The organism is Listeria fleischmannii subsp. fleischmannii LU2006-1 (assembly GCF_000344175.1).
Classification (GTDB): Bacteria; Bacillota; Bacilli; order Lactobacillales; family Listeriaceae; genus Listeria; species Listeria fleischmannii.
In genome coordinates this window covers 1-42113 of sequence record NZ_ALWW01000025.1, presented here as the reverse complement: position 1 = coordinate 42113, position 42113 = coordinate 1, and the positions used below count along the sequence as shown (strand labels likewise).

The 42113-nt window shown below is 38.8% G+C and carries 38 protein-coding genes, 1 tRNA gene and 1 pseudogene; 37 read left to right on the top strand and 3 right to left on the bottom strand.

The window, feature by feature from the left end:
- The 18 genes from uvrA to namA form a co-directional block, all read left to right on the top strand.
- On the top strand, nucleotides 1-1977 hold a 1977-nt coding region (gene uvrA / locus LFLEISCH_RS08765; RefSeq protein ID WP_007475551.1), incomplete at its 5' end, for an excinuclease ABC subunit UvrA.
- Nucleotides 1978-2159: 182 nt separating this feature from the next.
- A complete protein-coding gene (locus LFLEISCH_RS08760) occupies nucleotides 2160-3407 on the top strand; it encodes a DUF4097 family beta strand repeat-containing protein (RefSeq protein WP_007475549.1) in 1248 nt (415 codons plus the stop codon).
- 63 nt (nucleotides 3408-3470) lie between these two features.
- Nucleotides 3471-4694, top strand: a complete 1224-nt coding sequence (locus LFLEISCH_RS08755; protein WP_007475547.1) for a PspC domain-containing protein — start codon at nucleotides 3471-3473, stop codon at nucleotides 4692-4694.
- An 85-nt stretch (nucleotides 4695-4779) separates the two neighbouring features.
- Nucleotides 4780-4977 carry a PspC domain-containing protein gene (locus LFLEISCH_RS08750; RefSeq protein ID WP_007475544.1) on the top strand — a complete coding sequence of 66 codons (198 nt, stop codon included), beginning with the start codon at nucleotides 4780-4782 and terminating at the stop codon, nucleotides 4975-4977.
- A gap of 9 nt (nucleotides 4978-4986) precedes the next feature.
- Nucleotides 4987-5343 (top strand): phage holin family protein, encoded by a 357-nt coding sequence (locus LFLEISCH_RS08745; RefSeq protein ID WP_007475542.1) that lies wholly within the window; start codon nucleotides 4987-4989, stop codon nucleotides 5341-5343.
- 156 nt (nucleotides 5344-5499) lie between these two features.
- Nucleotides 5500-6435 (top strand): HPr(Ser) kinase/phosphatase, encoded by a 936-nt coding sequence (hprK, locus tag LFLEISCH_RS08740; protein ID WP_007475541.1) that lies wholly within the window; start codon nucleotides 5500-5502, stop codon nucleotides 6433-6435.
- A gap of 100 nt (nucleotides 6436-6535) precedes the next feature.
- Nucleotides 6536-7369: a prolipoprotein diacylglyceryl transferase gene (gene lgt, locus LFLEISCH_RS08735; RefSeq protein WP_007475540.1), complete on the top strand. Its 834-nt coding sequence runs from the start codon at nucleotides 6536-6538 to the stop codon at nucleotides 7367-7369.
- A 30-nt stretch (nucleotides 7370-7399) separates the two neighbouring features.
- Nucleotides 7400-8053 (top strand): pyrophosphatase PpaX, encoded by a 654-nt coding sequence (gene ppaX, locus LFLEISCH_RS08730; RefSeq protein WP_007475539.1) that lies wholly within the window; start codon nucleotides 7400-7402, stop codon nucleotides 8051-8053.
- Nucleotide 8054: 1 nt separating this feature from the next.
- On the top strand, nucleotides 8055-8552 hold the full coding sequence (locus LFLEISCH_RS08725; RefSeq protein WP_007475538.1) for an acyltransferase: 498 nt from the start codon (nucleotides 8055-8057) through the stop codon (nucleotides 8550-8552).
- A gap of 101 nt (nucleotides 8553-8653) precedes the next feature.
- The gene (locus tag LFLEISCH_RS08720) at nucleotides 8654-10117 is read left to right on the top strand and encodes a tetratricopeptide repeat protein (protein WP_007475537.1); all 1464 of its coding nucleotides are present in this window, start codon (nucleotides 8654-8656) and stop codon (nucleotides 10115-10117) included.
- Nucleotides 10118-10198: 81 nt separating this feature from the next.
- Entirely contained in the window at nucleotides 10199-11155 is a 957-nt protein-coding gene (gene trxB / locus LFLEISCH_RS08715) for a thioredoxin-disulfide reductase (RefSeq protein WP_007475536.1), read from the top strand.
- Between the two features lie 344 nt (nucleotides 11156-11499).
- Entirely contained in the window at nucleotides 11500-12489 is a 990-nt protein-coding gene (gene galE, locus LFLEISCH_RS08710; protein WP_007475535.1) for a UDP-glucose 4-epimerase GalE, read from the top strand.
- Nucleotides 12490-12554: 65 nt separating this feature from the next.
- Nucleotides 12555-13469 (top strand): aldose epimerase family protein, encoded by a 915-nt coding sequence (locus LFLEISCH_RS08705; protein ID WP_007475532.1) that lies wholly within the window; start codon nucleotides 12555-12557, stop codon nucleotides 13467-13469.
- 171 nt (nucleotides 13470-13640) lie between these two features.
- Nucleotides 13641-15368 carry a phospho-sugar mutase gene (locus LFLEISCH_RS08700; RefSeq protein WP_007475531.1) on the top strand — a complete coding sequence of 576 codons (1728 nt, stop codon included), beginning with the start codon at nucleotides 13641-13643 and terminating at the stop codon, nucleotides 15366-15368.
- Nucleotides 15369-15740: 372 nt separating this feature from the next.
- On the top strand, nucleotides 15741-16616 hold the full coding sequence (gene rapZ, locus LFLEISCH_RS08695) for an RNase adapter RapZ (protein ID WP_007475528.1): 876 nt from the start codon (nucleotides 15741-15743) through the stop codon (nucleotides 16614-16616).
- Nucleotide 16617: 1 nt separating this feature from the next.
- Entirely contained in the window at nucleotides 16618-17583 is a 966-nt protein-coding gene (locus LFLEISCH_RS08690) for a gluconeogenesis factor YvcK family protein (protein WP_007475526.1), read from the top strand.
- 5 nt (nucleotides 17584-17588) lie between these two features.
- On the top strand, nucleotides 17589-18563 hold the full coding sequence (gene whiA / locus LFLEISCH_RS08685; protein WP_007475524.1) for a DNA-binding protein WhiA: 975 nt from the start codon (nucleotides 17589-17591) through the stop codon (nucleotides 18561-18563).
- Between the two features lie 15 nt (nucleotides 18564-18578).
- Nucleotides 18579-19592 carry an NADPH dehydrogenase NamA gene (gene namA, locus LFLEISCH_RS08680; RefSeq protein ID WP_007475522.1) on the top strand — a complete coding sequence of 338 codons (1014 nt, stop codon included), beginning with the start codon at nucleotides 18579-18581 and terminating at the stop codon, nucleotides 19590-19592.
- 231 nt (nucleotides 19593-19823) lie between these two features.
- On the opposite strand, the gene LFLEISCH_RS15920 is transcribed toward namA, so the two are convergent.
- Together LFLEISCH_RS15920 and LFLEISCH_RS15915 are read right to left on the bottom strand one after the other, a co-directional pair.
- Nucleotides 19824-20204 (bottom strand): MurR/RpiR family transcriptional regulator, encoded by a 381-nt coding sequence (locus LFLEISCH_RS15920; RefSeq protein WP_051057297.1) that lies wholly within the window; start codon nucleotides 20202-20204, stop codon nucleotides 19824-19826.
- A gap of 47 nt (nucleotides 20205-20251) precedes the next feature.
- Nucleotides 20252-20581 carry a hypothetical protein gene (locus LFLEISCH_RS15915; RefSeq protein WP_051057296.1) on the bottom strand — a complete coding sequence of 110 codons (330 nt, stop codon included), beginning with the start codon at nucleotides 20579-20581 and terminating at the stop codon, nucleotides 20252-20254.
- Nucleotides 20582-20830: 249 nt separating this feature from the next.
- Between LFLEISCH_RS15915 and LFLEISCH_RS08670 the strand changes: the two are divergent.
- The 5 genes and pseudogenes from LFLEISCH_RS08670 (at nucleotide 20831) to LFLEISCH_RS08655 (ending at nucleotide 25495) form a co-directional block, all read left to right on the top strand.
- Nucleotides 20831-22397: pseudogene (locus LFLEISCH_RS08670) on the top strand (alpha-glucoside-specific PTS transporter subunit IIBC).
- A gap of 21 nt (nucleotides 22398-22418) precedes the next feature.
- A complete protein-coding gene (locus LFLEISCH_RS08665; protein ID WP_007475516.1) occupies nucleotides 22419-23744 on the top strand; it encodes a 6-phospho-alpha-glucosidase in 1326 nt (441 codons plus the stop codon).
- A 55-nt stretch (nucleotides 23745-23799) separates the two neighbouring features.
- Nucleotides 23800-24288, top strand: coding sequence for a hypothetical protein (locus LFLEISCH_RS08660; RefSeq protein WP_007475514.1), 489 nt, complete (start codon nucleotides 23800-23802; stop codon nucleotides 24286-24288).
- A gap of 36 nt (nucleotides 24289-24324) precedes the next feature.
- Nucleotides 24325-24633: a hypothetical protein gene (locus LFLEISCH_RS15905; RefSeq protein WP_241432893.1), complete on the top strand. Its 309-nt coding sequence runs from the start codon at nucleotides 24325-24327 to the stop codon at nucleotides 24631-24633.
- Complete coding sequence (locus LFLEISCH_RS08655; RefSeq protein WP_241432892.1) at nucleotides 24617-25495, top strand: MFS transporter; 879 nt, start codon at nucleotides 24617-24619, stop codon at nucleotides 25493-25495. The genes LFLEISCH_RS15905 and LFLEISCH_RS08655 overlap by 17 nt, the downstream gene beginning before the upstream one ends.
- Nucleotides 25496-25517: 22 nt before the next feature.
- On the opposite strand, the gene clpP is transcribed toward LFLEISCH_RS08655, so the two are convergent.
- The gene (gene clpP, locus LFLEISCH_RS08650; protein WP_007475512.1) at nucleotides 25518-26111 is read right to left on the bottom strand and encodes an ATP-dependent Clp endopeptidase proteolytic subunit ClpP; all 594 of its coding nucleotides are present in this window, start codon (nucleotides 26109-26111) and stop codon (nucleotides 25518-25520) included.
- A gap of 182 nt (nucleotides 26112-26293) precedes the next feature.
- On the opposite strand from clpP, the gene LFLEISCH_RS08645 reads away from it, so the two are divergent.
- The 14 genes from LFLEISCH_RS08645 to LFLEISCH_RS08580 all read left to right on the top strand — a co-directional run.
- Nucleotides 26294-26365, top strand: a tRNA-Arg gene (locus tag LFLEISCH_RS08645).
- 407 nt (nucleotides 26366-26772) lie between these two features.
- Nucleotides 26773-27432 (top strand): hypothetical protein, encoded by a 660-nt coding sequence (locus tag LFLEISCH_RS08640; RefSeq protein ID WP_007475510.1) that lies wholly within the window; start codon nucleotides 26773-26775, stop codon nucleotides 27430-27432.
- 18 nt (nucleotides 27433-27450) lie between these two features.
- Nucleotides 27451-28008 carry a hypothetical protein gene (locus LFLEISCH_RS08635; RefSeq protein WP_007475507.1) on the top strand — a complete coding sequence of 186 codons (558 nt, stop codon included), beginning with the start codon at nucleotides 27451-27453 and terminating at the stop codon, nucleotides 28006-28008.
- Nucleotides 28009-28119: 111 nt separating this feature from the next.
- Nucleotides 28120-28383, top strand: coding sequence for a hypothetical protein (locus tag LFLEISCH_RS08630; protein ID WP_223196445.1), 264 nt, complete (start codon nucleotides 28120-28122; stop codon nucleotides 28381-28383).
- Between the two features lie 48 nt (nucleotides 28384-28431).
- On the top strand, nucleotides 28432-28860 hold the full coding sequence (locus tag LFLEISCH_RS08625) for a hypothetical protein (protein ID WP_007475504.1): 429 nt from the start codon (nucleotides 28432-28434) through the stop codon (nucleotides 28858-28860).
- Nucleotides 28847-29773 carry a dipeptidase gene (locus LFLEISCH_RS08620; RefSeq protein ID WP_007475502.1) on the top strand — a complete coding sequence of 309 codons (927 nt, stop codon included), beginning with the start codon at nucleotides 28847-28849 and terminating at the stop codon, nucleotides 29771-29773. The genes LFLEISCH_RS08625 and LFLEISCH_RS08620 overlap by 14 nt, the downstream gene beginning before the upstream one ends.
- A gap of 143 nt (nucleotides 29774-29916) precedes the next feature.
- Nucleotides 29917-31260, top strand: coding sequence for an RNA polymerase factor sigma-54 (gene rpoN / locus LFLEISCH_RS08615; RefSeq protein WP_007475501.1), 1344 nt, complete (start codon nucleotides 29917-29919; stop codon nucleotides 31258-31260).
- Nucleotides 31261-31664: 404 nt separating this feature from the next.
- Nucleotides 31665-32711: a sugar-binding transcriptional regulator gene (locus LFLEISCH_RS08610; protein WP_007475499.1), complete on the top strand. Its 1047-nt coding sequence runs from the start codon at nucleotides 31665-31667 to the stop codon at nucleotides 32709-32711.
- 35 nt (nucleotides 32712-32746) lie between these two features.
- Nucleotides 32747-33757: a type I glyceraldehyde-3-phosphate dehydrogenase gene (gene gap / locus LFLEISCH_RS08605; protein ID WP_007475497.1), complete on the top strand. Its 1011-nt coding sequence runs from the start codon at nucleotides 32747-32749 to the stop codon at nucleotides 33755-33757.
- A gap of 148 nt (nucleotides 33758-33905) precedes the next feature.
- Nucleotides 33906-35096, top strand: a complete 1191-nt coding sequence (locus LFLEISCH_RS08600) for a phosphoglycerate kinase (RefSeq protein WP_007475495.1) — start codon at nucleotides 33906-33908, stop codon at nucleotides 35094-35096.
- Between the two features lie 33 nt (nucleotides 35097-35129).
- Complete coding sequence (gene tpiA, locus LFLEISCH_RS08595; RefSeq protein ID WP_007475493.1) at nucleotides 35130-35885, top strand: triose-phosphate isomerase; 756 nt, start codon at nucleotides 35130-35132, stop codon at nucleotides 35883-35885.
- Between the two features lies 1 nt (nucleotide 35886).
- Complete coding sequence (gene gpmI, locus LFLEISCH_RS08590) at nucleotides 35887-37419, top strand: 2,3-bisphosphoglycerate-independent phosphoglycerate mutase (RefSeq protein WP_007475491.1); 1533 nt, start codon at nucleotides 35887-35889, stop codon at nucleotides 37417-37419.
- A 333-nt stretch (nucleotides 37420-37752) separates the two neighbouring features.
- Nucleotides 37753-39045, top strand: coding sequence for a phosphopyruvate hydratase (gene eno / locus LFLEISCH_RS08585; protein WP_007475489.1), 1293 nt, complete (start codon nucleotides 37753-37755; stop codon nucleotides 39043-39045).
- A gap of 399 nt (nucleotides 39046-39444) precedes the next feature.
- A partial coding sequence (locus tag LFLEISCH_RS08580; protein ID WP_007475487.1) for a beta strand repeat-containing protein occupies nucleotides 39445-42113 on the top strand: 2669 nt, incomplete at its 3' end.

Here is a 42113-nt window from a genome sequence, read left to right as displayed (position 1 = left end):
TTAAAAGACGGAGCCATTGTACCTTGGCGCCCTATCAGTTCGCAGTACTACCCACAAATGCTCGAATCTGCSTGTGAGGMATGTGAGGAATTTGGGATTGATATGACAAAACCATTTGAAAAACTATCCAAAGAAGAGCAAGATATTATTTTAAATGGATCCGGAGAACAAGAATTTTTCTTTAAATATCAAAATGATTTTGGAATGACGCGAGAAACATGGATGCGTTTTGAAGGCATTTTACCAAATGTAGAAAGACGTTACCGCGAGACAAATTCGGACTTTACGCGGGAACAAATGGCACAATACATGACAGATCTCCCGTGCCCGACTTGCCATGGATACCGTCTAAAAGAAGAAGCGCGAGCAGTGAAGATTGCCGATAAGCATTTAGGCGAAATTAGTAATTATTCGGTCACGGAAGGATTAGCGTTTTTTGAAGCCCTCTCTCTTTCCGAAAAAGAAAGCCAAATTGCGGCGCCCATTTTAAAAGAGGTACGAAGTCGCTTAGGGTTTTTAAATAACGTAGGCCTCAATTATTTAACCCTTAGTCGTGCTGCCGGAACACTTTCAGGCGGTGAGGCACAGCGAATTCGATTAGCTACACAAATTGGCTCGCGTTTAACCGGTGTGCTTTATATTTTAGATGAGCCATCCATCGGTTTACATCAGCGTGATAATGACCGCTTAGTTGAGACGCTACAAAATATGCGGGATATCGGAAATACACTCATTGTCGTTGAACACGATGAAGATACCATGATGGCGGCAGATTATTTAATTGATATCGGGCCAGGTGCAGGAGAACATGGAGGCCAAATTGTGGCAGCCGGAACACCAAAAGAAGTGGCACAAGATAAAAATTCTATAACCGGTCAATACCTTTCTGGGAAAAAATTCATTCCAGTACCAACTTCACGCCGAGACGGAAATGGTAACAAACTCGAAATTATTGGGGCTAAAGCGAATAATTTAAAAAATGTCAATGCAGAAATCCCACTCGGTACTTTCACATGTGTGACAGGCGTTTCAGGTTCTGGAAAAAGCTCCCTAGTGAATGAAGTACTTCGAAAAGCGTTATCACGCAAATTAAATCGCGCTAGTGCAAAACCAGGCGCGCATAAAGAAATTAAAGGCACGGAGCATTTAGAAAAAATTATTGATATCGATCAATCGCCTATCGGGAGGACGCCACGGTCTAATCCGGCAACGTATACAGGAGCATTTGATGACATTCGTGACTTATTCGCTTCCACCAATGAAGCGAAAGTTCGTGGTTATAAAAAAGGACGATTTAGCTTTAATGTAAAAGGTGGACGTTGTGAGGCATGTAAAGGCGACGGAATTATTAAAATTGAAATGCACTTTTTACCAGATGTGTATGTTCCGTGTGAGGTTTGCGGCGGGAAACGTTATAACGGCGAAACCTTAGATATTCGCTACAAAGGAAAAAATATTGCGGAAGTTTTAGAAATGACGGTCGAAGAAGGGCTCGATTTCTTTAAAAATCAACCTAAAATTGCGCGCAAGTTACAAACCATTGTCGATGTCGGCCTAGGTTACATTCGTCTTGGACAGCCGGCCACTACTTTATCTGGTGGTGAAGCACAGCGGGTTAAACTCGCCTCTGAGCTCCATAAACGCAGTAACGGTAAATCATTTTATATTTTAGATGAGCCGACAACTGGTTTACATGCGGATGATATTAGTCGCCTTCTTAAAGTGTTGCAACGTTTAGTTGATGATAATGGCGACACCGTTTTAGTCATCGAACATAATTTAGATGTCATTAAACAAGCGGACTATTTAATCGATCTTGGGCCAGAGGGTGGCGACGGTGGCGGTCAAATTATCGCGACAGGTACCCCTGAAAAAGTCGCCCGTTCGAAAAAATCGTATACTGGCAAATATTTAAAGCCTATTCTTGAGCGGGATAAAAAACGGACTAAAGAACGAATTGAAAATGCAGAAAAATAAAGCTTGAAAGCCTAATGGGGAGACCGTTTTCCCACTAGGCTTTTTCTTTTCCCCAAAAGTCTAAAGAAAGAATCGTTCTTAGGTTGTATGACAGATGATGAGTAATCCTTCATAATGAATATATAGTTAATGACTTATGAATTTAAATTACTTAAATATAATTTTTATTAGGAGGAACTGGAATGGAAAACGAACGTAAACGCATTTTAGAACTCGTGAAACAAGGTGTTCTCTCAACGGAAGAAGCACTAACGCTACTTGAAAATATTTCTAAAAAAGAAGGCAAATCTGTAGCCTCTGAAAATATCCGTCAAGCAGAAAGAAAAACTTTTTACGAGGAAGAATTTACTGACGAAGAAGAACAAGGCTATGATTATTCACAAGGGTGGAATACAGCTGGCAATCCTTACCGCGGAGGCGAAGCGAAAAAACCTCGCAAAGAACGTCCAGAGCAAAAAGCAAAAGATGAAGAAAAGGCACGGATAGAAAAGGAAAAACGTGAAGAAACCATGAAAAATGTGATGAATGACTTATCGCAAGCTGGTGAAAAAATTGGTTCATTTTTAAGCAGTGCTTTCAACCAAGTGAAAGATATGCCGTTTCCGTTTTTAACATCCACTAAAATTGAACGTGAATTTGTATATCATGACACGACGCTTTCTATTTTAGAGTTTGAAGTGGCAAATGGTAATATTGAATTTAAACCTTCAGATAACGATGACATCCGCGTTCACGCTATGATTAAATTGTTTAAGGAATATCCTGAAGAGGAAGCAATGAAAATCTTCTTTGACCGTACAACGCTTCGTGTGGACGAAGAAACACTTCGTTTTGAATCAAAATCAAAACAAATTGTTACCAACTTAACCGTCTATTTACCACGTCGTGAGTATGACTATGTTTCAGTGAAAATTTTAAATGGGAACTTCCATATTGATGAGTTAGCTGGTCGTGACTTATTCGCCAAAACAACAAATGGGAACATTAGCGTTGGCACAATCCAAGCTACCCTTACAGAAATTGAATCCATCAACGGCAATGTCCGCATACAAAACGGTAACGTAAGAGATGTATCACTTAAAACCTTTAACGGTAATGTTTCGGCAAAAGGTAGTTTTTACTCTACCAATTTAATGACGAAAAACGGAAATGTCAATTATCACTTGCAAAATGACGAAGCTGCCTTCTTAAAAGCTAAAACCGGTGCCGGAAATCTTGAAATTACCGTACCAAGAGAATTAGGCTTAGATGGACGTCTTCATACCAACTTAGGCAAACTGTTTTTAGATATAAAAGATGCAAAAGTACTTGATTCTAAATCTGAATCAGTTAACAAAACGATGATTTTTACCAAACATGCTGAACAAGACGCGTTAAAAATAGAAGCAGAAGCCACTACAGGTAATGTTAAAATTCGTGAATTTAAATAAAAAAGAGTCTTCGCCAGTTTGGCGAAGACTTCTAGAAGAAAATTTTGAAAGGAAGCGCATAGTATGGACAAAAAACTAAGGAGATCTCGTGTTGATCGTAAAATCGGCGGTGTTTTTGGTGGAATTTCCGAATACACTGGAGTAGATGCAACGATTCTTCGTTTGATTTTTATTGTTGTTGCCATTTTTACGATGAAAACGGGTATCGCAATTATTGCTTATATCATTGCCCTGTTTGTGATTCCTTCTGAAAACATGACGAATGAAGAAGTGCTTGACCATCACCGCAAACGTGTTGATGAAAAAAGACGTCGTATGGAAGCGCGTAGAAATCGGCAATATGATCGTATCGATCGCCATCAAGAAGCGCATACGAAGCACAAAATGCAACACGAAAGAGCAAGAGCACAACATGCAGAACGTAATCATCCGGGGAAAACTAGACCAAGACCATCTCGCGAGTTTAGTTTCGACGCAACAACGTTTAGAGGGCTAAAGGTCCAAGTTGCAACAGGTGATGTTACGCTTCGAGTTTGGGAAAAAGAAGACTTAAAAGTACGTGTTGGTTTAGCGGTTCACGAAAAAGCGCGTTCTATACGTCAATTAAGCGAAGACAAATTGTGGGATTACTTTTTCAGTCAAACCATGCTTGAAATTACGCCAGAGCAATTTATATTTGAATCTAAAAATGATGTTTTAAAAACAGATATTGTGTTAACAGTGCCAAAACGACTTTATGAACAAATGAAAATACAGTTACTTAACGGTAACTTGAAATTTGATGATGTAGCTGCTGAGGATACACTTTTAAAAGTGCATCATGGTGATGTGAGATCGACTGGTGCAAGTGGAAAATTCTTAAGCACGGAAGTTCTTGATGGCGAAATTTTCTTTAGACGAGTAAACGTTGAAAATATCGACTTATCCACACAAAAAGGTGATGTAGCAGTTTCTGGTAACTTACTCACAACGGTTGCAAAAACAGCTAAAGGCGATGTAGACTATATCGTTTATAATGATACGGCTACTGCTGCTGATTTAAAAGCACCAAACGGAGATATTCGCATCCAGATTCCCGCATCGTGGAATGTGGATGGGACATTAGGAACTAGACGTGAAAAAATTTACTTCGATTTGAAAAATGCAAAGGTTTGGGATAATTCAAATCAAACGTTTGTCTTTACCCAAAATGCGGAAGAAATAAGTACAGGAACAATCCAAGCAAGTGTGAACACGGGTATTATTAAAGTTACGGAACTTGAGGAGACACAAGAAGAAGTAAAATAAATGATTTTGAACCGGAGAGGGCTAATTATGCAAGAAATGGCCTATTAGCCCCTACATGAATTTCAAAGATTCGGAGGGATGAAACATGAAAAAATTAAGAAAATCGAATGACCAAAAAATGTTAGCTGGTGTTTGTGGAGGCTTTGCAGAATATTTTGGTATTGAAGTCACTTGGATTCGCCTGATTTGGGCAGTAGCTACATGTTTTGTTGGAACTGGGTTGTTACTTTACATCATTGCTGCTATTGTTATGCCAAAAGCCCCAAGTACTGAGTGGGAGTGATGAAGTTATATGCGTTTTCTGATAGGTGTTTTAATTAATGCAGTGTTATTTGTAGCGTTGTCCGGGTTCTTTTCAAGCTTTCATGTAGATGGCTTTATGACAGCGATACTTGCAAGTTTTATTTTAGCGATTTTAAATATGCTTGTGCGGCCAATCTTATTATTACTTACATTACCAATTAATATTTTAACGTTAGGCTTGTTTACGTTTGTCGTCAATGCGTTAATGCTTGAACTAACCACATACTTCATGGGTTATTCCTTTAGCATCGACGGATTCGGCACAGCTCTCATTTTAGCAGCGATTATGGCGTTCGCTAATATGATTATTAATTCGGTTCTTTTTGACAACAAAAGTCGCAGATAGAAAAGTTATGAGCATTAGCTCGTAACTTTTTTGTCGTAAATTGGGATTTTACGGCGAGATAACATACATTTAAATCTAATTCATTCTCACGTTAGCGCTATTCGAAAGTAAGGATACATGGTAAAATAAAAGAAAAACCGTAGTGGAGGGACTTACATGACAAAAAGCGTGACGGTAAAAGAGTTAGTAGAACGATTAAACCTGCAACTGATTTGCGGTGATGAAGGTTTAGAACGTCCTATCTCAACCAGTGATTTATCAAGACCCGGTCTTGAATTAACCGGTTTCTTTTCTTATTATCCTGAGGACCGCGTCCAACTATTTGGAATGACGGAAATTTCGTTTTCAGAAGGCATGGAACCAGGAGAGCGCTTAAAACGTTACAAACAGATGTGCACAAAACGAACACCAGCCTTTGTTGTTTCGCGAAACCTAGAAACACCAAAAGAACTTATACAGGCGGCCAGTGAAGCTGGTATTCCGGTGCTCCGCTCAAGACTTAAGACGACACGCCTTTCTGTTTATATCACTAACTTTTTGGAAAGTAAATTGGCGCCAGTTATTTCGATGCACGGGGTGCTAGTTGATATTTATGGCCTAGGCGTTTTAATTACCGGAAGCAGTGGAGTTGGAAAAAGTGAAACAGCGCTTGAACTCGTGAAACGTGGTCACCGCCTAGTAGCAGATGACAATGTCGAAATCCGCCAAGAAGATGAGTTATCCTTAATCGGCTCATCACCGGCTATTATTGAACATTTACTTGAAATTCGAGGCCTCGGTATTATTAATGTCATGACACTTTTCGGAGCAGGAGCCGTTCGTTCGAGCAAAAAAATCACGCTCGTTGTGCACCTTGAAAATTGGGATCCAACAAAACATTACGACCGAGTAGGACTTGATGAGGAAAAAACGCGAATTTTTGATATGGATGTGCCTAAAATTACAGTGCCAGTTCGTCCGGGCCGAAATTTATCCGTTATCATTGAAGTAGCGGCAATGAATTTCCGCCTGAAAAATATGGGATACAATGCAGCGGAACGCTTTACGAGTGACTTAAACAACTTGATTAGCCATAATAGCATGAATGATTAAAAATGGAGGGAGCTTGGCAATTTAGTCAAGCTTCTTTCTTTTTTTAGTTAGAACAGTTAAAATTAAATTTAGAATATGAAACAAAGAAAGTAGGTTCAAAATGGAAAATCAAATTACGCCGCTTAATCCAGTGGCGATTCAAATCGGTAACTTCTCCATTAAATGGTATGGAATTATTATTGCACTGGGTGTAGTTGTGGCACTGCTTTTGGCACTTAGAGAGGCGACTAAACGCCATTTTGATAAAGAGTTGTTTGTAGATTTACTCATTTGGGCAATCCCCATTTCAATTATTTGTGCGCGCATTTATTATGTCATTTTTCAGTGGGACTTTTATAAGGATAATCCAAGCGAAATTATAAAAATTTGGCACGGAGGGATTGCCATTTACGGGGCGCTGATTGGGGCGGTCGGTACGGCGATTATATTCTCGCGTATCAAGAAAATCTCCTTTTTCCAACTAGCGGATATTGCTGCTCCAAGTTTACTGATTGCTCAAGCGATTGGACGTTGGGGAAACTTTATGAATCAGGAGGCACACGGGGCAGAGACGACGCGCAGTTTCTTAGAAAGTCTTCACCTGCCAGACTTTATCATCAATCAAATGTACATAGATGGGGTCTATTATCAGCCCACTTTTCTTTATGAAAGTTTATGGAATGTACTAGGGTTTGTTGTGTTACTTATTTTACGCCGGACGAAGATTCGCCGCGGGGAGCTGTTTTTAAGTTACGTGATTTGGTATTCTTTCGGTCGCTTTTTCATCGAAGGGATGCGTACGGACAGTCTTATGTGGGGCGATTTTAGAGTATCCCAAGTGCTTGCGGTCATTTTAATCGTTGTATCAGTGGGCATCATGATTTATAGACGTCTAAAATTAAACCCACCTTATTATTTAGCGGACAAATACGGGAAGGTGCCAAAACAAAAATAGGGTTTGCTTCGGCAAAGAAAGGTTGAAAGTATGACTAAAAAGATAACTACTTTACTATTTGACTTGGATGGAACCTTGATTAATACAAATGAACTTATCATCACAACATTTCAAAAAACATTGGCGGAATTTTTACCAGAAAAAAGTTTTTCGAGAGAAGATATTTTACCTTTTATCGGACCGCCGCTTACCGAAACATTTGCGAACTTAGCGCCTCTTCGTGTGGAAGAGATGATAGCGTATTATCGCGAGTTTAATATTTCGCATCATGATGAACTTGTGCTTGAGTATGATGGTGTCTATGAGGCCATTCGAGCGCTTTATGAAGAAGATTATAAATTAGCAGTCGTATCTACTAAAATGTACGATGTCATTATGAAAGGCCTTAAATTAACAGGTTTGGATAAATATTTTCAAGTTGTGATTGGGCTCGATCAGGTGAAGACCGCAAAACCAGATCCTGAGGGTATCGAAATGGCGCTTGCGCTACTCGGCTCAGAACCAGATGAAGCGATTATGGTGGGCGATAATCTACACGATATTTTTGCGGGAAAAAACGCGGGCACCAAGACGGCAGGTGTTTCATGGTGTATTAAAGGTCCAGAATATTTGAGCCAGTTTGAGCCTGACTATATGTTAAAAACGATGGGCGATTTACTTGAAATTGTCCGTACCGAGGCCTAGCATGCGCAATTACAAACGCTACGAACCTAAAATTCCGGGCGAAAATCCACTAAACCATGTGTATAAAACGGTCTCATTTTGGCGAACTTTTAAAAATACGCTTGTCATCGAATTTGCACGCTACTTCCCTTTTATGGGCGGGAAACGCAATTTGTATCGCAAACTTTTAGGGATGAAAGTAGGACCGAAAACCGCCATTGCGTTTAAAGTAACACCCGATTTATTTTTCCCAGAAAAGATTACGATTGGCGAAAATACAGTTATCGGCTATCATACGACGATTTTAACGCATGAATACCTCGTGAAGGAGTATCGCGTTGGCGCCGTTTTGATTGGGAATGACGTCATGATTGGCGCTGGCGTCATCATTTTACCAGGAGTTCAGATTGGAGACCGCGCTGTAATTGGCGCGGGAGCAGTCGTTTCAAAGGACATCCCAGCTGATTGTGTAGCGTTTGGAAATCCAATTGTGATTAGAGAAAAATCCGATTCTGAGTGAGAATCGGATTTTTTATGGGGTATATGTAGAAGGAGAATCCAGTATATTGACGGAATTTTGAACTGTGATATACTAAATAAACGAAATGGAGGGGAGAAAAAATGACAGGAAAACGATTTCGGGACCCAAAAGTGATTCACTTTCTCCCAAACGGACAGTTTTATTTTGAACGAGGTATTGTGGCTTTTCGCGAGGAGAAAATGACGGAAGCGATTGGTTATTTAGAGCGGGCACGTGAACTTGAGCCATTTGAACCGGTGATTATTTGTCAGCTGGCGATTTGTTATACAGAAATTGGGCAATTTCATAAGTCTAATCAACTTTTGCGTTATATTTTAGAAAAACTAGATGCGAATATGCATTATTGTTATTATTTTATCGCAAATAATTTTGCGTATTTAAAGGATTTTAAACGTGCGCTTCAATATGCTAAGCGATATGTAGCGGAGGATCCAAAGGGCGAATATGTAGAAGAGGCGAATGACTTAATGGATGTTTTGCTTGAGGAATCGCCGATTGGTCAGAGCCTTGAAAATAAATTTATTAAAGTCGAACAGGAATTTTATGAGTATAAGAAGGAAATTAATCGCTATTTAGCAGAAGAAGACAGTGTTTCGGCATGCCGTGTTTTAGAACGAGTTATTGATGAAAAACCTAATTTTTGGCCAGCTTATAATCAGCTTGCGGCGCTTTATTTTGAACAGTTGCGCGAAGAAGAAGGTCTTAGAGTTTTATATGACTTACTAGAACGCTCAAGTGGCAATCTTTTAGGGCGCATTGATTTATTTATGTATCATTATTTTAAATCGAATGAGGAAGAAGCAAAGGCGCTTTACAGTGAGCTTTCAAAAATTGTGCCGATTTTAACGCATCATAGGGAACGACTCGGCTATGTGCATGCCATGATGGGAGCGTATAAAACGGCGGACGATTTCCTAGGTGATATTGTTGATTTAGAGGTGACAGAACGGCCGAAGTTTTATTATTACCGGGCAAAAACAGCTTATTATTTAGGAAATATTGAATTTGCTAATGAAATGTGGGAGCAGTTTTTAAATTGCGATGTTTATGAAAAGGAAGATTTTCCGTTTACAGATAAGGCCGATGACTTTGTGGCGCACGTTCCAAACGTTTTGCGCTTCCTTGCATCAAAAGAGCCGGCGCTACATTATTTAGGTGTTTATGCGCTTTCTATTTCACCATCGCGCGCTGAAATGGTGTTGTTTCATCCCCTTTTTGAAATGACCAATTGGACGTATGAAGAGCACCTCGTTTTCACGCAGTTTGTGTTTCTCGCAGATGGGATTCCAGAACAGAATAGCCGCTATATGGTCGAGCTTTTTTCCGAGCTCACGCAGATTGGATTGCCACTTTCGGAGGAAAACTTAGCGTTTTATGTGCAGGTGGTCCGAACGATTTGGCAGATTACGGAGAAACGAGTTTCCTTGGTGGACTACGAGAAGGAGGCTGTCATTTCGAGCTTCGTCGCGCGTTTTGGCAGCAAGTCGCAAATAAAAACAGCGAATTTAGACAAAAAGATACAAGATATTGATCTATTTGACTAGTGTGAGCATAAATATAGACGAACTTACTGTTTCGTATTAAGCTAGGTGTAGACTTAAAGAGTAACTTTAGGAGGATGTCGGATGGTAAGTGAAGAAAAAATCTATGACGTGATTATTATTGGTGCTGGGCCTGCTGGTATGACAGCGGCGCTTTATACATCCCGTGCTGATTTAGATACATTAATGATTGAACGTGGCGTCCCGGGCGGGCAAATGGTCAATACGGCTGATGTCGAAAACTATCCTGGTTTTGATAGCATTTTAGGTCCGGATTTGTCGGATAAAATGTTTACGGGTGCTAAACAATTTGGCGCAGAATATGCGTACGGCGACATTAAGGGTATTGAAGATTTTAAAGAATATAAACTTGTAACGGCTGGTTCGAAAAGCTATAAAGCACGTGCGGTTATTATTGCAACCGGTGCCGAACATCGTAAATTAGGTGTTACGGGTGAAGATGAACTTAGTGGACGCGGTGTATCTTATTGTGCGGTCTGTGATGGTGCCTTTTTCAAAAATCGCGATTTAATCGTCGTTGGCGGCGGAGATTCTGCAGTTGAAGAAGGAACTTATTTGACGCGCTATGCGGATAAGGTTACAATCGTACATCGACGCGATAAATTACGTGCGCAACAAATTCTACAAGATCGTGCTTTTAAAAATGAAAAAGTCGATTTCGTGTGGGATTCAACAGTTGAAGAAATTGTTGGAGATGACAAAAAAGTCACCGGTGTACGTCTTGTATCCACAAAAGATGGTACAAAACGCGAAGTTGATGCGGACGGCGTATTCATCTATGTCGGTCTTGTGCCACTCACAAACGCATTTCGCGACCTTGGGATTACAGATGAAGAAGGCTATATCCGTACAAATGAAGAAATGGAAACAAGCATTCCAGGTATCTTCGCAGCCGGAGACGTTCGCGTGAAAAGCTTACGCCAAATCGTAACGGCAACTGGAGACGGCGGTTTAGCTGGACAAAATGCACAAAAATTTGTGGAAGAATTAAAAGAATCGCTTGAAGCGGTTAATGAATAAAAATTTCGAGACTGCCCTTTTGGGTAGTCTTTTTTGTTGATGTATGGAGAGGAAACTTATTCAGCTCGAAAAAAGAAAATAAAGCGGAGGTGGCAAGGAAATCAGGAAAAAGCCCTTTTACTTTTCAGATTAAATTTATGAGGATGATTCTTGTTCATTATATTTATAATGGCTATAAAAAGTTAGATAACACGTAATTTCATAATTTCGTTTAACCAATACAAATCAGCCCAAATATGAACTTTATGTGAAACCTTTTTGAAATCTATATGAGAAAGGGTGACGATTGCCTGAAACTGTTGTAAAATAGATAAGATAAGAGTACCCTCGAGGAGGAAGATGAGATGAGTATTTTAGTATTAGGCGGGGCTGGCTATATTGGCTCGCATGCAGTAGATGCACTTCTAGCAAAAGGTTATGAAGTAGTTGTGGTAGACAATTTGCAAACTGGACATCAGGCGGCTTTGAATTCACAAGCTGTTTTTTATAAGGGCGACATACGTGATAAAGCTTTTTTACAAAATGTGTTTAAAAAAGAAGCGATTGAAGGTGTTATTCATTTTGCGGCTAATTCGCTTGTCGGGGAATCTATGCAAATTCCGCTTGCTTACTTAAACAATAATGTATACGGGACACAAGTTTTGCTTGAAGTGATGGAAGAGTTTGGCGTGAAGCATATTGTCTTTTCGTCCTCAGCCGCGACTTACGGAGAGCCGGAACGCGTGCCGATTACCGAAGATATGCCGACAAAACCAGAAAGCACATACGGCGATACAAAGCTGATTATGGAAAAAATGATGCACTGGTGTGACTTGGCTCATGAGCTTCGTTATGTCTCCTTACGTTATTTTAACGTTGCTGGAGCAAAAGAAGATGGCTCAATCGGGGAAGACCATAATCCTGAATCGCATTTAGTGCCGATTATTTTACAAGTGGCATTAGGACAGCGCGATGAATTATCAATTTATGGTGATGATTATGATACTGAAGACGGAACTTGCGTGCGCGATTACGTTCATGTGGTGGATTTAATTGATGCGCATATTTTGGCTCTGGAGTATTTGAAAAACGGCGGGGAGAGCAACATTTTCAACCTTGGCAGTAGCAATGGCTTTTCAGTGAAGGAAATGCTGGAGGCAGCTAGACGTGTAACAGGTAAGGAAATTCCGGCTGCAATTGGGCCGCGCCGAGCTGGAGATCCAAGTACGCTAATCGCATCAAGTGACAAGGCACAAAAGGTTTTAGGATGGTCACCGAAACATACGGATGTTGAAGAAATCATTGAAACCGCGTGGAGATGGCATTCGGCTCATCCAAACGGTTACGAAGAATAAATGGAAGTCAAACTGGCGACAGAGCGTGTCGCCAGTTTGTGTGTTTGGTGACTGGGAGGTGCGAGTTGAAACGACTGTTTGGGGAATTAAACGGAGTTCCAATTTATGAATATACACTTAAAAATAAACGCGGGACTGAATTTTCGGCTTTAAATTATGGTGCTATTGTGACGCGCATTGTGACGGAAAATCAATTTGGTGAGTTTCAAAATATTTGTTTAGGGTTTCATAGTCTAGACGATTATTTGGCGTATTCGCCGTATTTTGGGGCTTTTGTTGGCCGAGTGGCAGGGCGGATTCGAAATGGCTCTTTTTGGTTAGATGGCAAACATTATGACCTTGTGAAAAATGCGGGAGTTCACCAACTGCACGGAGGCCGTCCGAACTTCAGTAAGACCGTCTTTGAAGTTGAAGAAACAGCAAATTCGCTTATTTTTTCCTATAAAAGTCCTGCCTTTCAAAATGGCTATCCGGGCGAGGTAGATGTTGTGATGCGCTATACGCTAACTGAAGAGGATGCATGGGTCATTGAATATGAGGCGGACACGGACCAGCCAACGCTTTTTAATCCGACCAATCATACTTATTTTAATCTTTCGGGAGATGTTAAAAAGTCCATCTTAAAAAATGAGCTTTTTGTGCGTAGCCACGCCTATGCATGTATCGATGAGGAATTGATTCCAACAGGAGAACTTCGAGAGGTTTTTGGAACTGCGTTTGATTTTAATGAGGCCAAGCAGATTCAAAGCGCGATTTTAAAAGGCGACCCGCAGATGGATTTAGCAAGTGGTGGATTAGATCACGGGTTTGTTTTGGAACATGTACGCAACCAACCTGACGCCATTTTAGTTGATCGGGATTCAGGGCGGGGCATAAAAATGGAAACGGATGCACCGGCTGTGGTGATTTATACAGGAAACACGTTAACGGGTGTATTATACTTGGTTTTGGGGATAAATTTCGGCCGTTTTCAGGGATAATCATTTGAAACGCAAAGTTTGCCTGATGCTATTCATCATCCGCATTTTGGAGATATTGTGCTCCGGCCGGGGACCCCATTTTATTCCAAAACGATTTTTCGCTTTTTTGTAAATAAAGCTCGAAACTGATAAAATAAAACAGAAGGTTATTGTGAGAGGAGCCAAGGTACAATGAATTGGAACGTAGAATATGAAAAATGGTTAAATAATGGACAGCTAGATGCGGATTTGCGCGGACAGCTTGAGGTTTTACAAGGTGATGAAAAAACATTAGAAGATAGTTTTTATAAAAATATGGAGTTTGGAACTGCTGGAATGCGTGGGGTTTTAGGTGCGGGAACAAATCGCATGAACATTTACACGATTCGTAAGGCATCTTACGGGCTTGCAAAATTTGTAGCAGAAAATGGGGATGCGGCCAAAAAACGCGGTGTCGTAATTGCCTATGACCCTCGTCATATGTCACAAGAATTCGCGTACGAGAGTGCTGCGGTTTTAGGCGCCAACGGGATAAAAAGTTACGTGTTTGAATCGCTTCGCCCGACGCCAGAACTTTCTTTCGCGATTCGCGATTTAAACTGCTTCAGCGGGGTTGTTATTACAGCGAGCCATAATCCGCCTGAATATAACGGCTATAAGGTTTATGGTGAGGACGGTGGGCAAATGCCGCCTGCTTCTGCGGACGCTGTAACGGAATATATTGATTCAGTAGAGGATATTTTTTCAGTGGAAATTAAAGATGTGCGTGAACTAGAAGCAAATGGCATCCTTGAAGTCATTAGCGACAAAGTGGACGTGCCTTATTTAGAAAAATTAAAAGAAGTGATTGTAAATAAATCGCTTGTGAAAGAAAAAGGGGGAGACTTAAAAATTGTGTTTACCCCGCTTCACGGTACAGGTGGAATTTTAGGCGTACCTGCGCTAAATAGTGTAGGCTTCACCAATATTATCCGCGTGGAGGAACAGTTTGTAAATGACCCGAACTTCGGGACAATTAAATCGCCAAACCCAGAAAACAAAGAGGCGTTCAAACTGGCGATTGATTACGGCGAAAAATATGATGGAGACATTTTGGTAGGGACCGATCCAGACGCCGACCGCCTAGGTGTAGCGGTTCGCACAAAAACAGGCGAATATAACGTCCTTTCAGGAAACCAAATTGGCGCCCTCATTTTAAATTATTTACTCAAACAAAAGAAAAACCAAGGGGAGCTGCCGACCAATGCGGCCGTTTTAAAATCAATTGTAACAAGCGACCTTGGCCGCGAAATCGCTGAATTTTACGGAGCGGAAATGATTGAAGTTTTAACAGGCTTTAAATTTATCGCCGAAAAAATTAAACAATTTGAAGAAACCGGCTCGCATACATTTGAGTTTGGCTACGAAGAAAGTAATGGCTACATGGTCAAATCCTTTACACGCGATAAAGATGCCATTCAAGCTGTTCTTGCCATTTCCGAAGTGGCACTAGACGCTAAAGAACGCGGCTTTACGCTCTTAGAAGAACTGGACAATATTTTCTCCCAATTCGGGTTTTATAAAGAAGATCTTGTTTCGCTAACACTGAGCGGGAAAGACGGTTCTGAGCGGATTAAAGAGATTATGGCAAGTTTTCGCAATCAACTTCCAACAAGCATGGGTGGCGAAAAAATCGCGCATGTGGAAGATTATTTACGAAGCGAAAAAAGTTTTGCAAGTGGGGAGATGGCACCAATCACACTTCCTCGTGCGGACGTATTGAAATTTTATTTAGAAGATGGTTCATGGTTCTGCTTACGTCCTTCTGGAACAGAGCCGAAAATCAAATTCTACTTTAGCATAAAAGGTGCATCTGAAGCAGCTAGCACGGCCAAGCTTGAGAAAATTCGCACTGAGCTTCTTGAACGGATTGAAAAATAAAATAGCTAAGGAAACTCAGTAAAAGATCCGTTGAAACGTATTTTTACTGAGTTTCTCTTTTTAAAGGTATATTTGAATTAAAATTTGTTTTTTTTCGCTATTAGTGTGTCATCAAGCAAGCTGTTAAACAAGCCATTATCGAGGCATAGAAAAGTAATCGGAATTATAAAATGGGGAAAAATGGTGTGAGATTTTGATTCGTCAAACGCTTACATCGCTTTTTCATCTAGGGGAAGAAGTTTCAATCGCAAAAGGTAGGAACCGCAGTTTTTAGACCTCATTCGCTTTATTTGGTGAACCTCTTTTTGCAACATTCAAGCCTCGAATATGGTAAGATAATAGATATAGTGAATGACGGAAGGGTGAGTGCTTTTGGCAACGAATCAATTGCAATTAGTTATTATTACTGGAATGAGTGGGGCAGGTAAAACGGTTGCGATGCAGTCTTTAGAAGACCTTGGCTATTTTTGTGTCGATAATTTACCGCCAACGCTTTTACCAAAATTTTGGGAGCTCATGAAAGAATCTGGCAAAATGAATAAAATTGCACTTGTCATGGATTTACGCGGACGTGATTTCTTTGACTCTATTGAAACGGCGCTAGATGAGCTTGATAATACATCATTTATTACGACAAAAATCCTTTTCCTAGAAGCAGATGATGCTGTGTTAGTTTCGCGTTACAAAGAATCAAGACGCCATCACCCGCTTGAACCAAATGGATCAGTTTTAGAGGGAATTAAAGCAGAGCGCGAACTTTTAAGTGATTTAAAAGGGCGTTCGCAACTTGTAATTAACACATCAAATATTAAACCACGAGATCTTAGAGAACGAATTAATCAAGAGTTTAAAGCAGAAGATAAAGATGTCTTCAACGTTCAGGTCATGTCTTTTGGGTTTAAATATGGCCTGCCAATTGATGCGGATTTAGTGTTTGATGTGAGGTTTTTACCGAATCCACATTATATTGATAAAATGCGTCCATTAACAGGGCTTGATGAAGACGTTTATAACTATGTTATGAAATGGCCAGAGACGCAAACGTATTTAGATAAAACACTTGATTTGCTCAATTTTACACTCCCGTATTATAAACGTGAAGGAAAAACGCAGCTTGTGATTGCGATTGGCTGTACAGGCGGTCAGCATCGTTCTGTGGCACTTTCAAAATACATTGGAAAAGCTTTGCAAGGGAAATATGAAACGACGATTTCGCACCGAGATATGAAGCGCAGAAAGGAAAAGTAGTATGGATAAAGCAAAGAAACCCAAAATTGTAGTTATCGGCGGCGGAACGGGGATTCCGGTTATATTAAAAGGATTGAAACATAAAAATGTCGATTTAACAGCACTTGTAACAGTGGCCGATGACGGAGGTAGCTCTGGAAAAATCCGTCAACAAATGAATGTCCTTCCGCCGGGTGATATTCGCAATGTAATGGTCGCTTTATCAAACGCCGATCAGCGACTTGTTGACCTTTTTCAATATCGTTTTAAAGTAGACGGTGATTTATCAGGTCATGTTGTTGGGAATTTAATTTTAACAGCATTATCAGAATTAAACGCGAGCTATGTGGATGCCATTGATGTTCTCTCGAAAGTCATGCGCATTCGCGGCAAAGTCATTCCGGTCACAGATCACCCACTTGTTTTAAAAGCCGAGATGGAAGACGGGGAAATTGTGACCGGCGAATCCATCATCCCTTTACAAGGAAAGCAAATTAAACGTGTTTTTATCGAGCCGGAAGAAGTTTTGCCGCTTAAAACGGCCATTCGAGCAGTGAAGGAGGCAGATTTAATTGTTATTGGCCCAGGTAGCCTTTATACAAGTATCATGCCCAATTTACTCGTGAAAGGTTTGGCGGATGCCATTGTAGCTTCAAACGCAGAGAAGGTTTACATCACTAATATTTTAACGCAAATTGGGGAAACCGATTACTTTAGCGATGCAGATCATATTCGAGCGATTCATGAGCACGTAGGGACGCCTTTTATTACTAAAATGCTTATTAATACCGAAAAAGTGCCAGAAGAATTACTATTTCCAGACGATGTCAGACAAGTCACGCATAGTGATGCTGATTTAAAAAAAATTGGTGTAGAAGAGGTGTATCACGACTTTCTCTCCACAGAAGATCGTCTTGTGAGACACGACGGCGAAAAAGTGGCGCAAGCTCTTTTAGAAATGCTTTCGAATGAAAATGAAAAGGAGTGAGTATTGTGTCGTTTGCCTCGGAAACAAAAAAAGAATTAACGAATATGGAAGTGACAGAAGATGAGGCGAAAGCCGAACTTGCCGCCTTCATTCGAATGAACGGTGCAATGTCATTTTCAAATGGTTTAATGGTGACAGATGTTCAAACTGAAAATGCTGCCACAGCGAGAAGAATGTACCAACTGTTAAAACGGCTGTATGATGTTCCCATTGAGCTTTTAGTCCGAAAAAAAATGAAATTAAAGAAGAATAATGTATATATCGTCAGGCTGAAAGCGAAAACAAAGGAAATTTTAGAGGATTTATATATTTTACAAGATCATTTTACGTTTACGAAGTCCATTGACAGGGCATTTGTAAAAAAACGGAATGCAAAACGAGCCTATTTGCGAGGAGCTTTTTTAGCAAGTGGATCGGTGAATAACCCTGAAACTTCCTCTTACCATCTTGAAATATTTTCAGTTTATGAAGAGCATAATGAGTCCATTTGTGCCCTGCTCAATTCATTCGATTTAAATGCCAGAACGCTAGAGCGGAAAAATGGTTTTATTACGTATTTAAAAGAAGCGGAAAAAATCACAGAATTTCTAAGTATTATCGGGGCAACACAGGCGCTGCTTCATTTTGAAGATGTCCGTATTATGCGAGATATGCGTAACTCCGTTAACCGCCTAGTAAACTGCGAAACCGCTAATTTAAATAAGACCATAAATGCCGCGGTTAGGCAAATTGAGAATATTAAATTTATCCGCGCTGAAGTGGGCTTAGAAGCTTTGCCGGAACGTCTGCGCGAAATTGCTGAGCTACGAATTACACATGAAGATGTTTCATTAAAAGAGTTAGGGGAAATGCTTACAGGTGGTACGATTTCTAAATCGGGAATTAATCACCGCTTACGCAAAATCGATCAAATTGCCGAACGGCTAAAAAACGGGGAAACGCCGTCACAAGTAGGCTTAAATGTACAAAGTATAAAATAAAGGATGCGAATTTTGATGTCGAAATTATTTTCCAGTTACAAATTGCAGGATATTACACTTAAAAACCGTCTTGTTATGTCACCGATGTGCATGTATTCAGTTGATAAAGAAGATGGTATTGCAACAGACTTTCATCTCACACATTATATGAGTCGTGCAGCAGGCGGAGTTGGACTCGTGATTTTGGAAGCAACTGCTGTTCAAGAAAATGGCCGAATCTCGGAAAAAGACCTCGGCTTATGGAATGATGAACAAATTCCAGCGCTTAAACGGATTACAGATGGTATTCATTACCACGGTTCGAAAGCTGGGATTCAGTTAGCTCATGCGGGTAGAAAAGCTGAACTTCCTGGGAAAATTGTAGCGCCTTCAGCTATCGCATTTAGTGAGAAATATAGCGAACCAAACGCCTTGACGTTAGAAGAAATAAAAGAAGTTGTAGAAGATTTCAAACGCGCGGCATATCGCGCGGCAGAAGCAGGCTTTGATGTGATTGAACTTCACGCTGCACATGGTTATTTATTACATCAATTTTTATCACCAATTACGAATCGCCGGGAAGATGCATACGGCGGACCTGCGGGCAATCGTTACCGCCTTGTAGGGGAAATTATTAAAGCTGTGCGTGAAGTGTGGGATGGACCGGTCATTGTACGTGTCTCCGCATCAGACTACGCCCATGGCGGTTTAAAACCAGAAGACTATATTCCTTTTGCAAAATGGATGAAAGCAGATGGCGTAGATTTAGTAGATGTGTCGAGTGGCGGCCTAGTTCCTGTAGCACCAAAAAGCTATCCAGGGTATCAAGTGCCATTTGCTGAATTGATTCGAAGCGATGCAGGAATTGCAACAGGAGCGCTTGGTCTCATTACAAATGCCACGCAAGCGGAAGAAATTTTGTGTAACGGTCGCGCGGATTTAATTATTATTGGTCGTGAATTACTCAGAAATCCGTATTTTGCACGCACTGCTGCCATTACACTTGGTGAGACAATTGAAGGCCCCGGACAATACGGTCGAGGTTGGTAAAATAAACGCGAAGGAGTCACTCCTTCGCGTCAGACTGCTGACAAACGGCAATCTTCGTCGTTAAACCTTCCGTTCCGGTGCTCACGTACTCGAGTACGCTCCGCTCCGGTACTCAGATTTTCCTAGAATCTCACCATTTGTCAGCAGTCTAATTTTGACGTGCGCCGTTTTATTTTGCGTAAACGTTGAGTTTTTCTACAAGCTAACGCGAAGGAGGTACTCCTTCGCGTTTTAAAGTTGATTTTTATAGAGATTATACTGAACGAAAAGCAACTCAGCAATAAGGTATAAACTAGCTGTGGATTCAAAGGTTTTTGTGCTTTTATTATCAAAACTAATCTTTGTATTATTCATATAAATATTTTCAGTACTTAGGCTAGCTAAAGTACTGTTTTTTAATTTGGAGATGGAGATAACGGGGACATGTGAGAGCTTTAATTGCTGGGCCACTGAAACAACAGATTTTGATTCCCCGTCTAATGAAATTAAAAGCACCAGATCTTCTGAATTTACAATCTGAAAAAATTCCTTATTCATCGTCACCGCATCAAAATCATAAAAACAATCCCCACCATGTAAAAAAAGTAATTTTAATTGCTTAGCAACCGACATTTGATAATCTCCGGATCCGAAAATAAAAACCCGTTTGGCTTGATGAATCAAACGACAAATCGAAAAAAATCTTTGCGCGCGAGTTCTTGAATAGTTCGCGTATAACCTTCGCAAATAATATCCACTGATTCCGCCATCATACTAACTTCTTGCTCCAAATCCCATTTTAAATGAATTTTTAGTTCACTAAATCCAGATAGTGAAATTTTTTTAGCAAATCTCAGAATAGTTGTTCTTGATACAGCACAGTTTTTGGCAAGATCATTAATGTTCATTTCACTACACAATCTTTTATTCATTAAAATATAGTTCCAAATGTGCTTATCATTCTGATTGAGTTGCTCATAATTTTTATTGACTAATTCTTCAAGTTTCAATTAAAATCAAATCCTTTACCTATTTGTTAGCGCTTACGTTATGCTTTTATTGTAGCATTAAACCCGCAATAGAGCGATACCCTCTTCGCAAAAAAAATCAATGTGAAAAGTTCCTCCTTTTGTGAAAAATTCCTGTTTCAGAACTTGAGAGATAATCAGAAAAATTATATTGTAAAGCGCTGTCATTCAGTCTACAATGAGCATCATAAGACGTCTTAAAAAAACAAAAAAAAGGAGGTTTTGCGAATTATGATGAAAAAAGTACAACAATTTGGTGGAGCGATGTTAGCACCGGCACTATTATTTTCATTCGCAGGGATTGTCGTTGGTTTTTCAATTTTATTTATGAATCCAGATATTATGGGAGCAATCGCCACACCAGATCACCTATGGTTTCAAATTTGGAATGTTATTGCAGAGGGAGCTTGGGTAGTCTTTAGACAAATTCCATTACTGTTTGTCATCGGTCTTCCAATTGGACTTGCCAAATCACAAAGTGGACGCGCCTGTCTTGAAGCACTCGTAACGTATGTGACATTTAATTATTTTGTATCTGCTATTTTAACTACTTGGGGAGCGAGCTTTGGAGTAGATATGACGCAGGAAGTCGGGGGAACAAGTGGACTAGCGAATATTGCAGGAATTAAAACGCTTGATACTGGAATGGTTGGCGCACTTATTATTTCCAGCATCGTCGTCTATTTACATAATCGCTATTTTGATACTGAATTACCAGAAGTTTTAGGTGTATTTAGAGGGACATCTTTCATTGTAATTTTAGGGTTTGTTGTGATGCTTCCGGTTGCTTTCCTATTCGCCTTTATCTGGCCGCATTTCCAAGCTTTCATGCTAGACATGCAAGGGTTCTTTATATCATCAGGCGCACTAGGTGTGTGGGTTTATTCTTTTTTAGAAAAAATATTAATACCAACTGGATTGCACCATTTCGTATATGCGCCTTTTGCGTATGATAATGCCGTTGTGCCAGGAGGAATGGCCGCTTATTGGGCTACACACCTCGGTGAATTCCAAACCAAAGCACAAACATTAAAAGAAATGTATCCAGCGGGAGGCTTTGCCCTTTCTGGAATGTCAAAAGTATTTGGTTCCATTGGTATCACGCTTGCCTTTTGTAAAACCGCAAAATCAGAAAAACGCAAAGCTGTACTGGGCTTAATGATTCCTGTTGCGGCTACAGCCGTATTTGCAGGTATTACAGAACCGCTTGAATTTACTTTCTTATTTTTTGCACCCTTATTATTTGTCGTACATGCTCTGTTAGCGGCTACTCTGTCAACATTAGGTTATGTTTTTGGCGTTGTAGGAGATTTTGGAGGGGGATTAATTAACTGGTTTGCCATTAACTGGCTACCACTATGGAAATATCACTGGCCAACCTATGTGACGCAAATTGTGATTGGTCTCATCTTTGTCTTTATTTGGTATTTCGTATTCACCTTCCTCATTCAAAAATTTAATTTAAAAACGCCGGGACGTGAAGACGAAAATGAAGAAATGAAACTCTATAGCAAAAAAGATTATAAAGAAAAACAAGAAAATGGGAAAAAAGAAAATCCAAATACAAAAAAAAGCCTTACAATTTTTAGAATCTCTAGGCGGAAAAGAAAATATTGTAGACGTAACGAATTGTATGACGCGACTACGGCTAACCGTAAAAGATGGCTCAATTATCGCTTCTGAAAGCGATTTTCGTAAAGCGGGGGCTCAGGGGCTCGTGAAAAACGGTGACGCGGTTCAAATTATTGTCGGCTTATCGGTTCCATCTGTTCGTTCGGAATTTGAAAAATTACTTTAATTAGAAAAGGATGTTGTAGAAATGAAAAAAAGTTCGATTTTGATTGCTGGCGGGGGAAGTACATACACGGCTGGAATTGTTGTGATGCTTTTAGAGGCGATGGAGGAATTTCCGGTACGAAAAATCAAGTTTTATGACAATGATGAAGAAAGACAGCGCAAAGTGGCAGAAGCTTGTGCGATTATCATTAAAGAACGTGCGCCAGAAGTGGAATTTGGTTATACAACTGATCCGAAAGAAGCTTTTTCAGATGTGGATTTTGTGATGGCGCAGCTTCGCGTTGGAAAATATGCTATGCGAGAACAAGATGAAAAAATCCCTTTGAAACACGGTGTTGTCGGCCAAGAAACGTGCGGACCAGGGGGAATTGCATACGGTTTACGTTCAATTGGGCCTATTATCGAAATGGTGGATTATATGGAAAAGTATTCGCCTGACGCGTGGATGCTCAACTATTCGAATCCCGCAGCTATTGTAGCAGAAGGAACAAGGCGCTTACGCCCAAACTCAAGAATTATTAACATTTGTGACATGCCAATTTGTCTTGAAGATATTATGGCCCGTGTTATTGGTCTGAAAAATCGTAAAGATATGGAAGTACGTTACTACGGGCTTAACCATTTTGGCTGGTGGACAAACATTCAAGATCATGCAGGTAATGATTTAATGCCGAAAATCAAAGCGCATATCGCAAAACAAGGGTATACAGAAGACACACAAGCAGGGCAACATAAAGAAGCTAGCTGGCTTGAGGCGATGCGTGCAGGTAAAGAGCTGCTTGAAATCGAACCGAAATACTTGTCTAATACGTATTTAAAATATTACTTAATGGCAGATGAAACCGTTCTTCACTCGGATAAAAATTATACACGCGCAAACGAAATTATAGATGGTCGTGAAAAAGACGTTTTTGAAGAGTGCCAACGAATTGTTTCCAACCAAACCGCAAAAGATACATCCATTCATTCAAGCGAACATGCCTCATTTATTGTCGATTTAGCGAAAGCGCTCACCTTTAATACCAAAGAGAGAATGTTACTTATCACGCAAAATAATGGGGCGATTGAAAACTTTGATTCCGAAGCGATGGTAGAAATTCCTTGTATTGTTGGGAAAAATGGTTTTGAGCCACTTTCCATGGGCAAAATTCCGACTTTCCAAAAAGGATTGATGGAGCAACAAATTGCTTCTGAGAAATTGGCGGTAGAAGGCTATATAGAAGGTTCCTACCAAAAAGTTTGGCAAGCGATAACAATGAATAAAACGGTGCCAAGCGCAAAAGTTGCTAAAGACATTTTAGATGATTTAATCGAAGCGAACAAAGAATTTTGGCCGGTTTTAAAATAAGATGGAAGGCAAAATGACTTCGGTCATTTTGCTTCTCCTTTTAGGAGGAAATAAAATGATAGCGCTCGTATTAAATAAATTGGAAGAAATCAAAATGAAAGTAACGTCAGATTGGATTTTAAGCCTGACAGAAAAGATTTTTTATATTATCCCTTGTCTTTTTTTAGGCTATCTTTTTTTACTTTCATTAGAAACCAAACTAGGTATTTTATCACCCGTTCAACATAATCCCATTTATACGGCCTATTTTATAACTTTTCTCTCTTTCTTTTTCTGCGGCTTTTTAACACGTCAAATTCGAATTTTAAAAGACAAAGATGAGGCATTTGTGAAGCTCGCTACACTGCTATTACTCGCGTCGCAACTTGTAATGTTAAATATGATATGTGCGGCTATGCTTATCTTTTTCATTAAAAAAGAGTTTTCATGGGATATTCGCCATATTCCGTTCCGACAATTAAAGTGGCGATGGCAACTGGCTCTCTGCTTTTATATCGCGACCACGGCGTTCATGGTTTTTATAGTCAGACAAATGATTCTATAAGTCTAACTTCATTTTTTTACAAAAGGAGGATTTTCTGTGAGTGAGAGGAAGCGTTTTATTTCGCTATATATTTTGATGTATATGGCTTTTTCGTTCGGATTAACTCAATTTACGCCTTATTTATCTAAAATTGGTTATGATGAATTCGAACGAGGTATTTTATTATCCTCTTACGCAGTTACAACTATTTTTCTGCAAATGATAATAGGGTTTTACGCGGATAAATTCCAAACCATTAAACGATTTGTATTTTTATTACTGCTCTTTTATTTAATCTCCACTTGTTGTTTTTATTTTATTAGTACACCACTTTTTTTTATTGCATTTATTGCTTTTAGCGATTAGTGGCGGTTTAATTAATACCATTACAGGGCTTTCGGATACGTGGATTTTAAAGGGGAGCGAGGAAGTGCGAGTTAACTTTTCTTTTATCAAAGCATTCGGTTCTATTGGCTGGGCATCAGGAAGTTTACTCTTATCGATTTTAATCGGCACTTCGGGCTATACAGGTCTTTCACTCGGGATTTTTGGCTTAGTGGTAGCTTCGATGGTGGTTGTTTTCTTTTTAACGGATATTGAAAAAATCGTTACGAAACATACTGAAAAAGTGCAGCTAAAAGATTTTAAAATCGTTATTTTGAATCAAAACTATAGATGGTTGATTATCATTTTGTTTTTGCTATACAGCGCTATTATTGCGAATAATATTACCGTTGTAGATAAAATGATTACACTTGGTGCCACAGACCTTCAAATCGGCTATAAATGGTCTATTCAGTCGCTCTTTGAAATTCCCGCTTATTTATTTGGCGCACGCTTGTTTAGCAAGTGGTCTAATTTCACATTATTAAAAATCACCGCATGTGTTCTTAGCTTACAATTCATTTTATTCGCTTTATCTGGAAGTTCTTGGGTCATCATTGGTTTAAGCGCACTCCAATTTTTCACAACACCTTTATTAATGATTTCTTCTAAACAACTTATTTTTTCTATGACGGATGAAAGGATGCAATCAACGGGCCAACTGTTCGCGCTTAGCATTTTTACGGGTCTCTCATCTCGTGTCGTTCCAGTTTTAGCAGGTTATATAACAAAAGCCTTTAATGTTGATATCACTTTATTTATAGTTGGAATTATACCTATTATCGCGTTATGGATGACGGCGAAATTACAACTTATGACCATAAAAAAATCCGAACTCGCTTAAGTCCGGATTTTTTCGTTGGTTCTTATTTTAAGTTGTTTTTATTGACGATAATATCATCAATCAAGCCATAATCTTTGGCTTCTTGCGCATCCATGAAATTGTCACGGTCTGTGTCACGTGCAATCACTTCAAGTGGTTGTCCGGTTTTTTCAGATAAAATGCGATTCATGCGATCTTTAATTTTTAAGATGTGTCGTGCTGCAATTTCAATTTCAGTAGCTTGACCTTGCGCCCCACCAAGCGGCTGATGAATCATGATTTCCGAATTAGGAAGCGCAAAACGTTTACCGTCCGCTCCAGCAGCTAATAGAAATGATCCCATTGATGCAGCCATTCCCATACCGATAGTTTGAACATCAGATTTAACGAAATTCATTGTGTCATAAATCGCCATTCCAGCAGAAATACTACCACCCGGGGAATTAATGTAAAGGAAAATATCTTTTTCAGGATCTTGTGCATCCAAGAAAAGTAGCTGTGAAACAATAGAGTTCGCTACATTATCATCAATCGCAGAGCCAAGCATAATAATACGATCTTTTAAAAGACGGGAATAAATGTCATAAGCACGTTCCCCGCGACTTGTTTGTTCAATTACTGTAGGGATTAAATTCATATCAAGATTCCTCCTGTAAGACAATAGTTTAAGATGGGCTTTTGTCCCATGCATTGATTATATCATATAACATTGGTCAAAGTAGGTCAAATGAAAGGCTTTTAAAAGAGCTTCTTTTAATTAAAAACTTGTCAAAATACGGTGCTTCCGCTATAATTACTATTCGTACGGGAAATTTATTTGCCCTCGTGGTGCAACGGATAGCACGTGAGATTCCGGTTCTTAAAATGGGGGTTCGATTCCCTCCGAGGGCGTTCAAGACTATTTTAAAAACATCTCGAAATTGGCTTTAAAACTAGTTTTTTAACTGTTTAGACTGATTTTGAGATGTTTTTTTATTTTTGTATATTGGTAAATAATTATTTATCAAAAGTCACATGTTTAAATAGATGTTGCTTAAAAAACTATTTTTGTCTTCATATTCTATCAAAATATGAAAAGAATATGTCTAATTGCTAAGCAACCTGCATAAAATGTGAATAGTTACAGATAAAAACTAATTTTGTACTCATAAAAAGGTTAAATGACACTTTTTAGCAATGGAAATAGCTTAAAAAAGTAAGTATTTACATCAATATGCTTCTGAATCTATACATTTCATTTATGTGATACCATTTTCATGTAAAGCTTTTTAAACACATAATAGAATGGAGCGTATAAGATGAAAAAGTTTTTCTATGGGATTTTACTTCTCACGATTATTTTGACAGGTGTTCAAACTGGTACAGAAAGTGCTTCTGCTAGTTCGAATGTGCAAGGCGAAATAATTAATTTAGAAGGTGTTGATTTAACCAAACCTCATGTTGTGACAAAAGACGGGACAACAATTGATTCCGTTACATATGACGAAATGGTCGCAGGAATCGCAAAACGAGAGGGGCTTTCAATCGATCAAGTGAAAAAGCGTTTAGCAGATGGAGATGTTAAACGTCCACTTTTAAAAGCCTCCTCAAGTACATTTTATAAACATTTAACAAAAACGATAGACATTGGCGGATTATGGAAGCCTAAAATTGATATTTATGTGAAAATGTGGGCACAAGGATCATTTAGACAATTTGATAAAATTATCGATTATAATTTAGTCAGATCATGGTATGGAGCTTCTAAACAGTTTAAAGGCTCATTCAAAGTGAAATTTTTATCGAAAAATAATATTTATTGGTGTATAAACGGTGATTTTTATGATAAAGGAACGACCTCCTCTTCCTCGTCCGTATCATTAAACGTTGGTGGGGTAGGTTCAGTTAATTATTCTGTCTCAAAAGCTAAGACAAAATATAAGTACGTGTATAAGTATGGACACTTTTACGCTCAATAACAGGGGAGAGAAGTGAAAATGAAAATTCAAAAAGCATCACAATTTGCCATTTGTATTCTTATCATTACTTTTTGCATCATCACAGTAATTTTTGTTAACCCTAGTCAAACACTTCTTGCATCTAGCAGAGAAGATGCTCTCATTTCTACATCAGAAAACGAAAAAATGATACATGTTGGTATTTTTGGAGACGGCACAAAAATAAGTAAATGGTTTGATTTTGAAAATGTAACAACAGAAAAAGCAACACCGAAAAATTTATCTAAATACGATGCTCTCGCCGTAACAGGGGAATATTTAAAAAAGACCGATCTAAAGAAATTAAGAGAGCTACTGCGCGGTGCTAAAAAAACCCCACTTTTATTTTTAAACTGTCAAAATATAAGTGCCCCTGCTTTTATGAATTCCGACATTGAAAATTGGAAAGCGCTAGAAATGCAAGATAAAGAAGAGGTGCAATTGTTATTTTATTATAATCAAACGCATTATGTAACTTTTGGTGAAGCTACTTTTAATAATAAAATACAAGAAAAGCTAGCAAAATGCATTTTGGATTTAGAGACAGAAAATCATTAACAGAATAGCGTGGAGTCTTGTACTAATCTATAGTTTCAAAGAGATGGGGAAAAGCTCGTCTCTTTTTTTCGTTCATCCGACCTATTTTAAAAAAGAACAAATGTTCGCATAATGGTAAGGAAAGAGTTAGGCGGTGACGATTTGTATAGTTTATTTGAACAGGAAAAAATAGTCAAAACGGAAATGATTTTTACATTATTAAATGCGATGAATTTAAAAAAAGTAGTACTCATACAATATGCACAAAATAAAAGCAGTGAACTTATTCCTATATTTATTGATATGCAAAATGAAATTGTACAATTTTATGATACAAAAAAAGAACTACAGATGTTCCATTTTAAACAAATCAAACATTGTTCCATAATAAATTGAAGATTTTTCTATCCTTCTCTATTAATCCCGTATATAATGAGGTTAATAATGAGAAAAGGTGATAAAATGGGATTAAAAGATAGACTTGAAAATGAGCTATTTGATTTTGCTAAAGAAAACAATTTGACCATTTCCGATATTCGTTTAATGTATGCGGGGCCCACAATGCGGACACGCCACACTCTCGTTTTAGCCTTCACGAATGTTGGTATGTTTACTTTTCAATTTAAATTAGGTGAAGCGGAAATGCATTTTTTGGATAAATCCAAGCTTCACAAAATAGAAATGCGTAAGAAAACGCTTGTTTATGAGCTTAAAATACAAGCTTACACTGAAGAAAATAAACTTGAAGAAGGTAAGTATTTAGTGAGTAAACGTGTAATGGGGCGAAAGTGGCATCAAGAAACTGTTAATAAACTATTGAGTTTAGAAGGACGAGCGTTATATAAGGAGGAGTTTGACCATGAAAGTCATTGATATGCATTGCGACGTGCTTTATAAATTACAAAAAGCAAAAGGACGTCTTACATTTCAAGATGCGCCTGAACTTGATGTCAATTTTGAACGTTTACTGGCTGGAGATATTCTACTTCAAGGGTTCGCTATTTTCTTAGATCCGGAAGTACCTGTAGAACAAAAATGGAAAAAAGCAGTCGAACAGGGGAATATTTTTAAACAGCACATTTTACATCGTGACGGCAAAATAAAAATGCTTAAAAAATGGACTGATTTGGAAAGCTTACCTGAGGGGAAAATTGCAGCTGCCCTTACGCTGGAAGGTGTGGAACCTATCGGGCAAGATTTAAACCGTTTAGAGCAAGTTTTGGACAGCGGAGTTCTTTCTGTAGGTTTAACTTGGAACAATGCGAATTTAGCAGCAGATGGGATTTTAGAGCCCCGCGGAGCAGGTCTTACACAGTTTGGACGGGAAATCATTCATCGCTTAAACGAAAGAAAAATTTTCACAGATATGTCTCATTTAAGTGTAAAAAGCTTTTGGGATGCAATTCAAATTGCTGAATTTCCAATTGCAAGCCATTCAAGCGCAAAGGAAGTTTGCTCGCATGTCCGAAATTTAGATGATGACCAAATTAAGGCGATGATTGCACACGACGCTATGATACATGTGATTTTCCACCCGCTATTTACGACAAATAGTGGAACTGCAGATATGGAAGATGTCATACGTCATATTGATCATATTGCTGAACTAGGCGGAATTCGAAATATTGGCTTTGGTTCAGATTTTGACGGAATTCCTTCACATATAAAAGGGCTTGAAGATGCAAGTAAATATCAAGATTTCATAGATGTATTATTAAAGCATTTTTCAACAGAGGATGTAGCTGGTTTTGCGAATCAAAACTTTATGAATCATTTGCCACGTTAGAATGCGACATTAAAGTTGTCGTATTTTTTAAAAACAAAAAAGAGAAAAATAGCTTATACTTTTGAAAAATTTATCTTTTCACGAGAGATTTAATCCCATGTTATAATAAAGAAGAAAAGTATATGGAAAAGGAGGTTTTTAACATGAGACTCGAATCCAACTATGTGCAAAGTCAGAAGCAGAAGCAAACCATGAAACTTGCGATGACACAGCAATTATCGCAATCTATTGCCATGCTGCAATTTACAACAGCTGATTTAACCACTTTTTTGGAAGACAAGGCTCTTGAAAACCCTCTTATTGAAGTGATTTACGGTCAGGATATCGCAACGGATTACTCCTACACAAAGAAAAAAAAGAATTTTGATACGGATAATGATTGGCTGGAGCAAGTAGCCGACACGCGTGAAACCTTAGCAGAACACTTAAAAAACCAAGTGGCATTAATGAAGCTAGGCTATCATGAGAAAATCATTCTATTATATCTCATTGAAAGTTTAAATGAAGCGGGGTATTTAGTAACGGATATCGAAACGATTGCGACAGGGCTTTTAATGAGCGAAGAGGCTATTCTATCTGGTCTTGAAGTTTTGCAAAGCCTAGAACCTGCTGGCGTTGGAGCGCGTGATGCGAAGGAATGTATCCTCCTTCAAATCGACCGTTCTCCTGATGCGCCGTACATTGCCTATGATGTCATTTTAAAATATTTTAACGAGTTTGCAGAGAAAAAATGGAAGCCTATTGCAGATGATTTTGAAGTACCACTTTCGGAAATTCAACAAGTTTCAGATTTTGTTCAGACCTTAAATCCAAAGCCGGGACTCGAATTTGAAAGCGAACGTGTCCAATACGTTGTGCCGGATTTAATCCTACAGCAAGATGCAGAACAACTATTTGTTTCTGTCGCTAAACAATTTATTCCGCAAATTAAATTTCAAAACGAGTACTATAAAATGATGCAAGATACAAAAGAAAAAGATGTTTTGAATTTCTTAAAAGATAAAACCGGCGAATATGACTGGCTTGTAAGAGGAATTGAGCAACGAGAAGATACTTTAAAACGTGTAGGTAAGGCAATTGTAGCGCATCAAAAAGAGCATTTCTTGAAAAATGCTCCACTCGAGCCGCTCACGCTAAAAGAAATAGCAGAAGAAATTGGTGTCCATGAGTCTACGGTTAGTCGAGCTGTAAACGGGAAATATATGGAAACAAACCAAGGCGTTTTTGAATTAAAGTCCTTCTTTTCATCAGGTCTACAACAGAAAAAAACAAGCGATGCCGGTGCAAGTGACGTTTCCAGCGCAAGCATTAAACAACTTATAATGGATTTTGTAAAAGAAGAGCCTAAAGCTAAACCACTCTCTGATCAAAAAATTGTTGATTTACTTCAAGAAAAAGGGATTGAAGTCTCTCGTAGGGCGATTGCGAAATATCGAACAGAATTAAATATCCCCTCTTCTTCTAAAAGAAAGCGATTTGATGAATAAAAGACGGATTTTGTCCCGATTTGCAATTTGGTGGGACGGAATTCGTCTTTTGTAAAATGGCGATGGTATTCAATCCGTTAGAAGTGAACTTGGCGTATGAGTTTAAGCAAACTAAATGTTTTATTTTTGTAAATAGAAGATTGCTTTTTCATAAATGTCCCACTTATTACTTGAAGAAATTTTAAAAGGCTGTTAGAATAAGAGCGTAGGGTAATAAAAGAATGATAAAGCTTCACCATAAAGCACGTAGGGCGAGAGAAGGTAAGAAAAAGAGAAAGACATAGGATTTGAAAAATTCATCCAGTCGAAAACTTAGAAACCTTTATCTCCACTTTTTTTAGTTTCAACGGGACGTTTGATGACTATGCGGGTCGATTAATGTCCAAAGGCGAGGAGCAATTAAAATGTCAGATTTAATTAACATTCAACAAAAGTTATTACCCGACGTTTTAGCGGTCATGCAAAAACGCTATCAAATACTTCGTTCCATTTATTTTGCAGAGCCTGTTGGCAGACGGACTCTAGCAGGAATGCTCGGAATGAGTGAGCGCGTTCTTCGCGGCGAAGTTGAATTTTTGAAAGCACAAGGTCTGATTGATATTGCATCATCAGGGATGACCGTGACAAAAGAAGGGCTCATTGTTTTTCGTGATTTAGAAGGCATAATGAATCAGCTATCCGGTTTGCATTCAGCAGAAAATAGACTGGCAGAACTTTTACAAATAAAAAAATGCTTAGTCGTGCAAGGCGATAGCGATATTACACCATGGGTACGCGAAGAAATGGGTCGTGTTGCTGTAAAACAACTTGATTTAGCATTAGTTGAAAAACGCAATGTTGTAGCTGTAATGGGTGGTTCTACAATGGCAACCTTTGCAGATACAATGCCAAGCGATTTTGCTAAAGGGCGAGAATTACTTTTCGTTCCTGGGCGAGGTGGAATTGGCGAAGATTTAGATAATCAAGCCAACACCATTTGCGACCGCATCGCAACAAAAACAGGTACCAAACACCGTGTTCTATACGTGCCAGAACAATTAGGTGAAGAAGCTTATCAATCTCTTATGAAAGAACCTGCGATTCAAGAAGGGTTGCGCTTGGTACAATCCGCAAACGCAATCGTACATGGTATCGGTGACGCGCTTACGATGGCCAAAAGACGCCATACAAGCGATGAAGTTATCGAGAAGATTACACGTCTATCCGCAGTCGGCGAAGCATTTGGTTATTATTTTAATGAGCAAGGCGAGGTTGTACATAAAGTTTCTACATTCGGCCTGCAATTTGAAGATTTAGCCAAAATCCCGCACATCATCGTTGTTGCTGGTGGGACTTCAAAGGCGAAAGCAATTAAATCGTATATGAAAAGTGCTCCTGAAAATACGATTTTAGTAACAGACGAAGGAGCAGCAAATATGCTTTTAAATGGGAGTAAAGCCCATTTGAAATAAAAAAATTTCACTTATTTTCGAGGAGGAAATAACTCATGACAGTTAAAGTTGGTATTAATGGTTTTGGACGTATTGGACGCTTAGCATTCCGTCGTATTCAAGAAGTAGAAGGAATTGAAGTAGTAGCAATCAATGACCTTACAGATGCTAAAATGTTAGCACATCTTTTAAAATATGACACAACACAAGGTACATTTGGCGGAGACGTTGAAGTACATGATGGTTTCTTTAAAGTTGACGGTAAAGAAGTTAAAGTTTTAGCTAACCGTAACCCTGAAGAATTACCATGGGGCGACCTAGGTGTTGAAATCGTTCTTGAATGTACTGGATTCTTCACTACTCAAGAAAAAGCTGAATTACACTTAAAAGCAGGCGCTAAAAAAGTTGTTATCTCTGCTCCAGCAACTGGTGACATGAAAACAATCGTTTACAATGTTAACCATGAAACACTTGACGGAACTGAAACAGTTATCTCTGGTGCAAGTTGTACAACTAACTGTTTAGCTCCAATGGCTAAAGTTTTAGACGATAGCTTCGGAATCGTAGAAGGTCTTATGACTACAATTCACGCTTACACTGGTGACCAAATGACTCTTGATGGTCCACATCCTAAAGGTGATTTCCGTCGTGCTCGTGCAGCTGCTGAAAACATCGTTCCTAACTCTACTGGTGCTGCTAAAGCAATCGGTGAAGTATTACCAAGTCTTAAAGGTAAATTAGACGGAGCAGCTCAACGTGTTCCAGTTCCAACTGGTTCCCTTACTGAACTTGTAACAGTTTTAGACAAACAAGTAACAGTTGATGAAGTTAATGCGGCAATGAAAGCTGCAAGTGATCCAGAAACATTTGGTTACACTGCTGATCAAATCGTATCTTCTGACATTAAAGGTATCACTTTTGGTTCTTTATTCGACGAAACTCAAACAAAAGTTATGTCCGTTGGCGACAAACAATTAGTTAAAACTGTTTCTTGGTATGACAACGAAATGAGCTACACTGCTCAATTAGTTCGTACTTTAGAATACTTCGCTAAAATTGCAAAATAAGCCTGAATTAAATAAGTTTTAAACGAATAGGCGGAGACATGAATTTGTTTCCGCTTGTTTTCTGAAGTTATTTAATGAAACACTAAAAGCTTACAAACTCAATTTACACTAGCGACTGTGTATTTTGTTATTATCAGGAGGAATCCAAATGGCTAAAAAAGTAGTGACTGATTTAGACTTAAAAGACAAAAAAGTGCTCGTTCGCGTTGACTTTAACGTACCAATGAAAGACGGCAAAATTACAAACGACAATCGTATTGTAGCTGCTCTTCCAACAATTAAATATATTGTTCAAGAAGGCGGAAAAGCTATTTTATTTTCCCACCTTGGAAAAGTGAAAACAGAAGAAGATAAAAAAGACAAATCACTTCGCCCAGTTGCTGAACGCTTAAGCGAATTACTTGGTAAAGAAGTAAAATTTGTTCCTGTAACGCGCGGCCCTGAACTTGAAGGAGCTATTTCTGATATGAAAGACGGAGATGTCCTTCTATTTGAAAATACGCGTTTTGAAGACGTTGACGGTAGAAAAGAAAGCGGCAATGACCCTGAACTTGGTAAATACTGGGCTTCTCTAGGCGATGTATTTGTCAATGATGCATTTGGAACAGCTCACCGTGCCCACGCATCAAACGTTGGAATTGCCTCCAACTTAGATTCAGCTGCTGGTTTCTTAATGGAAAAAGAAATTAAATTTATCGGTGGGGTAGTCGAAAACCCAGATCGCCCACTTGTAGCTATTTTAGGTGGCGCGAAAGTATCTGATAAAATTGGCGTTATCGAAAACTTATTAAAAGTTGCAGATAAACTTTTAATTGGTGGCGGTATGGCTTATACATTTATGAAAGCAAAAGGCTATGAAGTCGGTATTTCTCTACTTGAAGCAGATAAAGTTGATCTTGCAAAACGTTTAATGGAAGAAGCTGGTGACAAACTTGTACTTCCAATTGACACTGTTGTCGCAAAAGAATTCAGTAATGATGTTCCTTTCCACACAGTCGCATCGGATTCAATTCCTGCGGATGAAGAAGGACTTGACATTGGTGAAAAAACAATCGAACTATTTGCAAAAGAGCTTGAAGGTGCAAAAACTGTTATTTGGAATGGTCCAATGGGCGTTTTTGAAATGAGCAACTTTGCAAAAGGTACAATTGGTGTTTGTGAAGCTATCGCTAATTTAAAAGATGCAACAACAATTATTGGTGGCGGCGATTCAGCTGCAGCGGCAATGCAACTTGGTTTCGCTGATAAATTCACGCACATATCAACTGGTGGAGGAGCTTCTCTAGAGTATCTAGAAGGTAAAGAACTACCAGGCGTAGCATCAATTAGTGATAAATAAAAACAAATTTTTTAGTTCGAAAGGATGTTTTTCATGCGTAAACCTATTATTGCTGGAAACTGGAAAATGAACAAAACCGCTGCAAAAGCGGCAGAATTTGTAGAAGAAGTAAAAGGAAAAGTACCTTCTAAAAGCGTTGTAGACTCCGTAGTAGCTTCACCATCTCTATTCCTTCGCGATTTAACTCGCTTAGCTGAAGGAACAGACTTGCAAATTTCTGCGCAAAACTGTTATTCAGAAGATGAAGGAGCTTTTACTGGTGAAACTAGTCCATTTGCTCTTGCAGATTTAGGTGTTTCATATGTAATTATTGGACACTCTGAGCGTCGTGAGTATTTCCATGAAACAGATGAAGATATTAATAAAAAAGCACATGCTATTTTTAAACATGGTATGACACCCATTATTTGCTGTGGTGAAACACTAGATCAACGTGAAGCTGGTCAAACAGAAACTTGGGTTCGTGGACAAATTCGTTCTGCAATTGCTGGATTAACAGAAGAACAAGTGAAGAAATCAATCATTGCTTATGAGCCAATCTGGGCAATTGGAACTGGTAAATCTTCTACAAGTAAAGATGCAAACGAAACTTGTGCAGTTATCCGTGCGGAAATTGCTGATGCGGTTTCTAAAGATGCGGCAGAAGCTGTTCGTATTCAATACGGCGGAAGTGTAAAACCGGAAAATATTGCTGAATACATGGCAGAATCAGATATTGATGGTGCTCTTGTAGGCGGCGCAAGCTTAGAACCTAAATCTTTCTTAGCTTTATTGGAGGCAGTAAAATAAAATGAGTAAATCTCCTGTAGCGATTATTATCTTGGACGGATTTGGACAACGCGCTGAAACAGTAGGAAATGCTGTAGCACAAGCTAATAAACCAAATTTCGACCGTTACTGGGCTGAATTTCCACATAGTACATTAAAAGCTTCGGGTCTTGATGTTGGACTTCCAGAAGGCCAAATGGGTAACTCCGAAGTGGGACATACGAATATTGGCGCAGGTCGAATTGTTTATCAAAGCTTAACTCGTATTGACAAAGCAATCGAGGAAGGCGAGTTCCAAGAAAATAAAGCCATTAATAACGCATTTAATCATACAAAAGAAAATAATTCCGATCTTCATCTATTTGGTCTTTTATCAGATGGTGGAGTTCACAGCCACATTAATCACCTTGTTGCTCTTTTAGAAACAGCAAAAGCAAAAGGGGTTAAAAACACATACATCCATGCTTTTCTTGATGGGCGTGATGTACCACCTCAATCCGCTGTAAGCTATTTAAAAGAACTTCAAGCGGCTATAGAAAAACTTGGTTATGGTGAAATTGCTACTGTTTCTGGACGTTTTTATGCGATGGATCGTGATAAACGCTGGGAACGTGTTGATAAAGCATACAAAGCACTTGTGTATGGAGAAGGCGAAAAATTTGAGGATCCAATTGAATTAGTGGAAACTTCTTATGAAAATGGTAAAAACGACGAATTTGTTGTACCTGCTGTCATTGCAAAAGATGGTGAGAAGGTAGCAACTGTAAAAGATAATGATGCAGTCATCTTCTTTAACTTCCGTCCAGACCGCGCTATTCAACTGTCCAATGCTTTTACAGATACAGAATGGGAACATTTCGACCGTGGGGAAAAACATCCTAAAAACGTGAAATTTGTAACCATGACGTTATACAATCCAAGTATTGATGCTGAAGTAGCCTTTGAACCGATTGAAATGAAAAATGTAATTGGGGAAGTATTGTCTGATGCTGGCTTATCGCAACTGCGAATTGCTGAAACAGAAAAATACCCACACGTTACATTCTTTATGAATGGTGGAAGAAATGAAGAATTTCCAGGCGAAAACCGGATTTTAATCAATTCACCAAAAGTTGAAACTTATGATTTAAAACCTGAAATGAGTGCTTATGAAGTTACTGATGCTCTTGTTCAGGACATTAAAAACGATAAGCATGATGCGATTATTTTAAACTTTGCTAACCCAGATATGGTCGGACACTCTGGTATGCTTGAACCAACAATTAAAGCGATTGAAGCTGTGGATGAAAATCTAGGCCGCGTAGTCGATCTTATTTTAGAAAAAGGCGGTTCAGCTGTTATCTTTGCCGATCATGGAAACTCTGAAACAATGTCTACGCCGGAAGGTAAGCCGCATACAGCGCATACTACGGTACCAGTTCCTGTTATCGTAACTAAAAAAGGCGTTACATTACGTACAGACGGTCGTTTGGCGGATGTGGCACCAACTATGCTTGACCTACTAGGTGTTCAAAAACCTGTTGAAATGACGGGTGAAAGTTTAATTGAGAAGTAAAACAGGTTTTTACTTTCGTTTTTACTAAAACAAAGCTACAATAAAAATGTAATTTAAAATGTGGGATCGAATGATTTGAAATAGGACCAATATGTGTGGTTTCTGAGAAGCTAGGTTTTGGCTTTGAGGAATCTTGTGGGGAAGTTGTGTGTGTTTGGAAGATAGTTTTGCGAGGAACTCTTTAAGGATTATAAATTCTCGAAAGAGGCTTTTAATACGATTATAAGTTCTTGTGAAGAGTCTTTTGAGGATTACATGTTCGCTTTGCTCACATGCATATTGGGACTCTAACTCACTTTGTTCGAAGAGTCCCAACAAAGGAGAAGATTATTAATGTCTATTATTACTGAAGTATATGCACGCGAAGTTCTTGATTCCCGTGGTAACCCAACTGTTGAGGTAGAAGTTTATACAGAAGCTGGTGCATTTGGTCGCGCGCTTGTTCCAAGTGGTGCATCTACAGGTGAATATGAAGCTGTAGAATTACGCGATGGCGATAAAGGCCGTTACTTAGGTAAAGGTGTTTTAAAAGCTGTTGAAAACGTAAATGATATCATTTCTGATAAAATTATTGGTTTTGACGTTACTGATCAAATCGGTATTGATAAAGCAATGATTGACTTAGATGGTACACCAAACAAAGGTAAATTAGGCGCTAATGCTATCCTAGGCGTTTCTTTAGCTGCTGCTCGTGCTGCTGCTGATGAATTAGGCGTACATTTATATGAATACATTGGTGGAACAAATGCAAAAGTTCTTCCAGTTCCAATGATGAACATCTTAAACGGTGGCGAACATGCGGATAATAACGTTGATATTCAAGAATTCATGGTTATGCCAGTAGGTGCTGCTAACTTTAAAGAAGCGCTACGTATGGGTGCTGAAATTGTTCATGCACTTAAAGGCGTTCTTAAAGGTAAAGGTCTTAACACTGGTGTTGGTGATGAAGGTGGTTTCGCACCAAACTTAGAATCTAATGAAGAAGCAATCGAAGCGATTATCGAAGCAATTGAAGCTGCTGGTTACAAACCAGGCGAACAAGTTAGAATTGCAATGGATGCAGCGTCTTCTGAGTTTTATAACCGCGAATCTGGTAAATATGAGCTTAAAGGCGAAGGCGTTACCCGTACTTCTGAAGAAATGGTAGCTTGGTATGAGGAAATGATTAATAAATATCCTATCATCTCTATTGAAGATGGTTTAGATGAAAACGACTGGGATGGTTTCAAACTTCTTACAGAACGTATCGGTAAAAAAGTACAATTAGTTGGTGATGATTTATTCGTAACTAACACTGAAAAATTAGAGCAAGGTATTGAAAAAGGTATCGCAAACTCTATTTTAATCAAAGTAAACCAAATTGGTACTTTAACTGAAACTTTAGATGCGATTGAAATGGCTAAACAAGCTGGCTATACAGCAGTAGTTTCTCACCGTTCTGGTGAAACAGAAGATTCTACAATTGCTGATATCGCTGTTGCAACTAATGCTGGTCAAATCAAAACTGGTGCGCCAGTTCGTACTGACCGTGTTGCGAAATACAACCAATTATTACGCATTGAAGATAACCTTCAAGACCTTGCAGAATACCGTGGTCTTAAAGCTTTCTACAATCTAAAAAAATAATTAGTAATTTATAAAAAGCACTGCCCACATGTTGTGGGCAGTGCTTTTTAATTTGCCTATTTATACTCATCAGTATGTATAAATATAGTCATAAAATGCAAATATAAAAAGCATTATTTATATGAAAGCGTTCTATAATAGTATTATTATGCGTTTTTTTGTCGTTTGTAACAAAATGTTCACGGAATCAAGATGCTTTTTGAAAGTTATATGTATAAAAGAAGCATGATATTCGTTAATATATTCGGAGAGGAAATATTTGAACAATTAAAGCATTTTTGTGAAATTGTTAAGAGGTTCCTTTGTATGAATGACGTATTTTAGGACAAACAGAAAAGGAGGAGAAACTGTAAGTTAAAAGTAGTAAAATAAGCGAATTATTAATGGAGGAAAGTTTAAATGACAAAAAAGAATACTTCTAGAACTCTAAAAAAAGTGATGACTGGTTTTGTGGTCTTCAACGTTTTTGCTTCTTCGTTTCTTACAGCTCTACCAACGATAAGTAGTGCAACAGAAAGTTCAGAAGGACAAGTTTCTAGACCTAATCTTCGTGCAAGTACGACCAATTTATTAAAGAATCCAAGTTTCAATTTATCAGGGGGAACTATCCAAGATTGGGATTTTGTATATTCAAATGCTTATTTATTGGCTGGAGCACCAGTTAATGCTTATACACCATTCGCTGGCTCAGATGGTTGGTTTTATAACCAAAGTTATTCCCCTTTTATTGGTGTGAGTGTAACAGGAAATTCTACAGCGCAATTTATGGCAAAAGTTACTAACAATAACTCAATGAGTTACCTTAAACAAACAGTTAATACGGTTTCTGGCGGTTTGTATACAGTTAAGTATAATTCAAGTGTAACTTCTTTCTCAAATACTGGAGATACTCAACCATGGGTAGGTAGTGCTGCAAGAAATAAAAATGAATCTGTCGATTTAGGAAACTACTATTCTAATGGTGGTGGACTAAGAACATATGATTTTATTGCCGCTGGAACACAAACTGATATCTTATTTGGTGGCGGAGTTGACTCGAAACAATCACCAAGAGAAGCTATTACAAATATTGGATCTGTAAGCGTGGTTGATAATTCTACAACCATTAACTCTCTTACAAGTGCTTCAACTGTCGTAACAGGTACAGCTTATCCTGGCCAAGTGGTTATTATTTCTAATGGAACAACTGAGCTTGGGAGAGTTACTGCTAACTCGACAACAGGAGCGTATTCATTAAATATCGCACCTCAAGCTAAAGGGACTGTTGTAACTGCACTTGTTTCAAAAGGTGGTAAAACTTCAAGAGCTAATACTACAGTTGCCAATGACAGAATTGCTCAAACAACTATTAATGAAATTTATAGTGATGATACACAAGTTTCTGGTACAGCAGAAGCAGGCAGTCATGTAGTTGTAAGAAATAGTAGCAACACAGTTATTGCTGAAGGTACTGTTTCTGCGAATGGCACATATCGTTTTAATATTACACCGCAAAATGTTAATGATACAATTACAGCAACAGCTACTGAGGACGGGCAAACTTCTTCTGCGAATACTGTAGTTAAAGGTAATCCTGCCCCGCAAGTTAACCCTGTGTCTGATACACACACTCAAGTTACAGGACAAGGACAAGCAGGGTTTAATATTACTGTATCGATTAATGGCATCACGTATACAGGTGTAGCAAATGGAAATGGAGCTTATTCGGTTACAATTCCAAGACAACAAGTTGGAACAAAAATTAGTGTGACACAAACAAATCCGAATAATAATAAAATTAGTCCAATAAGAGAAGTAACTGTCACTGGTTCAACATTGGCAAAACCAGTTATCGAACCAGTTTCTGTTGGAGATACATCAGTTGTTGTTACAGGTATTCCCGGGGCTGCAATTAATTTTACAGATCAAAATGGAGACGTTTCTACAAAAACTGCTAATGCTTCAGGTAGAGCAACATTCTATGTTGATCCAGCTCGTGTAAATGATGTTTTTTCTGCAACACAAACGGGTGATAATGATGTAGCGAGTGAAAGAGCTACTTATACAGTCCGAGATACAACAACACCAAATGCACCGCTTGTAAATCCAGTGTCAGACGTTCAAACACAAGTAACTGGAACAGGTGCTGCTAATCACACCATTAGGGTGACGATTAATGGCATCACGTATACAGGCACAGCAAATGGAAGTGGAGCTTATTCCGTTACAATTCCAAGACAAACAAGTGGAACGAGAATTGAAGTGACACAAACGAATCCAAACAATGGTAATGTAAGTCCAAAAGGAGCCGTAGCGGTTTATGATACGACTTTAGGTGCACCAAAAATTTCAGCAATTAATGTAGGGGCAACTCAAGTAACCGTAACGGGTGCGCCAAATGCATCTATTAAACTAAAATTACCAAGTGGATCAGAAGCTACTGCTACTGCTAACTCCCAAGGGGTTGCTGTATTTAATGTACCGGCAGCTCAAGTAGGACAAGTATATGAAGCAACACAAACAGGTGGAAATGGAAAAGCAAGTGTAAAAGATACATTTACTGTAGTGGATACAACAACACCAAATGCACCGCTTGTAAATCCAGTATCAGATGTTCAAACACAAGTAAATGGAACAGCCTTACCAAATTATAGAGTTACTGTAACCATTAATGGTGTCACATATACAGGCACAGCAAGTGGAAGCGGGGCTTATACAGTTCTTATTCCAAAACAAACTAGTGGAACAAGAATTGAAGTGACACAAACGAACCCAAACAATGGTAATGTGAGTCCGAAACAATCTGTAATAGTTTCTGACACGACTTTAGGTGCGCCAAAAATTTCAAATATAAAAGTTGGCGATACACAAGTAACTGTAACAGGTACAGCAGGAGCACGCATTACATTAACATTACCTGGTGGAAGTAAGCCATCAGTGACAGCTGATGGAACAGGGAAAGCAATATTTAGTGTACCGGCAGCTCAAGTAGGACAAGTATATGAAGCAACACAAACAGGTGGAAATGGAAAAGCAAGTGCAAAAGACACGTTTACTGTTTCGGATACAACAACACCTCTAGCACCACA

Bases quoted from the DNA above. Each gene is read 5' to 3' on its own strand.
- LFLEISCH_RS08635 (WP_007475507.1), top strand. From the start codon at position 27,451: ATGAAAATTCAAAAAGCATCACAATTTGCCATTTGTATTCTTATCATT.
- ppaX (WP_007475539.1), top strand. From the start codon at position 7,400: ATGACTAAAAAGATAACTACTTTACTATTTGACTTGGATGGAACCTTG.
- LFLEISCH_RS08630 (WP_223196445.1), top strand. From the start codon at position 28,120: ATGGTAAGGAAAGAGTTAGGCGGTGACGATTTGTATAGTTTATTTGAA.
- LFLEISCH_RS08750 (WP_007475544.1), top strand. From the start codon at position 4,780: ATGAAAAAATTAAGAAAATCGAATGACCAAAAAATGTTAGCTGGTGTT.
- LFLEISCH_RS08620 (WP_007475502.1), top strand. From the start codon at position 28,847: ATGAAAGTCATTGATATGCATTGCGACGTGCTTTATAAATTACAAAAA.
- LFLEISCH_RS08660 (WP_007475514.1), top strand. From the start codon at position 23,800: ATGATAGCGCTCGTATTAAATAAATTGGAAGAAATCAAAATGAAAGTA.
- trxB (WP_007475536.1), top strand. From the start codon at position 10,199: ATGGTAAGTGAAGAAAAAATCTATGACGTGATTATTATTGGTGCTGGG.
- gpmI (WP_007475491.1), top strand. From the start codon at position 35,887: ATGAGTAAATCTCCTGTAGCGATTATTATCTTGGACGGATTTGGACAA.
- LFLEISCH_RS08600 (WP_007475495.1), top strand. From the start codon at position 33,906: ATGGCTAAAAAAGTAGTGACTGATTTAGACTTAAAAGACAAAAAAGTG.
- LFLEISCH_RS15920 (WP_051057297.1), bottom strand. From the start codon at position 20,204: ATGTCGGTTGCTAAGCAATTAAAATTACTTTTTTTACATGGTGGGGAT.
- tpiA (WP_007475493.1), top strand. From the start codon at position 35,130: ATGCGTAAACCTATTATTGCTGGAAACTGGAAAATGAACAAAACCGCT.
- LFLEISCH_RS08700 (WP_007475531.1), top strand. From the start codon at position 13,641: ATGAATTGGAACGTAGAATATGAAAAATGGTTAAATAATGGACAGCTA.
- LFLEISCH_RS08625 (WP_007475504.1), top strand. From the start codon at position 28,432: ATGAGAAAAGGTGATAAAATGGGATTAAAAGATAGACTTGAAAATGAG.
- galE (WP_007475535.1), top strand. From the start codon at position 11,500: ATGAGTATTTTAGTATTAGGCGGGGCTGGCTATATTGGCTCGCATGCA.
- LFLEISCH_RS08725 (WP_007475538.1), top strand. From the start codon at position 8,055: ATGCGCAATTACAAACGCTACGAACCTAAAATTCCGGGCGAAAATCCA.
- eno (WP_007475489.1), top strand. From the start codon at position 37,753: ATGTCTATTATTACTGAAGTATATGCACGCGAAGTTCTTGATTCCCGT.
- hprK (WP_007475541.1), top strand. From the start codon at position 5,500: ATGACAAAAAGCGTGACGGTAAAAGAGTTAGTAGAACGATTAAACCTG.
- LFLEISCH_RS08720 (WP_007475537.1), top strand. From the start codon at position 8,654: ATGACAGGAAAACGATTTCGGGACCCAAAAGTGATTCACTTTCTCCCA.
- gap (WP_007475497.1), top strand. From the start codon at position 32,747: ATGACAGTTAAAGTTGGTATTAATGGTTTTGGACGTATTGGACGCTTA.
- clpP (WP_007475512.1), bottom strand. From the start codon at position 26,111: ATGAATTTAATCCCTACAGTAATTGAACAAACAAGTCGCGGGGAACGT.
- LFLEISCH_RS08610 (WP_007475499.1), top strand. From the start codon at position 31,665: ATGTCAGATTTAATTAACATTCAACAAAAGTTATTACCCGACGTTTTA.
- LFLEISCH_RS08690 (WP_007475526.1), top strand. From the start codon at position 16,618: ATGGATAAAGCAAAGAAACCCAAAATTGTAGTTATCGGCGGCGGAACG.
- lgt (WP_007475540.1), top strand. From the start codon at position 6,536: ATGGAAAATCAAATTACGCCGCTTAATCCAGTGGCGATTCAAATCGGT.
- namA (WP_007475522.1), top strand. From the start codon at position 18,579: ATGTCGAAATTATTTTCCAGTTACAAATTGCAGGATATTACACTTAAA.
- LFLEISCH_RS08760 (WP_007475549.1), top strand. From the start codon at position 2,160: ATGGAAAACGAACGTAAACGCATTTTAGAACTCGTGAAACAAGGTGTT.
- LFLEISCH_RS08640 (WP_007475510.1), top strand. From the start codon at position 26,773: ATGAAAAAGTTTTTCTATGGGATTTTACTTCTCACGATTATTTTGACA.
- LFLEISCH_RS08755 (WP_007475547.1), top strand. From the start codon at position 3,471: ATGGACAAAAAACTAAGGAGATCTCGTGTTGATCGTAAAATCGGCGGT.
- LFLEISCH_RS08745 (WP_007475542.1), top strand. From the start codon at position 4,987: ATGCGTTTTCTGATAGGTGTTTTAATTAATGCAGTGTTATTTGTAGCG.
- rpoN (WP_007475501.1), top strand. From the start codon at position 29,917: ATGAGACTCGAATCCAACTATGTGCAAAGTCAGAAGCAGAAGCAAACC.
- LFLEISCH_RS08665 (WP_007475516.1), top strand. From the start codon at position 22,419: ATGAAAAAAAGTTCGATTTTGATTGCTGGCGGGGGAAGTACATACACG.